Here is a 55,844-nt window from a genome sequence, read left to right as displayed (position 1 = left end):
CCTTGTTCACCTCGGCCCTGTTCGCCGGGTCGGTCATCTTCTGGTCGTCGGGGGCCTTGAAGACGACCCGGGCGCTCGCACCGTCGGCACTGCCCCCGGGGAAGCGCTGTTCCAGCAGGTCGAAGGCGCGCTGCGCCTCCGTGCCCGGGATCGAGAAGGAGCTTGAGGTGGCGGTGGACGCGGAGGCCGCACCGAATCCGGCGAGCGCCAGCAGTGCCACCCAGATCAGGGCGACATAGCGGCGGCGCCGGAAGGCGAGCCGTCCGAGTTTGTAGAGGAATGTGGCCACGGAGGGGTACTCCCGGGTCGGGTCGTGAGTGGAAATGGGCGTGCGGAACCAGCCCGACGACGAGAGCGGCGTGTCAGGTGGGGCTTGGGGAGGGGGCCGTGCGGTGGGGACGGACCGCGCGGGGCGGTCCGGGGGGTCAGACTCCGAGAGCGGGGAGAATCACGGAGTCGACGTAATCGGTAAGGAACGCCTGGTCGACGGCGCGGTCATCGACCAGCTGCCGAGCAGTGAAGGCACCGATCAGCATGTGCGATACATATTTCAGCGCCGGGTTGTCCGGACGCAGTTCACCCCGGTCCACGGCTCGGCGCAGCAGCAGGTCGAGGCCGGTCATCTCCGGCTCGATCAGCAGCTCGCGCAGGGCCTGGAGCAGATCGGGATTGTCGTGGACGGCATGGGCCAGACCCCGCATCAGCGCGGAGTTCTTCTCCATCTGGCAGTCGTCGCTGCGGTTCAGTGCGGTGTGGAAGTCACCGCGCAGCGACCCGGTGTCGATCTCACCGAGGGTCACCGGCTTGTTGTGCCGCAGGGCCTTGACGACCAGCTCGGGCTTGCTCCCCCACTGGCGGTAGAGGGTGGCCTTGCTGGAACGGGTGCGAGCGGCGACGGCGTCCATGGTCAGGGCGTCGTAACCGACTTCGCGGAGCAGGTCGAGCACGGCGGCGTACAGCTCGCTCTCGCGCTCGGGCGTGAGCCGGGTGCGTGCCATGTCTCGACCTCCTGTTCGGGTGCTCGAACTTCAGTTACTCGTACGCCAGTCAATCGAACGAAACTGTTTCGTACACATCGACGGTACCCCGCCCGTCCAGCGAAACGAAATCGTTTCGCTTGTGTTCCGCGCCACAACTGGTCCGGCACCACGAGTTGCCGGGGCCCTCCCGCGCGGAAAGCATTGGAGGGTGAGTGACGACGTCGCGTATCTCCGTTTCCCGCACCTCCACGACGACCTGCTCTGCTTCGCGGCCGAGGACGACCTCTGGGTCGCCCCCCTCGCGCCCGAGGGGCAGCGGCCCGGCCGCGCGTGGCGGCTGACCGTCGACCGCACCAGGGTCAGCCACCCGCGCTTCTCCCCCGACGGCAGCCGTATCGCGTACACGACCTGGCGCAGCCTCGATCCCGAGATCCATCTCGCGCCGGTCGACGGCGGCCCGGCACGCCGGCTGACCTACTGGGGCTCGACGGACACCCGGGTCTGCGGCTGGACCCCCGACCCCGGGGACTCCTCCCACATCCTCGCCGTGTCCTCGCACAACCAGCCGTTCTCGCACATCTCCTGGGCCTACAGCGTCCCCACCGACGGCAGCCCCGGCGGCAAACTGCCCTGGGGCCCGGTCTCCGACATCGCGGTCACCGACATCGACGGCGAGCGGCGCACCCTGCTGCTCACCGGCACGCCGCCGCACGAACCGGCCGCCTGGAAGCGGTACCGGGGCGGCGCGACCGGCCGGCTCTGGCTGCACGGCAAGCGGCTGCTGCCGGACATCGGCGGCCATCTCGCCTCACCGATGTTCGTCGGTGGCCGGATCGCGTTCCTCTCCGACCACGAGGGCGTCGGCAATCTGTACTCCTGCCGGCCCGACGGCACCGATCTGCGCCGCCACACCGACCACGACGCCTTCTACGCCCGGCACGCCTCCAGCGACGGGCACCGGGTGGTCTACCAGTGCGCGGGCGATCTGTGGCTGGTGGACGACCTGGCGTCACCGAACGCGGTGCCGCAGAAGCTGGAGGTCCGGCTCGGCGGGCCGCGCACCGGACGGCGCCCGTACCAGGTGCCCGCCGCCAGCCACGTCGACTCGCTCTCCGTGGACGAGACGGGCCGGGCCAGCGCGGTCACCGTACGCGGCAGCCTGTACTGGCTCACCCACCGCGACGGCCCCGCCCGCACCATCGCCGACACCCCCGGGGTCCGGGTCCGGCTGCCCGAGATGCTCGGCAGCGGCGGCCAGGTCGCCTACGTCACGGACGCCGACGGCGAGGACGCGATCGAGATCGCCTACCTGCCGCGCGCCAGCGGCGACCGCGAGCCGCGCCGGCTGGCCTCGGGGCAGCTCGGCAGGGTGCAGGAACTGATCGCCGACCCCGACGGCGAGCGCCTCGCCATCGCGACCGACGACGGGCGGCTGCTGCTCCTGGACACCGACGAGGAGACCTCCACCGGCGAACCCACCGAGCTGATCCGCTCCATCAACGGCCCCGTCCGCGACCTGGCGTTCTCGCCGGACGGCGCCTGGCTGACCTGGTCGCACCCCGGGATCGGCCGCTCGCTGCGCCAGATCAAGCTGGCCCGCATCCTGGGCACCGGCGCGCCCGTGATCGTCGATGTCACCAACGGCCGCTTCGAGGACGAGAATCCCGTCTTCACGGGCGACGGCCGCTATCTCGCCTTCCTCTCCTGGCGCGGCTTCGACCCGGTCTACGACGTCCACACCGGCGACCTCTCCTTCCCCCTGGGCTGCCGCCCGTACCTGGTGCCGCTCTCGTCCGCCACCCCCTCCCCCTTCGCCCTGTCCCCGGAGGGCCGCCCGGCGGCGGGCGGTCTCGACCCGGCCGACGACATCCCCGACGCCGGTACGGGCGAGGGTCCGTCGACGGTCACCGTCGAGTTCGAGGGCCTGGAGAACCGGGTGACACCCTTCCCGGTCTCCGCGTCGAAGTACTCGGCCCTGCACCCGGTGAGCGGCGGCGGCCTGGTCTGGCTGCGCTGGCCGATCTCCGGCGCGCTCGGCGAGACCTTCGCCAACCCGGCGGACATGTCGGGCCGCCCCACCCTCGAACACTTCAACATCACCAAGGCCAGGAAGACCGAACTGGTCGGCCATCTCGACTGGTTCGCGGTCAGCGGTGACGCGACCCGGCTGGTCGTCATGGACGAGGGCGAGCTGCGCGCCGTCCCCGCCACCGAGACCGGCGACAGCGACACGACCGTCTACCTCGACCTGCGCCGCATCCTGCACGAGGTCGACCCGGCGGCCGAGTGGCGGCAGGCGTACGAGGAGGGCGGACGCATCATCCGCTCCTACTTCTGGGACCCGGACATGTGCGGCATCGACTGGACGGCCGTGCTCGACCAGTACCGCCCACTGGTCGAACGGGTCGCCTCCCCCGACGAGTTCGCCGATCTGATGCGCGAGGTCCTGGGCGAACTGGGCACCTCCCACGCCTATGTGACCCCGGCCCGCCGCAACGAGGGCCCGCCGCACTACCAGCGGGCGATCGGCCTGCTCGGCGCGAACCTGGTGTGCCGGGACGGCGACTGGACGATCCAGCGCATCCTGCCGGGCGACTCCTCCGACTCCAAGGCCCGTTCCCCGCTGGCCGGTACGGGCATCCGGAAGGGCGCGGTCCTCACCCATGTCGACGGACGCCCGGTCGACCCGGTCGCCGGCCCGTACCCCCTCCTCACGGCGGCGGGCGGCACCACGGTCGAGCTCACCTTCCGCCCGGCCGAGGGCGAGGGCCGCCCCCGCCGCATCGCCGTCGTACCGCTGGTCGACGAACGGCCGCTGCGCTACCAGGACTGGGTGGCCAAACGCCGTGACGTCGTACGGGAGTTGAGCGGCGGCAAGTGCGGCTACCTGCACATCCCCGACATGGGCGGATCGGGCTGGGCCCAGTTCAACCGGGACCTGCGCCTGGAGGTGTCCCGGCCGGCCCTGATCGTCGACGTACGCGGCAACGCGGGCGGTCACATCAGCGAGCTGGTGGTCGAGAAGCTGACCCGCACGATCCTCGGCTGGGACCTGACCCGCAACGCCCAGCCGGTCAGTTACGCCTCCAACGCCCCGCGCGGCCCGGTGGTCGCCCTGGCCGACGAGGCGACCTCCTCCGACGGCGACATGATCACCGCCGCGTTCCGCCTGCTGAAGCTCGGCCCGGTGGTGGGCCAGCGGACCTGGGGCGGCGTCGTCGGCATGACCGGCCGGACCCGGCTGGGCGACGGCACGGTGATCACGGTGCCGATGAACGCGGCCTGGTTCGACACCTACGGCTGGTCGGTCGAGAACCACGGCGTCGAACCGGACCTGGAGGCACTGCGCACCCCCCTCGACTGGGCGGAGGGCCGGTACGCGGTACTGGACGACGCGGTACGGGTCGCCCTGGACCTGCTGGCCGCACAACCGGCGGCGACCCCACCGACGTACGACGACGTCCCGGACCGGCGACGGCCGCCCTTGCCGCCGCGCTGAGGGCCGCCCCGTAGCCGGAACCGCTCAGCGCAACTCGCACCAGACCGTCTTCCCGTACGGCCCCTGGTCGACGCCCCACCGCAGCGCCAACGCGTCCACGAGCGACAGTCCCCGCCCGGACTCGTCACCGGGACCGGCGGTGCGCGGCGTCGGCCAGGCACCCGGTTCGGGATCGCTCAGCTCGACCCGGACCCGGCCGGAACACGTACCGGCCACCCGGAGCGTGACCGGTGTCCCCTCACCGAGATGCACGATCACATTGGTCAGCAACTCGCTGACGCAGAGCAGCAGATCGGGCGAGTCCGCACCCCCGCACCGCTCCCGCAGGGTGCGCCGCATCTCAGGTACGGCCTTCGGCACGGCGAGCAGATCCACCGTGAGCGGCAGCGGAGTCATCCCCCAGCCGCCGAGCGCAGCACCTCGGCCATGCGGCGCGCGGTCGCCACATTGCAGTTGCCGAGCGCGACCAGTGGCGGCCGGGTCGTCCATCCGGCGAGGGTCAGCGGATCGACACCGAGCGACGGCAGCGTGATGCCGTGCGCGGCGAGCGCGGCGCGGAGTGCGTCGATGTCCGTGCCGATGTCGAGGCCGGTGAGGTCGTACGTGTCATCCATGGGGGGAAGTCCACCTTTCGTTGCTGACTGTGACGAACGCCTCACACGCTGCCGCATGGGCCTCTACCGTGAAAGGACTTCCCGCTCCACAACGCACAGCGCGAAAGGCGGTCAACAGTGGCCACACGCAAGGAGATCGACGGCTCGGCGGGCGTCCCGCAGTTCTACGGCAAGGAACTCCGCTTCAAGCGGGAGGAGGCGGGCCTGACCCTGGAGAAGCTGGTGGACGGCAGCTTCTACGGCATCACGTACCTCAGCGAGATCGAGCACGGTCACCGGCGGATGCCCCTCGACCTGGCCCAGCACGTGGACCGGGTGCTGAGAACGGACGGGTTCTTCCAGCGGCGGTGCGAGGACGTGCGGAAGGCCCGGCGCAAGGGGCACGCGGAGTATTTCGAGCGCGTGTTGGACGCGGAGAAGCGCGCCGAGACCATCGAGCAGTGGTCTCCGACGGTCTTCCCTGGCCTGCTCCAAACAGAGCCCTACGCACGTTCCCTGTTCCGCGCCGAACGGACGCCGGATCTGCCGGAAGAGATCGATGCCAAGATCGATGCGCGGCTGGCACGGGCACAACTCTTCGAGAAGAACCATCGGACCCCGCAGTACTGGAACATCCTGAGCGAGTCCCTGCTGCGTCTGCCGATCGTGCCGTCGCAGCAGATGGCCGAGCAGCTCGACCACATCGCCGAGCTCACCAGGCGCGGCCGAATCTTTACGCAGATCATTCCGTGGAACGCGGGAGCGCACCCCCTCATGCAGGGCAACGCCTTGGTTCTGGACTTCGCGGACGCCCCTCCGTTCGCCTACACGGAGGGCCAGCACCACGGTGTTACCGTCGATGATCCGGGCCTCGTGAAGCAGTATCGGAGGTCGTACGATCTGCTGAGGGCCACCGCCTTGCCGCCGGAGGTGTCCCTCGCCATGATCGAGAAAGCGGCAGAGGACTACCGAAATGGCGTGCACCCCAATCGACTTGAGCACCGCGATCTGGCGTAGGAGCAGCTACAGCAACACCTCCGGCGGCGACTGCCTCGAAGTCGCGGACGGCCACCAAGACCTCGTCCCCGTCCGCGACTCCAAGCGTCCCGAAGGCCCGGCGCTCGTCATCGCCGCGTCCGCCTGGACGCCGTTCGTCGAGGCCGTCAAGGCGCCCTGACCCCGCCGCAGCGCCCCGGGCATACTTTCGAGCATGCCCGAGACCAAGGCCGTACCCCCCTCATGGGCCGCCGCCCTGCGGCCAGGTTCCGCGTCCCGTTCGCCGGCGGATGCACTCCGCTACGCCGCGCCCGCGCTGCTGGGCTACGTCGCCGTACGGCTCACCGGTATCGCGATCCTCCTGATCACCGCCTCCGTCACCGGCAAGGACGGAATGCACCGGCTGACGGGCCGCTGGGACTCGGTCTGGTACCAGCGGATCGCCGAACACGGATACGGCTACGGGGTCCGGCTCCCGGACGGCACCTTCCACTCCGATCTGGCCTTCTTCCCGCTCCTGCCCGCGCTGGAGCGGGGACTGTCCGCCCTGTTCCCGCCCCTCGGCATAGCCGGTGCGGGCCTGTTGATCTCCTGGCTCGCCTCGCTCGTCGCCGCCGGTGGCATCTTCGCCGTGGGCGCGCGGCTGTACGGGCGCCGGGCGGGAATACTGCTGGCCGTGTTCTGGGGGGCGTACCCGACGGCGTTCGTGCAGTCCATGGCGTACACCGAGACGTTGTTCACGGCGCTGGCGGCCTGGGCGCTGTACGCCGTTCTGACCGACAGATGGATCACAGCGGGTGTGCTGTGCGTCGGTGCCGGGCTCACCCGGCCGGTCGCGGCCGCGCTGATCGCGGCGATCGGCGTCACTGCGATGTGGCGGCTGGTCACCGCGCGGGGCGGAGACGAACCGCTCCGGACACACCGGCGGATGGCGGTGGGTGTCTGTCTGGCCCCGCTGGGCTGGCTGTCGTACATCGTCTTCGTGGCCGTGCGGGAGAGGAACCCGTTCGCGTACTTCGATGTCCAGGCAGCCTGGAACAACCGGATCGACGGAGGGGCGGCGCTGGCCGCCTTCGTGGTGGAACAGTTCGGCCGCAACGTCTTCGCGGGACTCGGACTGTGCGCAGCCTTCGCCCTCCTCTTCTGGGTGGTGTGGCTGTGCGTACGGCAACGGCCGCGCCAACCGTTGCCCGTGATCGTCTACTGCGTCGTGGTGGTCGTGATCTCACTGATCGGGTCCGGCTACTTCGGCTCCAGGCCCCGGCTGATGATGCCCGCGTTTCCGTTGCTGCTGCCGGCTGCGGTGGCCCTGGCGGGCGCCCGGCGAAGGATGGTTCCGGCGGTGGTCGTGGGCGTGGCGGCGCTCGCGTCGGGGGTGTACGGAGCCTTTGCGCTGCTCGGTTCCGGGCCCCCGTGACGCCCAGGTCAGAAGCCGCTTCCGCGAAACTAGTACCCGCACCATCCCGGCCTCCCGGCCCGACTCCCGGCAGGAGCAACAACGTGGACCAGCTCACGTACGACGACATCAAAGCCGCCACCGACCGGACCACCGGGCACATCCGCCCGGTCACCGTCACACCCGTCGAGCGGCCCGAGCGGCCCGAGCAGCCCTACGAACTCTGGTACGCGCTGGAGTACATGCAGTACACCGGCTCCTTCAAGGCGCGCGGCGCGCAGAACTTCATCCAGGCCCACCGCGAGGCGGGCACCCTGCCGGACGCGGGGGTGACCATCGCCTCCGGCGGCAACGCCGGGCTGGCCTGTGCGTGGGCCGCCCAGCAGCAGGGCGTACGGGCCACGGTGTTCCTGCCGAGCGTCGCCCCGGCGGTGAAGGTGGCCAAGCTGCGCGGCTTCGGGGCGGATGTGCGACTGGTCGGCGCGGAGTACGCCGAGGCCCTCGAAGCGTGCGAGGAGTTCGCGGCCTCGTCCGGCGCGCTCGCCGCGCACGCCTACGACCACCCGCTGATCGCCGCCGGGGCCGGCACCCTGCTGGAGGAGATCCACGCCCGGATCCCCGGCCTGGACACCGTGGTGGTCTCGGTCGGCGGCGGCGGTCTGTTCGCGGGCGTCGCCACCGCCGCCCGGCAGCACGGAATCCGCACGGTCGCCGTCGAGCCGGAGAACAGCCGGGCACTGAACGCCGCCATGGAGGCCGGCCGCCCGGTCGACGTCCCGGTCGACTCGGTCGCCGTCGACGCCCTCGGCGCCCGGCGTGCCACCGCCCTGGCCCTGCACGCCGTGCGCGAGAACGACGTCCGCTCCGTCCTCGTACCGGACGGGGAGATCGTCCGCGCCCGCCAGGCGCTGTGGGACCACCGCCGCGTCGCCGTCGAGCACGCCGCCGCCACCGCGCTGGCCGCGCTCACCGCACCGGGCGGCGGCTACCGGCCGGGCGAGGGCGAGCGGGTCGCCGTGGTGCTGTGCGGGGCGAACACCGACCCGGGCGACCTGGTGCACCCGGCCGGAAGCTGAGACCGGGGCCGCCGGAAGTCCCGGTCCGCGCCACGCGGAAGGGGCGTGCCCGGATATCCGGGCACGCCCCTCACAGACAACGCGCAGTGTCGCGATGCGACCGTCAGCGGTCGCGGCGCTCGCGGAGCTCGTCCGCGGCGCCCCGGGCCTTGTCACGGCCCTGCTGCGACGTCTTCGAGGCCCGCTCGGACGCGGCCTGCGTCCGCTCCCGGCCCTCGGTGCGCATCCGCTCCTGGCCTTCGGTGCGCGTCCGCTCCTGGCCTTGGCTGCGGCCCTCGCCGGCCTTCTTCTTCGCCTGGTCGGCGAGCTCCTGCGCCTTGTCCTTGAACTGGTCTGCAATACCCATGCTGTTCACTCCTAGTGGGTGCTTGGGGGCGGTCCGTGAGGACCTCGTTCAGCGTCGCAGGCCCCGGCACCCACCGCATGTCGATCACTTACGCTGCGTAGTCGCCGCCCTCGCGTCCTGGTCAGCGGCGCCCCCGGCGCCCACCAGTCCCTTGCTCACGCCGTCCAGCCGGGACCCGAACCTGCGGACCTCCCGCTGTCCGACGACCCCTATCAGCGAGGGCAGGCAGCCCCGCACGGACTGCATCCCGCGCAGCCACCACTGCGCGTACACATGCGGGGACCGGCGCTCGATCCCGGCCACGATCCGGTCGACCGCGGGACCCAGCGGATACGTGCGGTTCGCGGGCCAGGGCAGCCGCTGCCGCAGTTCCCGCATCACGTCGTCCTGGTCGGCGCCCCGCACCATGTCCGTGTCGGTCCAGGACAGATAGCCGACCCCGACCTTCACGCCCCGGTATCCGACCTCGGCCCGCAGGCTGTGCGCGAAGGCCTCCACGCCCGACTTGGACGCGCAGTACGCGGTCATCATCGGCGCCGGTGTCATCGCCGCGAGGGAGGCGATCTGGAGGAAGTAGCCGCGGCTCTCCATGAGCACCGGCAGGAAGGCCCGCCCGGTCACCGCGCCGCCGATCAGATTGACCTCGATGACCCGCCGCCACGCCTCGGGGTCCGAGTCGACGAACGGTCCGCCCAAGGCGACCCCGGCGTTGGCGACGACGACGTCGATCTTCCCGAACCGCGCCTTGACCTCCTGGGCGACCCGCGCCATCGCCTCGTGGTCGGTGACGTCCGCGAACCAGTGGTCGCTCTCCGAGTGCAGCCGCTCGGAGACCTTCTTCAGCTCGTCCGGCTCCAGGCCGACCAGCGCGAGCCTCGCGCCGCGCGCCGAGAGCTTGCGGGCCAGCAGCTCGCCCACACCACGTGCCGCGCCCGTGACGACGACGACCTGTCCTTCGAGACTCCGCCTGTCGCTCATGCGACCTCCTCCTTCTCGGCCGTACCGTCCGTGCCTGCGTCCGTGCCCGCCGGGAGGTGCCCGGCGACGAGTTCCCGGATCTTCGCCGTGACCGCCTCCGGTGCCTCCACCGGCGTCATGTGGCCCATGCCCGTCAGCTCGGTGAGCCCGAGGCAGTCGGGCAGCGCCGCCGCGAGGGCGCGGGCCTGCGCGGGCGGCGTCATCCGGTCCTCCGTACCCGCGATCACGGCCGCGGGCACCCGCAACTCCCGTACACCCGCGTCGAGATCGAGCTCCGCGAGGACGTGACCCCAGGGCGCCCTGGCGCCCCGCGGGCAGGCGTGCACGATCCGGGCGCAGGCGTCCACCCGGTCAGGGGCGGAGCCCGCTCCCATCGTCGCGTACTTGAGTATCCGCCGGGAAACCGGTGTGACCGGTCCGAGCGGGGCCTTCGCACGGAGGATCGCGCGGGTCATCCGGGTCCGCACGGCCCCGGCCCGGACCGGCACCACCAGCGACTCGGCGGCCAGCCGCGAACTGCCGGTGCTGCACAGCAGTACGGCCGCCGCGTGCTCGCGCAGCCCGGCCCGCCGCGAGGCCGCCATGATCGTCATGCCGCCCATGGAATGCCCGGCGAGCACGGCCTTCTCACCCGGTGCGAGGGTGGCGGCCAGTACCGCTTCGAGGTCGTCGGCGAGGGCGTCGGTGCTGTATCCCTCGCGGCCGACGGCGGGCGAACGGCCGTGGCCCCGCTGGTCGTAGACGACGACCCGGTGGTCCGCCGCGAGGTCCCGGATCTGCGCGTCCCAGAATCGGGTGCTGCACGTCCAGCCGTGCGCGAGGACCACCGCGGGGGCGCCGTCCCGCCCGTGCACCTCGACATGGATCCGGGCGCCGTCGGCGGAGAGCGCGGTCAGCTCCCGCGCGGGGACCGGCGGGGCGCCGTCGCGCCGCAGCAGCCGGCTCATCCCACGACCTCCTCGGCGACGGCCTTCGCCGCGGCGGCGGTGGCCCGCTTCGGGACGCGTACGACCTCGTACTCCGAGAGGTCGACCGACCGTGTCGCCTTGCGGAATTCGGCGGTGGTGCCCGGCCAGACGGTGGTGTTGCGCCCGTTGGCGTCCAGGTACCAGCTGTTGCAGCCGCCGGTGTTCCACACGGTGCGCTTCATCCGCTCCTGGACCCGGCGGTTCCAGGCCCCGACCGCCGAGGCCCGCGCGTCGAGTGCGACCCGTCCGCCCAGCACGTTCAGCTGGCGCAGGTAGTCGGCCATGTAGTTCAGCTGGGACTCGATCATCAGGATCATCGAGGAGTTCCCGAGCCCGGTGTTGGGGCCGATGATCGTCATCCAGTTGGGGAAGCCGGCGGCACTGGCGCCGCGCAGCGCCTGCATGCCGTCCTTCCAGGAATCGGCGAGCGTGATGCCGTCCGCGCCCACCACGCGCTCGGCGATCGGCATGTCGGTGACGTGGAAGCCGGTGCCGAAGACGATCGCGTCGACCTCGGTCTCCGTACCGTCGGAGGCGACGAGCGTGGAGCCGCGCACCTCGGCCAGGCCGGAGGCGACCACGTCCACGTTGGGCTTCGCGAGCGCCGGGTAGTAGGCGCTGGAGAGCAGGATGCGCTTGCAGCCGATGCGGTACGAGGGAGTCAGCTTGGCCCGCAGCGCGGGGTCCTTGATGGCCCGCGCCATGTTGGCCTTGGCTATCTTCTCGACCACGCCCAGCTCACCCGGGTGCTTGGTGAAGGCGCTGACCTGCAACTCCCGTATGCCCCACAGCAGTCCGCGGCGCACGGTGCCGGTGATGGGCAGTGCCCGGTGCAGCCGGCGCTCGGCGCCGCTGATCTTCCGGTCCATGCGCGGCATGACCCAGGGAGGGGTGCGCTGGAAGAGCGTCAGGCTGCCGACCTTCGGCTGGATCGCGGGCACGATCTGGATGGCGGAGGCGCCGGTGCCGATCACGGCGACGCGCTTGCCGGTCAGATCGGCGTCGTGGTCCCAGCGGGCCGAGTGGAAGACCTTGCCGGGGAAGTCGGCGAGACCGGGGATGTCCGGCGTCTTCGGGTCGGAGAGCGGACCGCTCGCGGAGACGACGACATCGGCGGTGAAGGAGGCCCCGTTCGCCGTCTCGATGGCCCAGCGCAGCTCTTCGCGGTCCCAGCGCATGACCGTCACTTCATGGCCCAGCCTGAGGTGCGGGCGCAGCCCGAAGGTGTCCGCCACATGCTCCAGGTAGGCGCGGATGTGCTCCTGCCCGGAGAAGGTGCGCGGCCACTCGGGGTTGGGTGCGAACGAGAACGAGTAGAGGTGGGACGGTACGTCGCAGGCGCAGCCCGGGTAGCTGTTGTCGCGCCAGGTGCCGCCGACGGATTCGGCCCGCTCCAGGACGACGAAGTCCGTGATGCCTTCGCGGCGCAGCCGGACCGCGGCCCCGAGGCCCCCGAATCCGGATCCGATCACCGCCACTCGTACGTGCTCGTGCTGGGCCATGCTGCCGCCTCCCGCGGTACGTCACACGACTCTGCCAGCAATCACTGGCATTGTTGGGAGAGTAGAGCAGCTCCGTACCGATGGGTAGGGGTACGGCAAGGGAAAGTTACCGGCGGTACAACATAGGGTGCGGGTGTGGCTGACGGACGCGAGCACCGCGAATACCGCATGGAGGAGCTGGCCAAGGAGGCCGGCATCCCCGTGCGGACCGTGCGTTTCTACCGGGAGCGCGGACTGATCTCGCCGCCCCGCCGCGAGGGGCGCATCGCCTGGTACGACGACCACCATCTGGCCCGGCTGCGCACCATCACGGGCCTGCTGGAACGCGGCCACACCCTCACCGGCATCGCCGATCTCGCCCGCACCTTCGAGAGCGGTCGCGATGTCGCCGAGGTGCTGGGCCTGGGCGAGCCGACCGAGGAGACCCCGGTACGCCTCACACCCGAGCAGCTCGCGGACTACTTCGAGGGCGAGACCACCGCGGAGAACCTGGCCGCCGCCCTCGACCTGGGCTATCTCGCCACCGACGGCGACGAGATCGTCCACATCAGCCGCCGCCTGCTGGAGGTCTCGTCCGAGCTGGTACGGGAAGGGGTGCCGCTCGCCACGGTCCTCGCGGCCGGCCGCCGCGTCCGCGAGCACGCCGACGCGCTCGCCGAACTCTTCGTGGGCGTCCTGGAGAACCACGGCGACGAGGCCGAACCGCCCCAACTCCGGCCACTGGCCCGCGCGGTGGTGGACGCCGAGCTCTCCATGGCCCTGGACCGGCGGCTGCGCCGCGAGAACACCGACGAGCCGCCGCGGAACCCCGAACCCTGACGGACGGTCACACGAAGGCGGCTGCCGGACCGGCGCTCTTGATCGCACGCCGGGATACTGCCCGGATCGAGCCGCCCGGCACTCCCCGCGTTCGCACGCTCTACTGTTCGAAGACCACCGTCACCGGCGCGTGGTCGCTCCACCGCTCGGCGTGCGTCGCGGCCCGCTCGACCCAGCCCTTCACCGCGCGCCCGGCCAGCCCCGGCGTCGCCACCTGGTAGTCGATGCGCCAGCCGGTGTCATTGTCGAAGGCCCGCCCGCGGTAGGACCACCACGAGTACGGCCCCTCCTCGCCGGGGTGCAGCGCCCGTACGACATCGACGTACTCGGCCTCGTCGAAGACCCGGGTCAGCCACTCCCGCTCCTCGGGGAGGAAGCCGGAGTTCTTCTTGTTGCCCTTCCAGTTCTTCAGGTCGGCCTCCTGGTGGGCGATGTTCCAGTCGCCGCAGACCACCACCTCGCGGCCGTCGGCCGCGGCCCGCTTCTTCAGGCCCTTCAGATACGGGAGGAACGCGGCCATGAACCGCTCCTTCTCGTCCTGCTTCTCGGTCCCGACCTCGCCGGAGGGCAGATACAGGCTCGCGACCGTGACACCCGGCAGGTCGATCTCGACGTAGCGCCCGCTCGCGTCGAACTCCTCGCTCCCGGCGTCCCCGAAGCCGCCGAACCCGATCTGCACGCGCTCGGGCGCACGTCGCGAGTAGAGGGAGACCCCGGCCCGCCCCTTGGCGGCCGCCGGCGCGTGCACGGTGTGCCAGCCCTCCGGCTCACGCACCTCCTCGGGCAGCTGCTGCGGCTCGGCCCGCACCTCCTGGAGGCAGATCACATCGGCTTCGGTCCGGGCCAGCCACTCGGCGAAGCCCTTCTTGGCGGCGGCACGGAGCCCGTTCACATTGACGGAGGTCACAGTCAGCATCCCGGCACGATACCGACATTCACGAACCGCATACACGTACCATCATCCGTATGAATATCCACCCTCGGCCCTTCGACCACCCCGACGCCGTCAAACTCAACGACCAGGTGCAGCTCGAATACGCCGAGCGGTACGGGGACGAGGGCGATGTCACACCGCTCGACCCCTCGATGTTCGAGCCGCCGAACGGTCTGTATCTGCTCGCCTACGACGCGCGCGACCGCCCCGTCGCCACCGGCGGCTGGCGCACCCAGGACCGGAACGACGAGGGCTACTCGGACGGCGACGCCGAGCTCAAGCGGATGTTCGTGATACCCGAGGGCCGCGGCAACGGACTGGCCCGCCGCATCCTGGCCGCGCTGGAGGCCGACGCGCGGGCGGCGGGCCGGGTCCGCATGGTGCTGGAGACCGGGGACAAGCAGCCCGAGGCCATCGCGCTGTACGCGTCCAGCGGTTACGCCCCGTGCGAGAAGTTCGGCCACTACCGCATGTACGAGAGCAGCCGCTGCTTCGCCAAGCCGCTGCGGTAGCGGCCTCTCAGGCGTCGGCCGCGTACTTCCAGAACTCTCGCATCAGCGTGGGCGGGGTCGGTCCGGCCATTTCCAGCTGGGTCAGCAGGACGGCGACCGCGCCGGTGGACGGCGTGAGGTGTCCCGCCGTACCCGTGCCGCCCACCCAGCCGTAGCGTCCCGGTACGTTCCAGGGCTCGATGGCCTCGACGTCGACCGAACCGCCGTAGCCCCAGCCCTGCCCCTCCAGGAACAACGTGCTGCGCTCGCGCTGCGCCCGCGTCAGATGGTCGGTGGTCATCAACCGCACCGACTCGGCCGACAACAGCCGGCGCCCGCCGGGGCTCCCTTCCGGGTTCCCCTCCGCGAGCAGCATCCGGGCGAAGGCGTACCAGTCGTCGGCGGTCGAGACCAGCCCGCCGGTGCCGGACGGGAACGCGGGCACGCTGCTCCACTGCCCGTCCGGGGCATCGACCAGCTGGAGGCCGCCGCCCTCCGGGGCGGTGCGGTAGTAGCTGGTGAACCGGTCGGCCTTGTCGGCCGGCACGGCGAATCCGGTGTCGGCCATGCCCAGTGGCTCGAACAGCCGCTCCGCCAGGAACTCGGGCAACGGCCGGTCCGAGACCCGGGCGATCAGCACGCCGAGGATGTCGGAGCAGGTGTTGTACAGCCATGCCTCGCCCGGCTGGTCGAGCAGCGGGATACGGGACAGCGTGGCCATCCACGCGTCCGGCTCCTCGATGGCCTGGGGCTGCAGCGATCCCTGCTTCAGCTCGCTGAACAGCAGCCCGACCGCGGGCAGCGAGAAGTCCGACGGGAAGCCGTACCCGGCCCGGGAGGTGAGCAGATCGGCCACGGTGATGACCTTCTCGGCGGGCACCACGTCGTCGACCGGGGAAGCGGGCGTACGGACCACCTCCGGTGCCGCCAGCTCCGGCAGCCACTGCCGCACCGGTTCGTCCAGTGCGATCCGGCCCTCCTCGACCAGCATCATGGTCGCCGCGGCGGTGACGGGCTTGGTCATCGAGGCGATGCGGAAGATCGAATCCCTGGCCATCGCGGCCGTACCGCCCGCATCGGCGGAGCCGACCGCCGCCACCTCGACCCGGTCGCCACGGGCCACCAGGCCCACGGCTCCCGGCGCCGTTCCGTCGCCGACGTGCTTCTCCAGGAGATCGCGCAGATTGCTCATCGGTCCACCTTCTCGCTCGTACGCCCAGAAGCAGGACTGCCGCACCGCCCCGGACCCATCGGTCCCGGAGGCGTTCCCCCGACGGCTCAGCGCACCCGGCCGACGCCCACGTAGAAGCCGCTGCGCTCCCGCACCGGCGCGGGCTCCTCGCGGTACCACTCCGTGGCGAAGACCAGTCCCGGCTCGACCAGGTCCAGCCCGTCGAAGAAGGGCTCGACCTCGCTCCGGGTACGCATCCGCAGCGGGATCGCCCCCTTCTTGTACGCGGTCTCGGTCTCCTGCTTGAGCTCCGGGTGCTGGTCGGCCGTGCCGTGCGAGAGCACCAGGAAGCTGCCTGCGGGGAGCGCGTCGACGAGGGTGCGGGTGAGGCCGTACGGGTCCTCGTCGTCCGGCAGGAAGTGCAGGAGCGCGATGAGGGAGAGCGCGATGGGCCGGTCGAAGTCGAGCAGCTCACGGGCGTGTTCGAGGATCACCTCGGGCCGGCGCACATCCGCGTGGAGGTAGTCGGTGATGCCGTCCGGCCTGCTGATCAGCAGCGCCTCCGCGTGCCGCAGGACGATCGGGTCGTTGTCCGCGTAGACGACCCGGGCGGACGGCGTGATGCCCTGGACGACCTGGTGCAGATTGGGTTCCGTGGGGATGCCGGTGCCGATGTCGAGGAACTGGTCGACCCCGCTGCGGGCCAGCCAGGCGGAGGCCCGGTGCATGAAGGCCCGGTTCCGCGCCGCGTTGCCCCGCGCCTCCTCGGGCAGCTTCTCCGCCACCTGCTGATCGACCGGGTAGTTGTCCTTGCCGCCCAGCAGCCAGTCGTAGACGCGCGCGGGGTGGGGCTTGCTGGTGTCGATCTGGGGCCTGGGCATGCCGGCTTTCACAGGGACGCTCCTCCGTACGGAAAATCACGAGCAGCTGAGAACTCGGCCTGACGCGGGAACACCCCCGGCAGCACACACGGAACAGGCGAGCACCGCCAGCGTAGTTGGCCCCGCCGACACCGCTCGAAGGCCCCCGCCGTCACTCCTCCCACGGCGGCGGCGCGGCCCTGCCCCCGTCGTCGGGCAGCATCACCAGGCGTACGGCCATCTGACGTGTGTCCGGCGGGTCTTCGCCGGGCGGGTTCGTGTACTTGTGCAGCAGCGCCTGGTACTCCTCGGCGAACGAGGCGACCTGCTCCTTCGTCATCCGCAGCCCGGCTCGGTAGATCTGGTTCCACCCCGCCGAGGCGTCGTAACCGGCGTACGCCTTCACGACCAGGTTCAGGTCATGGGTCATCTTGAGCGCGCCGAGCTTCACGGCGGCCTCGCGCTCGTCCTCGGTCATCTCCAGGCCGGGCGGCGTGAAGATGTTCGTCATGAGCGACTTCCACCAGCGCTCCCGCCCGGTGGAACGCTCCTCGATCTCCGCGATCAGATTCAGCTCGGCGAGCTTGCGCAGGTGGTAGCTGGTGGTACCGGTGGACTCGCCGAGGGCCTTGGCGACGCCGGTGGAGTTCGCTTCGCCGTGTTCGCCGAGATAGCTCAGGATGTCGCGGCGCACCGGGTTGGACAGCGCCTTGTAGAAGGCCTTGAGGTCCGGGCCGGTGAGCACTCTCGTCTCGGGACGCTCGACCACGTCCGCCAGCATAGTGCAGAGGTTCTCTGCAATCGCTGCAGAGACTGTTTGCAGAATCTCTCTGCAATGATTACGTTGACCCGGGAGGCGCCATCGGGCGCCGGGGTTCGGGGGTACCCATGTCTGATTCGCTGGACGCCCGGACGCGGGACGAGATCGACGACCAGGTGGCCGAGGCCTTCGACGCCTACCTGTCCGACCGCCTGACGGAGCGGGGCCCGCTGCGCACGGCCCTCACCGCGGGGCGCGGCGCCCGGGTCGTGCTGGGCACGGTCGCCCTCGGCGCCCTCGCAACGGCACTCGCGCCGGGCGGCATTGCCGCCATCTGCTGGATCTGGGGCGCCATCGCGGTGATCGACGTCGCCTGGCTGTGGGCGGCCCACCGCCACTGACGATCCGTGAGCCGATTCGCCGCACATTCTTCGCTGCACGGCCCTTCGCGGAAAGCGGGCCCCCAAACGACGAGATCCCGTCCGATCTTTCGATCGGACGGGATCTCGTGTGTGCGGTGGACCTGTGGGGATTTGAACCCCAGACCCCCTCGATGCGAACGAGGTGCGCTACCAGACTGCGCCACAGGCCCTTGCAACGAGTGAAACTCTAGCACCCCGAACGGGGTGCTCGGAAATCTGGTCCGTGCTGGTCAGCCGAGGCGGGGACGCAGCGGGGCCCGGGACGGGCTCACTCGTTGGCGGCTCGGGGTCGTTCCCCGTCCTCGTACTGGTCGAAGAGCGGCGTCCGGCCCCGGTCGCGGGTGCGGCGGGACTGGTTGGTGCGCTGACGCGGCGCCGGGTCGACCGGGGGTGCCACGGGGTGCGAGGTGCCCGTCTGGGTCGGCTCGGCAGCGCTGGAGCGGGCCGCGCTCCACGTCTCCGGGTTGCCGACCTCGACGCCACCCGTGGCGCGCGGGGCGACCGGGGCGGTGACGTAGGTCGGCAGCGGGACCGGGACCGGCTCCCAACTCTCGCCCTGGACCCGGCCGCGTTCGCGCTGCTGGTCGACCCACTCCGCGTGGTCCGTCTGCTCGACCAGGGCGCGGCGGCCGGCCTCCTGCGGGGAGACCGCGGGCGCGGGCTCCGGCTCGGGGCGGCGCGCTTCGGGCTCCTCGTCGGGCTCGGCGGGGGCCGCCGCGGCCGGCTGGTGCCTGCGGGGACGGTTCTCGCGCAGATGCTGCGCCGCCACCTCGGCCCGGCGCCGGTCCATGGTGAAGGCGAACCGGCGCCGCTCCTGGGTCCGCAGATGCACGATGTACGTGCTCAGCAGCACGGCCGGAACGGCGGGTGCCCAGAGGAAGTGGAGGCCGCCGACCGCCGCGACGACCGCACCGAGGGTGAAGGCCAGGAAGAGGACGACGGTGGTGCGCCGACGGCGCGCGAGGACCTGGAGGCGCTGGGCCCGCCGGACACGCTCGGCGTCCGTTCCGCCCGGACGCGGGCGTGCGCGCCGCGCGGAGGACGGCGCCTGTGCCCGTGCCGGTCCGGGACGCTCCCCGGCCGTGCGCTCGGACGCGCGCGCCGGGTCGTGCACCCGGGCTTCGGTATGCGCGTCGGGCGCGGCGAAGGCCCGGACGTCCACGGAGTCCATTCGGTCCGTGGCGACGTCCGGGTCGGCGTCGGGCTCCGCCTCCTCGGCAGTGCGCTCCCGCAGGTCCTTGGCGTACCGGCGCTCCATCGCCGCCCGTCCGGAAAGCAGCCGGATGGCGGTGCTGAAGCGTTCCGTCGGACGGGCTTCGTTGAGCTCGTCCTGCCTGCGGAGCCACATCGGCACCAGGTAGGCGGCCCAGGCCCCGACGATGACTGCGTAGATGAGGCCGCTGCTGCTCACGTCTCACACCGTAGAGGGGTTTGCGCGGGGGCATCCGCCAATTGGCCCGGTGTGTCGCACGATCCGGCTGATATCACGGACTTTTTTTGTGATTGTTCAGATCAGCCATGGGTGTTTGTGCGTTCGCCATCGGTCAACTGCCGATCAATATCGAACACTTATTTTATTTCCCGTGGCGTTCCTGGTCGTGCCCGGTGCCAGCGCCGGAGCAGTCCGTCGGGCACTTCCTCCGCGGTGAGCGCGTAGATCAGATGGTCCCGCCAGGCACCGTCGATGTGGAGATAGCGCGGGCGCAGGCCTTCCTCGCGGAATCCCAGTTTCTCCACGACTCTTCTGCTGGGCCCGTTCTCCGGCCGAATGCACACCTCGATGCGGTGCAGCCCGACCGTGCGGAAGCAGTGGTCGACGGCGAGGGCGACCGCGGTCGGCATCACACCGCGACCGGCCACATCCTGGTCGACCCAGTAGCCGACATGGCCCGAGCACATCGAGCCCCAGGTCATCCCGGCGACCGTCAGCTGACCGACCAGCCGGCCCTCGTACTCGATGGCGAAGGGCAGCATCCGGCCCGCGTTGGCCTCGGCGCGCAGATGACGGACCATCTGACGGTACGTGGGGCGCTGGGCCACCGGTCCGCCCGGGGCGGGCGGCGGCACGGTCGCCTCCCAGGGGCGCAGCCAGTCACGGTTGCGCCGGTTGACCTCGCGCCACATGCGCTGGTCGCGCAGCTTGATCGGACGGAGCACGATCTCGCCGTCGCTGAGGACCACCGGCCAGGTCGAGACGTTCAGCTCGGGCTCCCCGGTCGGGGGTGATCGCCGCCGCGCAACTGGTCGACGGCGTGCACCAGCAGACGGGCGAGGACGGCGAGGCCGTCGCGCACCCCGCCGGTGGAGCCCGGCAGGTTCACGATGAGCGTGCGGCCCGCGACGCCCGCGAGGCCCCTGGAGAGCGCGGCGGTGGGGACCTTGTCGCGGCCCTCGGCGCGGATCGCCTCGGGGATGCCGGGGATCTCGTGGTCGAGGACGCGGCGGGTGGCCTCGGGGGTGCGGTCGGTGGGCGAGATGCCCGTACCGCCGGTCGTGACGATGACGTCGTACCCGGCGGCCGCTCCGGCGCGCAGGGCCTGTTCGACCGGGTCGCCGTCCGGCACGACCTGCGGTCCGTCGACGGCGAAGCCGAGGTCCTTGAGCGCCTCGGAGATCAGGGGGCCGCCCTTGTCGGCGTAGACGCCGGCCGAGGCGCGGTTGGAGGCGGTGACCACCAGGGCGCGGTAGGGGGACGGGGCCGGTGACGCCCCGGGCGCCGTCACGCGTCCGCTCCGTCCGCCTCGGTGCGCCGGTAGTCGCCGGACTTGCCGCCCGACTTCGACTCGACCCGTACGTCCGTGATGACCGCCGCCTTGTCGACCGCCTTGATCATGTCGATCACGGTGAGCGCGGCGACGGAGACGGCGGTCAGGGCCTCCATCTCGACGCCGGTGCGGTCCGTGGTCTTCACGGTGGCCGTGATCTCCACCGCGTCGTCGGCGACGCCCAGGCCGACCTCGACGCCGGAGACGGCCAGCGGGTGGCAGAGCGGGATCAGGTCGGGGGTGCGCTTGGCGCCCATGATCCCGGCGATACGGGCGGTGGCGAGGGCGTCGCCCTTGGGGACTCCTTCGCCGCGGAGCAGCTCGACGACGCGCGGCGAGACGAGGACCCGGCCACTGGCACGGGCCACCCGCGCGGTGACGTCCTTCTCCGAGACGTCGACCATGCGGGCCGCGCCCGCCTCGTCGATGTGCGTCAGCCTGTTCTGCGTACTCAACTAACTCCGCCTCGCGGTAGGGCGCCGGTTGCCCGCTCGGCCCGCACCGGGGTGCGGGCCGGGGGCCCGGGGGTGTCCCCGGGAAGGCACAGCGGCAGACACCGTACCGCCACCGCCCGGCGATCAGCGGAGCAGGACCACCTCGGTGTCCGTGCCGGGCTCGGCGGAGGTGACGTCCTCGGGCAGCACGATGAGCGCGTCCGCCTGCGCGAGTGCGGCGATCAGATGCGACCCGGAACCGCCGACGGGGGTGACCGTGCCGGCCTCCGCGTCGTACGTACCGCGCAGGAACTGGCGCCTGCCGGACGGCGAGGAGAGTGCCTTGTCCGTCTTCAGCACGGCCCGGACGGCGGGGCGGTTCACATCCGGCAGACCCATCAGGGCGCGGATCGCGGGCCGTACGAACAGCTCGAAGGAGATGTACGACGAGACGGGGTTGCCCGGCAGAGCCAGCAGCGGTGTGTGGTCGGGGCCGATCGAGCCGAAGCCCTGCGGCTTGCCCGGCTGCATGGCGAGCTTGCGGAAGTCGATGCCGCTGCCCGGTTCGTCCTCGTCGCCCACCGAGGCCAGGGCTTCCTTGACGACGTCGTACGCGCCGACGCTGACGCCGCCGGTGGTGACGACGATGTCGGCGCGGATCAGCTGGTCCTCGATGGTGGCGCGGAGCGTATCGGCGTCGTCGGTGACGGCGCCGACCCGGTAGGCGATTGCTCCGGCGTCCTTGGCCGCGGCCGTGAGCGCGAAGCTGTTCGAGTCGTAGATCTGGCCGCCGGTCAGTTCCTCGCCGGGCTGGACCAGTTCGCTGCCGGTGGAGATGACGACGACGCGCGGCCGGGGCCGCACCTTCACCGTCGACCGGCCGATCGCGGCGAGCAGGCCGATCTGCGGCGGGCCGACGACCGATCCGGCGCCCAGCGCCAGATCGCCCGGCTTGACGTCGCTGCCGCGGGCCCTGACATGGGCGCGGGCCTCGACGGGGCGGTGCACCCGGACCTCGCCGCCCGCGGCCTCCGGGGCGTCCCGGAGGGAGCGCATGGTGTCGGCGGGGCCGCCGCCCGTGCCACCGTCGGTCCACTCGACCGGGACCACGGCCTCGGCACCGGCCGGCAGCGGGGCGCCGGTCATGATGCGGGCGGCCTCACCGGGGCCGACGGCCCGGTCGCCGGGCAGGCCGTCATCGCCCGCCGCGACGTCACCGATGACGGTGAGCACCGCGGGGAACTCCTCGTCGGCGCCCTCGACATCGGCGACGCGGACCGCGTACCCGTCCATCGAGCTGTTGTCGAAGGGCGGCAGCGCGATCTCCACCATGACGTCCTCGACGAGGACGCAGCCCTGGGCATCGTGCAGTTGCAGCTCGATGGGTTCGAGCGGGCGCACCGCTTCGAGAATGTCTGCCAGGTGCTCGTCCACCGACCACATCGTGCTGCTCAAAGTGCTACATCTCCTCGGTGACGTAACTGCGGAGCCAGGTCTTGAAGTCCGGGCCCAGGTCTTCACGTTCGCACGCGAGTCTGACAATGGCACGGAGGTAATCGCTCCGGTCACCGGTGTCATAGCGGCGGCCCTTGAAGACGACACCGTGCACGGGGCCGCCGGCCTTCTCGTCCTCGGCGAGGAGCTGGAGCGCGTCGGTGAGCTGGATCTCGCCGCCGCGGCCCGGCTCGGTCCTGCGCAGTATCTCGAAGACGGCGGGGTCCAGGACATAGCGGCCGATGATGGCGAGGTTGCTGGGCGCCTCGGCGGGGTCGGGCTTCTCGACGAGGCCGGTGATGCGCACCACATCGCCTTCGGCGGTGGGCTCGACGGCCGCGCAGCCGTACTGGTGGATCTGCTCCGGCGCGACCTCCATCAGCGCGATGACGCTGCCGCCCTCGCGCTCCTGGATCTCGACCATGCGGGCCAGCAGCGGGTCGCGCGGGTCGATCAGGTCGTCGCCGAGAAGGACCGCGAACGGCTGGTCCCCGACGTGCGGTGCGGCGCACAGCACGGCGTGGCCGAGGCCGCGCGGGTCGCCCTGCCGCACGTAGTGCATGGTGGCCAGGTCGCTCGACTCCTGGACCTTCTTGAGCCGTTCGGCGTCTCCCTTCCGGGTGAGCGCGGACTCCAGCTCGTAATTGCGGTCGAAGTGGTCCTCCAGCGGACGCTTGTTGCGGCCGGTGATCATCAGTACGTCGGAGAGACCGGCGGTCACCGCCTCCTCGACGACGTACTGGATCGCGGGCTTGTCGACCACAGGCAGCATCTCCTTGGGAGTGGCTTTGGTGGCCGGCAGGAAGCGGGTACCGAGCCCCGCAGCCGGAATGACGGCCTTGCTGATCCTGGGGTGCGACTGAGTCATGCGCAGAACCATAACCGGTGTGTATGTGAGGAAGATGAGGGTCCGGTTAACTTTGTACGCCTATATGCACATGCGAGAGATCCAGGGGTGCCCGTTGAGCACAGAGATGTCCCGAAAGGCGCAGCTCCGACGTGAACTGCTGGCCGCACGGCGCCTTCTGACCAGGGAAGACGTGGAGAACGCCGCGGTGGTTCTGTCCCGGGGCGCACTGGATCTCACGGAGTTGTCCGGGGCCCGTACCGTCGCCGCCTACGTCTCGGTGGGCAGCGAGCCGGGTACCCGCGCACTGCTGGACGCGCTGCGCGCCCGTGAGGTGCGGGTGCTGCTGCCGGTTCTCCTCGCGGACAACGATCTGGACTGGGCGCCGTACGAAGGAGCCGACCGTCTCGTCGGGGCCGGCCGCGGACTGCTGGAGCCGGACGGCGCGCGGCTCGGCCCCGAAGCGGTCCTGGAGGCGGACGCGGTCCTGCTGCCGGGCCTCGCGGTGGACGGGCGCGGGATGCGGCTCGGTCGCGGCGGCGGCAGCTACGACCGGGTGCTGGCCAGGCTCGCCGCGGCCGGGGCGCGTCCGGCGCTGATCGTCCTGCTGTACGAGAACGAGGTGGTCGCGCGGGTCCCGGAGGAACCGCACGACCACCCCGTGGACGTGGTGGTGACACCGGCCACGACCCGCCGGACGGGCCGTCAGGGCCGCTAGGACCTGTCCTGTCCGGCGGATCAGGGTCGGACGGACCCTAGGGCTTGAGGGTCAGGGTGTCGGTCGTCGTCTTGGAGACGGCGTTCGTGCCGTAGGACCAGTCGAGCAGTTCACCGTTGACCCACTTGTCGGTCTGATCGGTGTAGTGCGCGCTGAACGCGTGCCCGGAGGCGCCGGTGAGGTTGATCCAGCGGGACTTGTCCCAGTCCCCCACGTTGACCACCATCCGCATCGACGGGACCCAGACGACCTCGTAGCCGCCCGCCGCGTTCCAGCCGGTGGCGTTCACCGCGGCCTCGCCGCCGCCGAGGTTCCACGGGCCGCGGTTGAGGGCCCGCTGGAGCAGGCCGGGGCCCTCGGTGCCGAGGGTCTGGTTCTTCAGGGTCAGCTGGTGCAGCCGGCCCCAGCTCCAGGTGGTGATGTCCTTGCCGAGCTTGGCGGTCAGCTCCCAGCGGGCGTCCTCCATGGCGCGGGCGAAGAGCTGGTCGCGGTTCTCGGTCGGCTCGTCCCGGCCGCTCCTCGGCGCCTTCCACCAGTCGCTGTTCCGGTCGTCCATCAGGTCGGCGACCACCTGGTACCAGCGGTCACCGCCGTCGGGCTGGGCGGAGTCCGCGTCGCGCCGGCCGCACTCGCGCACCAGCCTGTCCTGCTCGTCGACCGGGCCCGAACCGCCGGCCCGGGGCACGTTGAGGCACTCGCCCTTGACCCGCAGCTCCTTGGGCAGCTTGTTGCCGAAGGCCAGCTTGAGGATGTTGCGCCAGACCGCGTTGAAGTACGCGGCCGCGGCCGAGTCGGACTCCTGGGTGTAGTCCCAGCCCTCCAGGAGCTTCTGTGCCTCGCGGACGCTCTTGTCCGAGACATTGATCTTCATCAGCTCGGGCACCAGCAGCGCGGCGATCTCGCTGGTGTTGTCCATCTGCATCTTCTGCATGTCTTCGGTCGAGATCTTCCCGCCGCCCTTGATCTTCGACTGGATCAGGTCGTCGATCCGCTGGCTGCGGGTGCCGTAGCCCCAGTCCTTGGTCAGCAGGTGGGGGTACTTCTTCTCGTCGATCACGGCCTGGTTGGCGGTGACGATGTAGCCGCGCTTCGGGTCGTACTCGTAGGGCAGCTCGTCGAACGGGACCGGGTCCTTCTTCCAGCCGTAGTCCGAGGACCAGCCGGGGCTGGGCATCGTGCCGTTGCCCTTGAGGCGCACCGGGATCGTGCCGGGTGCCTGGTAGCCGATGTGGTTCTTGGTGTCGGCGTAGATGAGGTTCTGCGAGGGGACCTCGAAGTGCTCGGCCGCCGCCCGGAAGGTGGTGAAGTCCTTGGCCCGGTTGAGCTCGAAGACCGCGTCCATGGACTTGCCGGGTTCCAGCGCGGTCCACTTCAGGGCGACCGCGTAGCCGTCGGCCCGGTCCGGCGCCGCGTTGGTGACGGGGGCCTTCTGGCCGACCTTCTCCAGTTCGCTGCTGCGGTCGGAGACCAGCGGCCCGTTGTTCGTCTCACGGACCGTGATCTTCCGGTCCTTGCCGCCGGCGACCTTGATGGTCTCGTCGCGGGTGGTGAAGGGCTTGACCTTGCCGTCGTACAGGTAGCCGTCGCCGGAGACCTTCTCCAGGAAGAGGTCGGTGACGTCCGCGCCGAGGTTGGTGAAGCCCCAGGCGATGTCCTGGTTGTGACCGATTATCACGCCGGGCATGCCGGAGAAGGTGTAGCCCGCGGTGTCGTACTGGCACTTCGCCGTGATCTCGCGGCAGTGCAGGCCCATCTGGTACCAGAGCGAGGGCAGCTGCGGCGCCAGGTGCGGGTCGTTGGCGAGCAGCGGCTTGCCGGTCGTCGTGTAGTCGCCGGAGACCACCCAGGAGTTGGACCCGATGCCGTTGCCGTTCGGGCCGAGCAGCGCCGGGATCTGGTCGAGGGTGTCGGAGAGCGAGGAGAGCTGGGTGTTCAGGCCCTCGGTGGCGCCCTGCATGGTGTTCGAGCCGATGGAGTCGGACGGGGTCGCGTCCGGGTCGAACTTGCCGGTGACCGGGGAGATCGCCCCCTGGTCCACGATCGGCCGGTGCTTTTCGTACGGGTACGCCGGGTAGAGGTCCTCGATCTGCTTCGCGTCGAGCCGGGCGGTCATCAGCGAGCGGTCGATCTCGTCCTGCATGTTGCCGCGCAGGTCCCAGGCCATGGCCTTGAGCCAGGCGACCGAGTCGACCGGGGTCCACTCGGTCGGCTTGTAGTCGTTGGTGAAGCCGAGGGCCGCGTACTCGACGGAGATGTCCTTGCCGTCGCGCCCCTTGAGGTAGGCGTTGACGCCGTCCGCGTACGCCTGGAGGTTCTTCTTGGTGTCCTCGGACAGGACGTTGTCGTACTCCTCCTGCGCGACCTTGCGCCAGCCCAGCGTGCGCAGGAAGGAGTCCGTCTCGACCTGGCCGGAGCCGAACATCTCGGAGAGCCGGCCGGCCGTCATGTGACGGCGGACGTCCATCTCCCAGAAGCGGTCCTGCGCCTGGACGAAGCCCTGGGCGCGGAAGAGGTCGGCGTCGGAGTCGGCGTACAGCTGCGGGATCCCGTAGCTGTCGCGTTTGACGTCGACGCTGCCGTCGAGGCCGTCGAGCTTCGTCGACCCGGTCGTCTGCGGGTACGAGGCCCGCACGGTGGATACGGACCAGAACGCCCCGTAACCGATACCCGCGACAAGCGCCAGCACCAGAACGATCACGATCAGGCGGGCACGTCGCCCCTTCTTCCTGCCGGTCTTCGCACCGGCGGAACCGGTGGCGGCGGAAGAGGCGGTGGTATTGGCGGGCATCGCTGTCCTTCGAGGGGCAGGTGGTCCTGGGAGTGCAGGAGCAACCATAGGCGCAGCGCCGGGACGGCTCTGACGCGGTATCGGGATGGTTCGAATTGCGCAGCGATCGTACGAACGCTCGAACGCGTCAAGAAAACGTTAAAGATTAGGTAAGGTAACGAAGTACCGGCCGCCAACGGCCGATGCCGAAGGTCGATCGACCCGGCAGGCGTACGCAGGGAAGGAACGGCCACTGTCTGTCCACACGCTCAACGAACTCCTGCTCGTCTGCTCGCTCGTTCTGCTCGTCGCGGTGGCGGCGGTGCGCATCTCGTCCCGCAGCGGGCTCCCCAGCCTGCTCCTGTACCTCGGCATCGGGATCGCCATAGGGCAGGACGGCATCTTCGACGTCAAGTTCGACAATGCGGAGCTGACCCAGGTCATCGGCTACGCCGCACTCGTCGTGATCCTCGCCGAGGGTGGCCTGGGCACGAAGTGGAAAGAGATCAGACCGGCGCTGCCCGCCGCGGTGATGCTCTCGCTGGTCGGCGTCGCGGTGAGCGTGGGCGTCACGGCGGCCGGGGCGCACTACCTGGTCGGCCTGGACTGGCGGCAGTCGCTGATCATCGGCGCGGTCGTCTCGTCGACGGACGCCGCCGCGGTCTTCTCCGTACTGCGCAAGGTGCCGCTGCCCGCCCGGGTCACCGGTGTGCTGGAGGCCGAGTCCGGCTTCAACGACGCCCCCGTGGTGATCCTGGTGGTCGCCTTCTCCACCAGGGGGCCGGTGGACAGCTGGTACGTCCTGATCGGCGAGATAGCTCTGGAGCTCGCCATCGGCGCGGCCGTGGGTATCGCCGTCGGCTGGCTCGGCTCGTTCGGACTGCGTCATGTGGCGCTGCCCGCCTCCGGCCTCTACCCGATCGCCGTGATGGCCATCGCGGTGTCCGCGTACGCGGCGGGCGCACTGGCCCACGGCAGTGGCTTCCTCGCCGTCTATCTGGCCGCGATGATCCTCGGCAACGCCAAGCTGCCGCACTGGCCGGCCACCCGCGGCTTCGCCGACGGGCTCGGCTGGCTGGCCCAGATCGGCATGTTCGTGCTGCTCGGGCTCCTGGTCACGCCGCACGATCTGTACGACGACTTCTGGCCCGCGGTCATCGTGGGACTGGTGCTGACCATGGTGGCGCGTCCGCTGGAGGTCTTCATCTCGCTGGCGCCGTTCCGGCTGCCCTGGCAGGAGAAGGCGCTCATGTCCTGGGCGGGGCTGCGCGGCGCCGTGCCCATCATCCTGGCGACCATCCCGATGGTCGCCGGGGTCGAGGGCTCCACCCGCGTCTTCAACATCGTCTTCGTCCTCGTCATCGTCTACACCCTCATCCAGGGACCGACGCTGCCCTGGCTCGCGAAGGCGCTGAAGATCTCCGACGATCCGGCCGAGGCCGCCGACCTGGGCATCGAGTCGGCACCGCTGGAGCGGCTGCGCGGCCATCTGCTGTCGGTGGCGATCCCCGGCCGGTCGAAGATGCACGGCGTGGAGGTCGGGGAGCTGCGGCTGCCCGCCGGGGCCGCCGTCACCCTCGTCGTGCGGGACGGCAAGAGCTTCGTACCGGCGCCCTCGACCGTGCTGCGGCGCGGCGACGAGCTGCTGGTGGTCGCCACCGACCCGGTGCGCGACGCCGCGGAGGAACGGCTGCACGCGGTCGGCGAGGGCGGCAAGCTCGCTGGCTGGCTGGGGGCCGGCGGCAGAGGTGGCGGCGGCGAGAGCCCCGGGTCCCATGCGGGACACGATGTGGTCCACGACATGACGCACGCGCTGAAATCCGTGAAGCGGCGGGGGAAGTCGGGCGGACCGAAGGCGCACCACTGAGGGTGCACGCATGGCGCGTGCACCCTGGGAGGGCGCTTACGATCCGAGGTGTCGGTGGAGTCCTTGCGCACAATCACAGGTGCACAAGGACCTCTGCCTGTATCATGAAGGGGACCCGATCGACCCCTGTGACGGGGCCGGTCGACCCGAACGACCAACCCGATCGACCAACCCGAACGACCAACTCTGCCTGACGCAGAGCTGGCGCGACCGTATGGCGGTCGTGGCGTCCTCCGCCTCTGCTGAGCGCCCGGCATCTACCGCAGTCCCGCGCGAAGAGGACAGCTCTCGGCAGCACCCGCAGGAACGAGCCCGCACCATCCGTGCCGGGCGCCCCGCGGGAGCCCGGCCACCAGGCGGCAGAAAGGCATGGACCGTGGCGTCCACGGTCACCGACCGCCCCGGATACGGGCAGTTGCTGCGCACCCCGGGTGCGTGGACATTTCTCCTGCCGGGCTTCGCCGCACGGCAGCCCTTCGCGATGCTGACCATCGGCATCGTGCTCCTGGTCCAGCACACCACCGGCTCGTACGGCAGCGCGGGCGCCGTCGCCGCCGTGACCGGTGTCTCCATGGCCCTGTTCGCACCGCAGACCGGCAAGCTCGCCGACCGTTTCGGCCAGCGCGCCGTGCTGCTGCCGGGCGTCCTGGTGCACGCGGCGTCCGTGTCGGTGCTGACGGCGCTCGCGCTGGCGGACGCGCCCCTGTGGGCGCTGTTCGTGGCAGCCGTGCCGACGGGTGCCTCCGTCCCGCAGGTCGGGCCGATGGTGCGGGCCCGCTGGGCGGCCGTGCTCGGCGCGGCACCGGGCCGCGAGGCCTCGCCGCTGTTGTCCACCGCGGCCGCCTTCGAATCGGTGACGGACGAGTTCACCTTCGTCATCGGCCCGGTGCTCGCCACCGCGCTGTGTACGGGGGTGCACCCGGCGGCCGGTCTGATCACGGAGGCCGCGCTGACCCTGGTCGGCGGGCTGCTCTTCGCCGCGCAGCGCCGCACCCAGCCGGTGGTGCGCGACGCCGCTTCCGGCACCTCCCAGCGACACGCCTCCGCCCTGTCCGTACCGGGTGTACGGGTGCTCGCGGTGGCCTTCCTCGGGATCGGCGCGGTCTTCGGCGGCATGCAGGTCTCGCTGACCGCCTTCGCCGAGGAGATCGGCCGCCCGGGAGCCAACGGTCTGCTGTACGGCGTCTTCGCGGCCGGCAACATGCTCGCCGGGATCGCCTGCGGTGCCATCGCCTGGAAGAGCGGGCCGCGGCGGCGGCTGATCGTCGGGTACGTGGCACTGACCCTGACCGCGTCCGGACTGTGGGCGGTGCACTCGGTGCCCCTGCTGGCCGGGCTCGGACTCCTGGTCGGGCTCTCCATCGCTCCGGCCCTGATCAGCGGCTACACGCTGGTCGACGCTCTGGTGCCGGGGGCCGCCCGGACCGAGGCGTTCACCTGGCTGACGGGCTCGGTCGCGCTCGGCCAGGCGGCGGCGGTGACGGTCGCCGGGCGGCTCGCGGACGCCCACGGAGCCAGCACCGGATTCGTGGTGCCGTTGGTGGGGACCGTACTGGCCCTGATCACCCTGGTCGGACTGCGTTCGAGGCTCGCGCCCGCCGCCTCTGGACGGACCGTGGCACGTGGTGTCGGTCACCGGAAGCCGGTCACGGTGGACTGATGCTGCGGAATACGTCAGTATGGAGCGTCGTTAGCACTCATTGAGTCAGAGTGCCAGGAGGAGCAAGTGCCGACCTATCAGTACCAGTGCACCGAATGTGGCGAGGGCCTCGAGGCGGTGCAGAAGTTCACCGATGACGCCCTCACCGTGTGCCCGAGCTGCGAAGGACGCCTGAAGAAGGTGTTCTCGGCGGTCGGCATCGTCTTCAAGGGTTCCGGTTTCTACCGGAACGACAGCCGTGGCTCCTCGTCGAGCAGCACGCCGGCTTCGTCCTCGGCAAAGGCGTCCGGTTCCGCTTCGTCGTCCGACTCCTCGTCGTCCTCGACGTCGACGGGATCCGACTCGAAGCCGTCCGCCTCTTCCTCGGCGGCGTCGTCGTCCTCCTCGTCCTCGACGAGCGGCACGTCGGCCGCCTGAGCCGGACCGCACGTCCACAGCGCACTTCCGCACCGCACTTCCACCGGGAGCCCAGCCGATTCGTTCGGCGGGGCTCCCGGTGTTTTCCGGCGCCGCTACTGTGATCGCATGGCGAACGCAGAGATCGGTGTCATCGGCGGCTCGGGCTTGTACTCCTTCCTGGAGGACGTCACGGAGATGCGTGTGGACACCCCGTACGGTCGGCCGAGCGACTCCCTCTTCCTCGGCGAGGTCGGCGGTCGCCGGGTCGCCTTCCTCCCCCGCCACGGACGCGGCCACCATCTGCCGCCGCACCGCATCAACTACCGGGCCAATCTGTGGGCGCTGCGTTCCGTCGGCGTACGTCACGTACTCGGCCCGTGCGCGGTGGGCGGCCTGCGCCCGGAGTACGGGCCGGGCACCCTGCTCGTGCCCGATCAGCTGGTGGACCGCACCAAGGCCCGGACGCAGACGTACTACGACGGAGAGCCCCGGGCCGACGGCGCGGAGCCGAGCGTCCTGCATCTGGGCTTCGCCGATCCGTACTGCCCCGAGGGGCGCAGGGCGGCGCTGGCGTCGGCGCGGGCGAAGAACTGGGAGCCGGTGGACGGCGGGACGCTGGTCGTCGTCGAGGGACCGCGCTTCTCGACCCGGGCCGAGTCGCGCTGGCATGCGGCGATGGGCTGGTCGGTGGTCGGGATGACCGGTCACCCGGAGGCCGTCCTCGCCCGTGAACTGGGCCTCTGCTACACGACGATGACCCTGGTGACGGACCTGGACGCGGGCGCGGAGGCCGGCGAGGGCGTCTCGCACGGGGAGGTGCTGAAGGTGTTCGCGGCCAACGTGGACCGACTGCGCGCGGTGCTCTTCGACGTGGTGGCCGCGCTGCCCGCCGAGGCGGACCGGGACTGTCCGTGCTCGCACGCGCTGGACGGCCTCAAGACGGGGATCGAGCTGCCTTAGCGGGTGAGCGGGGGCGGCCGTGGGGCAGCGGGGGCGGTCGTGGGGCAGCGGGGGCGGGTGACGGAGTTTTCCACAACGCCGGGGCTGTCCACAGGCCTCGGCAGGAATCTCGCGGACGGTGGATCGTGAGGGGTGTTCGTCCGAAACTCCTCATGGCAGGTGGTGTCGACCATGTCCCCGTCGTCCGTGTCGTTCACGTCGCCCGTGTCTTCCGCGCCGCGCGCGTCGTCCGTATCGCCCTCGGCGTCCTCGGCGTTGCCGTCTCCGTCTCCGGCGCCCCCGCCCTGTGGGGTGCCCGTGTTCGAACCCTTGCGAGTGCGCGGGGGCGGTGGGCGCCGGCTGCGGCGGGCGTTGTGGCGGCAGCGCCGGGCCCTGGCCGCCGGGCTGGCCCTGACGGCTGCCGCGCTCGCCGCCACGGGGCTGGGCGGTGGCGGCGCGGGCACGGGCGGTGAGGCCGCGTACGGGGCGGGGGCCGGGGGTGAGGCCGGCGCGGCGGCGTCGCAGGCCCGGCGACCGGCCCGGTTGGTGTCCGCGCCGGTCCGGATCGCGGATGCGGGGGCCGTTCGTTTATTGCGGCCGGGTGACCACGTCGACGTGATCGCCGCCGGGGAAGCCGGTGCCGGAACCGGTACCGGAACCGGTGCCGGCGCCCGGGTGCTGGCGAAGGGCGCGCGGGTGGCGGAGGTGCCGCAGGCCCCGGTGGAAGGTTCCACGGAGGACGGTGCGCTGATCGTGCTGTCCGTCCCCCGGGACACGGCCACCGCACTGGCCGGCGCGGGCATCTCGTCCCAACTGGCGGTGGCCCTGTGTTGATTCGCACTGATGGTCGGTCAAGTCGCCTGACCGGCGGCCGCCGCCGTCTACTTCCTGATGGCCCTGCCCATGGCCAGGTACCTCGCAAAGCGGGCGGCGACGCAGGCCGCGAAGGAAGGGGTGCAGAAGACGCTGGAGGTGAGCGAGCTGAAGGAGATCCGCGACGCCCTCGTCCCGCAGCGCGGCGGCCCGGCGGGCGAGGCCCGCGGCCAGGACCCCCGCCGGGGGCACGACCAGCAGCTCCACCGACTCCAGGCATGTCAGAAGAACCGGCAGCACCACCGCCGGACCACCACGGAGCGGGGAATCAGATGTGGTGGGGCGGCTTCTCATCGAGGAAGCGCGCCAGATCGGCGGCGCTGCCACCGGCCGGGGCCCGCTCGCCCCACCCTCGGTCCGTATCGTCCGAGGACTGCTGGTCCAGCGGATCGTCGAAGATCAGAGCCGGTTTCGGCTTCGGCCGCTCCGGATCGGAGGGCTTCGAATCGCGCGGGCCGGGGGCGGGGGCGGTGCTCATACATCAAGGGTACGGCGGCACTCAGCGATCCTTCGGGTCGATCAGCCACAGCCCGAGGACGACGAGGAACGACAGACAGAGGAAGCCGGCCCCCCACCAGGCCGTGCCGGTGTTGCCCTCCATCCATGCGTCGATGGTGACGGTCAGACCCCAGAGCTGTCCGACGACCACCGTCATGGCGAGGGCCAGCCGGGCCGTCAGCTTCGAGGACCGCTCGGGCTCCTGGTCGGTGCCCGCCCCCGGACCGGGGCCGGTGTGGCGGACCCGGGGGTCTCCGTAGCCGCTGGTGGCGCGGATCTGCGGATAGCGCTCATGGACGGGCCGGTTGAGTTCGGGGCGAGCACTCCCCGGGTGGTACTCCGGGTACTGCGAGGACCCCGGGGGCTCCTGGTTCCGGGACTGCCGGGCGTCGGTCATGGCCGCCTGCCGGGGGTCTCGGCCTCGGTCCCGGCCGCGGGGGCCTCCGCGCCGCCGCCCTTGACGGCGGGGCAGCCGACACGGGAGGCGAGGTCCGGGCGGTCCTCGGAGAGCTGACGGCACAGGCCGTGCTCGATGCTCTCGCCCGAGCGCGTCGTGCCGACCGCCCAGATGCTGCCGTCGGTCTGTTCGGTGAGCACCACCTTGGGCAGCGCACGGGGCGGTGGCCCGGCAGTGACCTCACCGGTGCGGGCGTCGAAGATGCCCTCATGACAGGGGCAGTACAGCTCGCCCTCGGAACCGTGGTCCTTGCGCCAGAGCACCGCACAGGCGAGATGGGTGCAGATCGCGGAGTAGCCGACGAGGGTGCCGTCGTCCAGGCGGACGGCGACCGCCCGGTCCTCCTCGTCCGGGTAGTGGAAAGCGAGGGACTCACCGGGCAGGAGCTGAGCGGCGATCCTCTTCGGCGAGGGTGTCCTGGCGTCGTCGGGGTCGCCGTGGCGCGGCAGGATTCCGCCTGCCACGCCGAGGCCGCCGACGGCGAGTCCGCCGGAGACGGTCGCCACGATCCGGAGGTAGTCGCGCCGGGTGGTGAGGGAGTCGGCGGCGATCCGGTCGTGCAGGGCTTCGCGCGGGTCTCCGGAGGGCAGCTGGTCGGTGCCGCTCATCGGCGGACGTCCTTCCCGTTGATCTCGACGACCGGAAGGCCTCCGGGCACCGGCCACTGAACCCGGTCGGCGGGCACGACCATGGCCACGCCGGTGCGTACCTCGCTCCGGCCGAAGGTGAAGGTGTCGGCGACCTGGACGCCGGGACGCTCGGCCTGGAGCTCCTCGACGGTCCCGTAGAACAGCGCTCCGGTCGGGCAGACGGTCGCGCACATGGGGGCGAGGCCGTAGGCGGTGCGGTCGTAGCAGAGGTTGCATTTCATCTGCAGCTTCGCCTGGAGGTCGATCTTCGGGACGCCGAAGGGGCAGGCGTTGACGCAGTTGGCACAACCGATGCAGCGGGTGGTGTCGGCCTGCTGCACCACACCGTCGGCGGTCACCAGGATCGCGTCGGCGGGACAGACCTCGGCGCACGGGGCGACCGGGTCCTCGCAGTGCATGCAGACCGTGGGAAGGGAGGCCACCGACTGGCCCTCGTCGGTGTAGTCGAGGTGGATCATCGACTTGCCGCGGTGCGAGTCGCATTCCCGGCAGGCGGAGACGCATGCCTGGCAGCCGATGCAGCGTCCCGGGTCGATGAAGATCGTTCTGCCCATCATGCGGCGGTCAGCTCCTCTCCGAGGTGCCACGTCCCTGGGGGGCCGTGGGCGGCAGCGGGTCGGTACGGGAGACCTGGGTCTCCGGGTAGCTGACCTGGCCGGGCGCGACGGGCGGCGCGGGGACTTCGTCGATCTTCCCGGCGTGCTCGATCCGGCAGGCGCACACCTTGTATTCGGGGATCTTGGAACGGGGGTCGAGGGCATCGATGGTGAGGGCGTTGGCCGCGGTGGGGACGGGCCAGTGGTAGGGGATGAAGACGGTGTCGGGGCGGATCGCCTCGGTGACCAGTGCGGGAAAGACCTCGCTGCCGCGCCGGGTGACGACGCGGACCGGTTCGCCGTTGCGGAAGCCGTGGGAGGGATGGAGCTCGGCCCAGGGCCGCGGGGTCTGTTCCACGAGGGCGCCCAGGCGGCGGGTCTGGTTGCCGGAGAGGAAGTGGGCGACGGTCCGTCCGGTGGTGAGCGACATGGGGTGCTCGTCGTCGTACGGGTCCATCGGCGGGTGCCACTCGACGACCTGGAGATGGATCCTGCCGTCGGGGTGGTAGGTCCTGCCGTCCTCGAAGAGCCGAGGGGTGCCGGGGTGGTCGGTGGAGGGGCAGGGCCAGACGATTCCGCCGGTCTCCTCCAGCCGTTCGTAGGTGATGCCGTAGTAGTCGTTGACGGTGCCGGCGGAGGCGATCCGCAGTTCGTCGAAGACGGCACGGGAGTCGGCGAAGGCGAATTTGTCGCCCGCGCCGAGGCGCCTGGCGAGTTCGCACATCACCCAGGTGTCGGTCCGTACGCCGGGCGGCGGGTCCTGCGCCTTGTTGTGCTTGACCACCCGGGCCTCGGCGTTGGCCATCACCCCTTCGTCCTCGGCCCAGGTGGTGACGGGAAAGACGACATGCGCGTTGGCAGCGGTCTCGGAAAGGAAGAAGTCGAATTGAGCGTGGAACTCCGTGGCGTCGTACCCCTCCTTGACCACCTTGTAGTTGGGGAGGGAGACGAAGGGGTTGTTGCAGATGCCGATCAGGCCGCGGATCTCGCGGCGCTGCATCTGCCAGACCATTTCCATCATCGAGGTGCCGGCGGGCGGGAGTTCGGACTCCTCGATGCCCCAGATCTCGCAGATCTGCCTGCGGTGCTCCTCGTTCATGATCGAGCGGCCGCCGGGCAGGAGGTCGGACTTCTGACCGTGCTCGCGGCCGCCCTGCCCGTTGCCCTGGCCGGTGATGGTGCCGTACCCGGCGCCGGGTCTGCCGATGTGGCCGGTGGCGGTGCAGAGATTGATCACGGAGAGGCAGTTCTCGACGCCCTGCGAGTGGTGCTCGATGCCCCGGGCGTGCCAGGCCATGGCCTTGGGCGCACGGGCGAAGGTGCGGGCGACCTGGACGATCTGTTCGGCGGGGATGCCGCAGATCTCGGCCGCCCTGGACGGCGGGTACTCGGCGACCTTGGCCTTCACCTCCTCCCAGCCGGTGGCGTGGGCGGCGAGATAGGCCTCGTCGGTCAGCCCCTCCTCGATGACCACGTTCAGCACGGAGTTGAAGAAGGCCGAATCGGTGCCGGGCTTGAGCGCGACATGGATGTCGGCGGTCCGGGCGATGGCCGTCTCGCGCGGGTCGATGACGATCAGGCTCGCGCCGCGGTCCCTGGCCCCCCAAACGTACTGGGTCATCACGGGGAAGCACTCGCCGACGTTGGAGCCCGCGATCAGCAGGCAGTCGGTGAGCAGGATGTCCGAGAAGGGGTTGCCGGCCCGGTCGATGCCGAAGGCGAGTTTGTTGGCACCCGCGGCGCTGACCATGCAGAGCCGGCCGTTGTAGTCGACGTGCCGGGACTTGAGGGCGACCCGGGCGAATTTGCCGACCAGATAGGTCTTTTCGGAGAAGAGACTGGCACCGCCGAGAAGCCCGAAGGCGTCGTTCCCGTAGCTCTGCTGGATGCGCTTGATCTCGGCGACGGTGAAGTCGAGCGCTTCGTCCCAGGAGACCTCGCGGAAGTCCTCGTCACGGGAGCGGCGCATCAGCGGGGCGGTGAGCCGGTCGGGGTGGTTGACCTGCTGGTAAGCGTTGATCCCCTTGGGGCACAGCCGCATCCGGTTGATGTCGTGGTTGCGGGGTTCGACGCCGAAGACCTTGCCACCGCGGTCGACGCGCAGATACATCCCGCACTGGACCCCGCAGAAACAGCAGTGGGTGGGGACGAGCGTCTCGCCCTCCTGGTCGGCGCGCCACCGGTCGGCGGGGATACCGCCCGCGTCCCGGAAGGCGCGGGTGCCGGGCGGAGCGAGAGAGGGGTCGAGAGACACGGCCGCACGGGGGTCGGTTGTGTGGGGGCCAGTCGCACGGCTCTTGGCCGCACGCGGATCCGCGGTCACTTGAAGCCCTTCTTCACCTGGGAGAGATAGGCACTGCCGCGCAGCACCCGCTTGCAGCGCGGGCAGTATTCGGCCCACTCGTCGAAGTCGAGGCCGAGGTCGCGCATGGTGCCGCGGAGGTTCTCGACATACGGCCCGGTGTCGATGGGCTCCTCGCAGCGGCGGCAGCCGAGCACCTCCTGGTCCTGCCGGGCGGTGTATTTGAACAGCTGCATGCCGACCGCGGCCGGGCGCTGGACGATGTGGAAGAACTTCCCGAACGGGATGTAGATGAGGGTGAACACCACCGACACCATGTGGAGAACCGCCAGGAACTCGTATCCGCCGCCGTGCAGGAAGATCGACGAGAAGGTGAGCAGCAGACCGGTCACCGAGATGACGACGAGAGCGATCAGCGGCACCAGGTCGTAGGCGAAGCGCTGGCCGGTGATGGCGCCGCGGTCCTTCATCCGGCGCCACAGGAAGTACGAGGCGCCGGGGATGACGAGCACGGCGGCGATGTCCAGGCCGTGGAACATCAGCCAGCCCAGAATGTCCAGGGAGTCGAACCCGATGATCCTGAAGCCCCAGATACGCATCTCGTAGCCGGGACCCGATCCGCTGCCGGAGGTGAAGGTGAACCAGCCCCAGGTCAGCGGAAAGGTGATGAGGGAAGCGAGGATGCAGCCCCAGAAGATCAGCTGATGGGCGGCCCAGCGGGCGTGCGAGCGGGCGCCGAGGAATTTCTGGAAGCCCAGATATGTGGCGATCATCCGGGGCAGCGCGGTAGGGGCCTTGCGGAAGTTGGCCACCGAGAAGAAGCTCCGCCACCCCTGCTTGAACAGCCGCCGGGCGCCGGGCGCGGAGACCCAGATCGTGTAGCGGTAGGCGACGCCGAAGGCGAGAAAGACGGTGGCGACGGCGTACGGGAGGAGGGCGGAGTCGAAGTTCTCCAGCAGCCGGCTGCCGAGCACGATCGCGAGGATCAGCAGGACGGAGACGATGACACCGGCCGCGGTCGCGCGGGCGGTGACGGAGCGGGGCCCGGCGGCCCGGAGTCCGGCGGTACCGGGTCCGGGTCCGGCGGCCTGAGGTCCGGCGGTCCCGGGCCCGGCGGAGGGCGGGGTGCCAGGCGCTCCGGCGGAGCCGATGCGTGCACCGGGGTCGGGCTGCGCGGCTGCGGCGGAGGCTTCTGGCGGCTCTGTCACTCCGTCACCGTAGGGTCGTACATGATAGTTGGTCCTGTTTTACGACTCAGCCGGGTGAGCTCGATCGCCCATCCGGGGCGTGCCCCGTTCGGCGTGGTCGAGCCCGTCTGGTGTGCTGGCTCCCATGCCTGTAATGACGGCTCGCAGCCGCACCGAGGAACATCGCGCGTCGACCCCGCTGGAACTCTTCTTCGACCTCTGCTTCGTGGTCGCCGTGGCCCAGGCGGGCGCGCGGCTGGTCCATGCCGTCGCCGAAGGCCACGCCCTCACCGGAGTCGGCAGCTACGCGGCCGTTTTCTTCGCAATCTGGTGGGCCTGGGTCAACTTCAGCTGGTTCGCCTCGGCCTACGACACCGACGACCCGCTGTACCGCGTCGTCACGCTCGTCCAGATCACCGGTGTGCTCGTCCTCGCCGCCGGAGTGCCGCGCGCCTTCGACGGGGGCGACTGGACGATCGTCGTCATCGGTTACGTGGTGATGCGGCTCGCGCTGACCAGCCAGTGGCTGCGCGCCGCGCACTGCACACAAAGCGGGGAGCGGCGCGTCGCGCTGCGGTACGCCGTCGGGATCATGGTGGTACAGCTGGGCTGGATCGCCATGCTGCTGCTGCCCGCCGAGTCGTGCGGAGCCCGTACCGCCGTCTTCGTCGTGCTTGTGCTCGCGGAGCTGTCCGTTCCCGCGCTCGCCGAGCGCGACCGCTCGACGAGCTGGCATCCGCACCACATCGGCGAGCGGTACGGGCTGTTCACGATCATCGTGCTGGGCGAGACGATCGCGGCGGCCACGGTCGCGGTCCAGGAGGCGGTGTACGAGCACGAGGCGCTCGGCGAACTGCTGCCGATCGCCGCGGGCGGGCTGCTGATCGTCTTCTCCGCCTGGTGGATCTATTTCGCCGTGCCGATCCATGACTACCTGCGCGGCAGCAGGGAAGCGTTCATCTGGGGATACGGACACTTCCTGATCTTCGGTTCCGCGGCCGCCATCGGCGCGGGCATCGAGGTCGCGGTGGAGGAGGCCGTGGGCAAGGCCCACGTCTCGGACACGGTGGCCGCCGCCGCGGTGACCATTCCCTCCGCGCTCTTCCTGCTGACGGTGTGGGCGCTGCACGCCCGCCACTTCAAGCGCGACCTCGCGGAGCAACTGTCCCTCCCCGTGGCCGCGCTGGCCATCCTGGCCTGTACGTTCGCCGGCGGGTGGGCGGTGTTCGCGGCCGGTCTGGTCGCCGCGGCGGCCGTGGCCGTGGGGGCGCTGCTCTCCCGGCGGCCCGCCGTGGCCGGGTGAGCGCAGCGGACGGCCGGCGACGGCTCACGCGGCCGGATGTTCCGGGTCGTGGGTCGCGAGCCGCGTCATCAGTGCCGGTGGGTCGCGAGCCGTGTCATCGATGAGGAGCACGCAATGACGGAAGAACCCCGGAACCCGACGGCCCCCGCCGCCCCACCGAACGCCGCCCCACCGAACTCCCCCGGGCCGAGCGCCACCCCGCCCGACGTCCCCGGGCCGCTCGACGCCCCGCCTGACCTCCTCGACGCGCTGACCGATGTCGCGGGGCTGCGCGTCGGCCATGCGCAGGTGCCCGGCGAGGGCGCGCTGAGCGGCACCACCGTGGTCCTCGCCCCGGAGGGCGGTGCGATTGCGGCCGTGGACGTACGCGGTGGCGGCCCCGGCACCCGGGAGACGGACGCGCTCGATCCGCGCAATCTGGTGCAGCGCATCGACGCCGTCGTCCTGACGGGCGGCAGCGCCTACGGTCTCGACGCGGCGTCCGGCGTGATGGCCTGGCTGGAGGAGCAGGGGCGCGGGGTGCGGGTCGGCCCCGATCCGGCGCAGGTGGTGCCGGTGGTTCCCGCCGCCTGCCTCTTCGACCTGGGGCGGGGCGGCGACTGGCGGGCCCGCCCCGACGCCTCGACGGGCCGCGCCGCGGTGGAGGACGCCGCGACTGCGGGGCCGGGGGCGCCGGTGGCCGAGGGAGGCGTGGGCGCCGGTACGGGCGCGGTCGCCGGGCAGCTCAAGGGCGGCGTGGGCACGGCGAGCATCCGGCTGGCCTCCGGCATCACGGTGGGCGCGCTCGTCGTGGTGAACGCGGCGGGCTCGGTGGTCGATCCGCGTACCGGGGTGCTCTACGGGGAGTACGGCGCCGCCGAACCGCCGGCGCACCCGGCGCCCGAGGTTCTCCATGCGGCGGAGCAGCGCCTCACCGAGCTGCGGGAGGCGAACGCGCGGCCCCCGCTCAACACCACGCTCGCCGTCGTCGCCACGGACGCCGACCTCACCCGGGCCCAGGCGCAGAAGCTCGCGGGTACGGCGCACGACGGGCTGGCGCGCGCCGTCCGCCCCGTACATCTGCTCACCGACGGGGACACCGTTTTCGCGCTGGCGACCGGCGCCCGGCCGCTGGATCCGCAGAATCCGATCGCGCTCAACGGCCTGCTGGCAGCCGGCGCGGACGTGCTCACGCGCGCCATCGTGAAGGCCGTCCGGGCAGCTCGGAGCGTCGATGGCCGCCCCGGCGGCGGCTGCTACCCCTCGTACAGCGATCTCTACGGCCTGCGTCCGCGCTCCTCGCCGCAGCCGGAGGGCGATGGCCCGGCCTCCGACTCGCCTGCCGGGTAAGGAAGTTCGGACGAACCGTCAGGAACCATCTGCGTGTGCCATACGTTTTCCTGAACCCCGGTCACGATGTCGGACCCAGGGACTACGTTATGCACGCAGCAAGTAACACGCGGCAACGGCCTGGAGACAGCACCTTGAGCGATCCGTACGAGACAACCGAGCAGCACCTCGAGCGACTCCTGCGACGGGCACTCAACTCTTTCGACCTGCCCGACAGCACGGTCGAGAGACTCGGTACCGCGCTCGCCCACAGCAGTTCCCTGCACTCCTCGCACCACAGTTCCGTACTCCACCGAGAGACCTACCGGCACACGTACCTGCTGTCCGACGGCACCCCCCTCTCCCTGTGGGAGCTGGTGCACGGCGGCCCGCGGAGCGCGACGGACCCGCGGTTCCGGACGGAGCCCGACCTCATGCACCACGAGCTGTACGACGACGAGGCCGATGCCCATGTCGCCGCCGCCAGGCTGACCGGCAGCTTCGGCGAAGTCCCGGTGTTCGGGGACGACGGGCCGCAGGCCGACCTGGAGATACTCACGGTCCTGATGGCGGCTCCCCCGGCCCCGCTGCCCAGGATGTACGCCCCGGACAACTCCGCCGACCACGCCCGCCGCGTCCTGCGCCGCGCGGAGAACAGCGACGGTCCCGGCGAGGAGACCGCCCGGCTGCTGCGCGCCGCCTTCGCCCACCACATCACCCAGGTCTTCGGCCGGCAGTGTCAGGTGGACGGGCGGGACGCCGGATTCACCCTGTACGAGCACGCCTTCCTGCTCCTCGACGGCAGCGAGACGAGCCTGTGGGAGGTCGAGCACACGGCCACGCCGGACGGCCGCCACATGTGCGAGGTGTACGGCGACGAAGGCACCGCACGCGGCGCCATGGAGAGCCGTACGCGCATCTGCTGACCCGGGGCCTCGGCCCGGACCCCGGGGCCTCGGCACCGGATCCGACACGGACTCGGAGACAGAAGCAGACACGGACTCAGACGCACCGGTGCCCGCACCCCGAAGGGTGCGGGCACCGTCCTCCTTCGACTCCGGCGCAGGACGGTCAGGACGTCAGAGCCGGCTTCTTGGCACCCTCGGAGCCGCCCGCCGCATCCACGACGCCCGCCGAGACCTCGGCGCCCGCCGCGTCGACACCGGCCGCGTCCACGGCCTCGTCGCCGTCCTCCACGTGCTGCCGCTGCCGCGCGGGCAGCGCGAACATCACCAGGAAGATCACCGCGAGCACCCCGGCAACCCACCACAGCGAGTGCCGGAACGCCTCCGCGAACGCCGGGCCCACCTCCTGCGGCGCCAGCCGGTCACCGATCGCGCCGAGAAAGACGACCGAGACCAGTCCGAGCCCGAGCGCATTGCCCATCTGCTGCACGGTGTTGATCAGCCCGGAGGCCGAACCGGAGTGTTCCTTGGGCACCTCGGAGAGCACCGCGTCGGTCAGCGGCGCCACGATCAGGCCCATCCCGATACCCATGACCACCAGCGGCAGCGCCATCTGGAAGGACGTGATGTCCATGCCGTACCGGTCGGACTCCCAGATGTAGAGGAGCAGGCCGGCGATCATCAGCAGCGCGCCCGTCTGGAGGACCTTGCGGCCGAAGCGGGGCACCAGCTTCTGTACGGAGATCCCGGCGGCGAAAGACACGGCGATCGAGAACGGGATACCGGTCGTGCCGGCCTTCAGCGCGCTCCAGCCGAGGCCCATCTGCATGTAGAGCGTCCAGACCAGGAAGAAGATGCCGAGCCCGATACCGAAGGTCAGCTGCACGGCGATACCCGCAGCGAAGCTCTTGACCCGGAACAGCGACAGCTCGACGAGCGGCGAACCGTCCTTGCGCGCCTTGCCCCGCTCGAACAGCACCAGCACCAGGAACACCAGCAGGCTGCCGACCATCGATACGTGGCCCCACAGCGGCCAGCCCAGCTCGTGCCCACGGGTCAGCGGGTAGATCAGCATCAGCATGCCCAGGGTCACCAGGGCGACGCCGGCCAGGTCGAGCCGGAGCGCCTTCGGGGCCTTGGACTCGGTGATGAACTTCCGGCCGAGGATCAGGCCCGCGATGCCGACGGGCAGGTTGATCAGGAAGATCGGCCGCCATTCGAGACCGGCGATGTTCCACTCGGTGAGCAGCGCGCCCAGCAGCGGCCCCAGCACGGCACCGAGACCGACGATCGCGCCGAAGAGGCCGAAGACCTTGCCGCGCTCGTGCGCCGGGAAGGTGGCGTGCACGATCGACAGCACCTGCGGAACCATCAGCGCGGCGGTGCCGCCCTGGAGGATGCGGGAGGCGACCAGCATCTCCGGGTTGGCGGCGAAGCCGCAGAGCGCGGAGGCCACGGTGAAGCCGCCGATGCCGATGAGGAACAGCCGCTTGCGGCCGTAGATGTCCCCCAGCCGCCCGCCGGTGATCAGACCGGCCGCGAAGGCCAGGGAGTAGCCGGCGGTGATCCACTGGATCGAGCTGAACGAGGCGCCGGTGTCCTCGCGGATGCTCGGTATGGCGATATTGACGATCGTGACATCGACCAGGTCCATGAAGGCCGCGGTCATGACGATGGCGAGCGCGAACCAGCGTCGCCGGTCCGACGGGTCCGAGGACACCGTTGGCCCGGATGCCGTGGACGACAGAGATGAGGAAGAAGTCATATGAAGAAGCTAAACATCCATTAGGTCGGTCCATGACCTAATGGGTGAGCACCCTGGTGAGACGACCGACACCCCGGCGGAAGGCTGAGGCCATGACCGACACCCCGGCACGACTGCTGAATCTGTTGTCGCTCCTCCAGACACCCCGCGAGTGGCCGGGCAGCGAGCTCGCCGAACGGCTCGATGTCAGCCCGCGCACCATCCGTCGCGACATCGACCGGCTCCGCGAGCTCGGCTATCCCGTCGAGGCCTCGCGCGGATCCATCGGCGGCTACCGGCTCGTCGCGGGCACCGCGATGCCGCCGCTGCTCCTCGACGACGAGGAGGCGGTGGCCATCGCGGTGGGCCTGCGGGCGGGGGCCGGGCATGCCATCGAGGGAGTGGACGAAGCGTCCGTACGGGCGCTGGCGAAGCTGGAGCAGGTGCTGCCGTCGCGGCTGCGGCACCGGGTCTCGACCCTGCAGAACGCGACGATGCCGTTGACCCGGGGCGACGGCTCGACCATCGACCCGCGGACGCTGACCGTGATGGCCTCGGCGGTCACCGGGCAGGAGCGGCTGCGGTTCGCATACCGGGCGGGCGACGGCGCCGAGACGAAGCGGGAGGCCGAGCCGTACCGGCTGGTGAGCACGGGGTGGCGCTGGTATCTCGTGGCGTACGACCTGGGGCGCGAGGGCTGGCGTACGTTCCGGGTCGACCGGGTGAGCGAGCCGTTCGCGACCGGGGCCCGGTTCGCACCGCGCGAGCTGCCCACGGGGGACGCGGCGAGGTTCCTCGCCGGTTCCATCGCCCGGCGGCAGCCGGAGCTGGCGGTCGATGTGAGCTTCGCGGCCCCGGCGGACTTCGTGTCCGCGCGGCTGCCGGCGTCGATGGGTCCGCTGGAGCGGACCGGCGAGAACAGCTGCCGGCTGCGGGCGGTGCTCGCGGACTCGCTGGAGTGGGTGGCACTCCGGCTGGCGCTGGTGGACTGCGACTTCACCGCGCACGAGCCACCGCAGCTGGTGGACTACCTGGGTGATCTGGGTGCCCGGCTGACCCGCGCGGCAGCACGCCGGTCTCCGGGACGGACCGGGTCATGAGCCGAACGGAAGCGGACCGGCCATGAAAGGACCGGTCATGAAAAGGATGAGCCCCGGCGCCAGGGGGGGGTGGGCGCCGGGACTCAGCTCAGGGGGTCACGCGAAGCGACCCATTTCGGAGGTTACTGGACGAAGGCTCACGCCGCAGCATCAAAACCCGTGTCGTGGGCCATTCGCTTCAGTTCGAGCAGCGCGTGCTTCTCGATCTGCCGGATCCGCTCGCGGGTGAGGCCGTGCTGCTTGCCGACCTCGGTGAGGGTCCGCTCGCGGCCGTCCTCGATGCCGTACCTCATGCGGATGATCGACGCGGTGCGGTTGTCGAGCTTGCCGATCAGGTCTTCGAGCTCCTCGCTGCGCAGCAGCGTCATCACCGACTGCTCGGGCGACACCGCGGAGGTGTCCTCCAGCAGATCGCCGAACTGGGTCTCGCCCTCGTCGTCCACGGACATGTTGAGGCTGACCGGGTCGCGGGCCCAGTCCAGGACGTCGCCCACGCGCTCCGGCGTGGAGTCCAGCTCGGCCGCTATCTCGGCGTGCTCCGGGTCGCGGCCGTGTTCACGGTTGAACTCGCGCTGCACCCGGCGGATCCGGCCGAGCTCCTCCACCAGGTGGACGGGGAGCCGGATCGTACGGGACTGGTCGGCTATGGAACGGGTGATGGCCTGACGGATCCACCACGTCGCATACGTGGAGAACTTGAAGCCCTTGGCGTAGTCGAACTTCTCGACCGCTCGCACCAGGCCCGCGTTGCCCTCCTGGATCAGGTCGAGCAGGGGCAGCCCGGCCCGCGGATAGCGGCGGGCGACGGCAACGACGAGCCGGAGGTTGGAACGGATGAATATGTCCTTGGCGCGCTCGCCCTCGGCGACCAGCGCCTCCAGCTCCTCGCGCGTGGCTCCACCGGCTTCGCTGTCCACCGCTCCGTCGAGTATCTGCCGGGCGTAGACGCCCGCCTCGACGATCTGCGACAGCTCGACTTCCTTGGCGGCGTCGAGCAGAGGCGTACGCGCGATCTCGTCCAGGTACATGCCGACCAGGTCGCGATCGGCGATCTCTCCGCCCGAGGCGCGAACACTGCTTGCCCGGCTGGTCCCATTGGTGGCGGACGAACGACGGGCGACGGCACGGGTTGCCATGCGTGCTCCCTTGCTGAGTAGGTCGCGACACCCTTCCGGGTGCCCTGCATCCGATGGAAACAACGACTGGAATCCGGACAGAATTCCCACGCCTGGCATTCATTTTCGCGATCATGCAGTACCCTGTGCCGCCGCGAGGGGAGAGCGCATGCCGGAGAGTCCCACAGAAGCGCAGGTCAGGCCGGGCGTCGAGGGTGATTTGGTGGCGCTCACGGACATCTACAACCATTACGTACGTGAGACCGCGCTCACATTCGACACGACCCCCTTCACTCCCGAACAGCGGCTGCCGTGGTTGCGTTCCCACCCTGAAGACGGCCCGCACCGTCTTCTGGTTGCTCAGGATGTCCGGCTTGTCGGCCCCGCTTCCATCCTGGGATACGCCACCAGCAGCGCTTTCCGCCCCAAGGCGGCGTACGCGACCTCGGTCGAGGTGAGCGTGTACTGCGCTCCCTGGGCCACCGGCCGCGGCATCGGCACGCTCCTCTACACGTCCCTGTTCGAGGCACTCGCCGACGAGGACCTGCATCGCGCGTACGCGGGCATCGCCCAGCCCAACGACGCCTCCGGCCAGCTGCACGAGCGCTTCGGTTTCCGCCATGTCGGTACGTACGCCGAGGTGGGCCGGAAGTTCGGCACGTACTGGGACGTGGCCTGGTACGAGAAGCGACTGGGGCCACAGCCCTAGTCCCCCGGCCGGTCCCGGTCTGGGTCCGCGGTCCGTTACGCCGCGCGGCCCCCGCGCCTAGCGTGCTCGCGTATGGACGACACGAAGAGCACGGACGACACGACGGACACGGGCGGCGGGGCGGGCGCGAACGACGCGGACGGCACCACGGTCGCGGACGACACCACGGGCACGCTCGACGAGGCGCTGGAACGCCTCCACTCCTCGGGCCCCGAACGCGACGGCTGGCTGAGCAATCACGGTCCGATGGCCGTGGAGTCGCTGGTCCGGCACGGTCAGGCACCGGCCGTCCACCGCTGGCTCGACCACTACAGCCACAAGCTGGAGGACATGCCGGACACCGCGACCCGGGTGACGGCGGAGAACTGGCGCGAGGCCCTCGGCGACCCGCGCCGGATCGCGGACTGGACGGCGTACTTCGAACGGGAGACCGCCGAGCGCCCTTGGCGGGACGTCCTCACCGAGTGGTGGCCACGGCTGCTCCCCGGCATCGCGGCGGGCGCCACCCACCCCGCCATCCGGGTCGGCCACTCCGTGCGCACCCTGCTCGCCGGCGAGGCGACCGCGCCCCGGATCACCGAACTCGCCCACGGCCTCGGCTACTGGGCCGCCCGCCACCAGCCGCTGCCCGCGCTGGCCCCTCTCGCGCCCGCGCCCACCGCCGCGGCCGCACTGGACGCCGTACCGCCGGTGCCCGAGCAGAGCGGCGGTATCCGGGACCGGCTGGCGCAGCTCACCGCACTCCCGGTGTGGCCACAGCGGTTCACCGACGACCCGGACGAGGCGCGGGCCCGGCTGGTGGAGCTGGTGCGGGCCGCGACCCACCGGTTCGCCACGCACGGGCACGGCGAACCGATCATGCTGGTGCACGCCGCGACCGCGCCCAATGCCGTGCTGCGCACCCTGCCCGCGCTCCCGCGCGCGCTGTGGGTGCCGAGCCTGGAGGCCGCGTGGGCGGCGAGCGCCGCGGTCACCGCCGCGTACAGTCCGGCCGAGGCAGCCCCGTACGCGCCGGCGACCGCGTCCGCCGACGAGCTGTTCGCGCGGGCGGCGGCGCACGGCAACGATCACACCATCAAGTTCACCGACACCGCGCTGGACATCGGCGACGGGACGGCCCTCGCCGCCGCACTCCGCTCGATCGAACTGAACCCGCCGGCCCTGTGATGTGACGACGCCGGACATGACCCCGGCCCCGGCCCTGTGAACGGGGCCAGGGCCGTGTCCGGGGCCTCGGCCCCGGTCACAGGGGCTCAGCCGAACTGCACCGACCGCTTCGCGAGTCCCATCCAGAACCCGTCGATGACGCTGCGCCCCCGGTCCAGCTCGCTCTCACCGGCGCCGAGCGTCACGAAGAGCGGTGCGAAGTGCTCGGTGCGCGGGTGGGCCAGCCGGCCGGCCGGGGACTTGTGCTCGAAGTCCAGCAGCGCGTCGATGTCCTGCGCCTGGAGCGCCCGGTTCCCCCAGTCGTCGAACTCCGCCGACCAGCCGGGGGTGCCGCCGCCCGCATGCCGCAGGGCGGCCAGGTTGTGGGTGAAGAAGCCGCTGCCGACGATCAGGACGCCCTCGTCGCGCAGCGGCGCGAGCTTGCGCCCGATGTCCATGAGCTTCTGCGGGTCCAGCGTCGGCATGGAGATCTGGAGTACGGGAACGTCTGCGCCCGGGAACATCTCCACGAGCGGGACGTACGCCCCGTGGTCGAGCCCGCGGTCCGGGATGTCCTGCACCGGCGTACCGGCGCCGCGCAGCAGCTTGCGTACGCTCTCCGCCAGCTCCGGGGCGCCCGGGGCGGCGTACTGCACCTGGTAGTAGTGCTCGGGGAAGCCCCAGAAGTCGTAGACCAGCGGGACCGTCTCCGTGGCCCCGAGGGCCAGCGGGGCCTCCTCCCAGTGCGCGGAGACCATCAGGATCGCGCGGGGGCGGGGCAGCCCGGCGGACCAGGCGGCCAGTTCGCCGGGCCAGACCGGGTCGTCGGCCAGCGGCGGGGCGCCGTGGGAAAGATAGAGGGCGGGCATGCGCTCCGCGGTGACTGTCATGGCACTCCCCATCCACTGCTGATCCGGGTAAGTCTTCTACTGGGGTCTTTTTGAGAAGGAAGGATTCTTTAATGTTCAAGCTTCCTTCTCCCGGAGACCTTAGCTCTATCTAGTTCAACTTTCAAGAAAAGGTCGTACAGTGGAGTACATGACCACGGCATCCACCGGTGAGCCCCACTGGCTCTCCGACGAAGAGCAGAGCGTGTGGCGCGCGTATCTCCACGCCACCACGCTCATGGAGGACCACCTCGACCGCCAGTTGCAGCGCGATGCCGGCATGCCACACATCTATTACGGTCTGCTCGTCCAGCTCTCCCAGGCCCCACGCCGCCAGAAGCGGATGACGGAACTGGCCAAGGACGCCAAGATCACCCGCTCGCGGCTCTCGCACGCCGTCGCGCGGCTGGAGAAGAGCGGCTGGGTGCGCCGCGAGGACTGCCCGTCCGACAAGCGGGGCCAGAACGCGGTCCTCACCGACGACGGCTTCGAGATGCTGCGCCGGTCCGCACCGGGCCATGTCGACGCCGTACGCCAGGCGATGTTCGACCGGCTCACGCCCGAGCAGGTGCGCTCGCTGGGCGAGATCATGCAGGTCGTCGCCGCCGGACTGCAGCCGGAGGGCACGAACGCGGACCTGCCCTGGCTGCGCTGAACCGCGCGCATACCGATACGGCTGTGCCCCGGTTCCGTTCGAGCTCGTGAGCTTCGAGCTTCGAGCTTCGAACGGAAACCGGGGCACAGCCGCGTTCACATCGTCTCCGCGCCACCTCGCGCGTCGGTGCTCAGTGGGCGACGACCGGGATCTTGAACTCGTCCTCGACACCGTCGGCGTCACCCGAACCGGAGCCTCCGGTCGCCGGGCCCGCCGAAGGTCGCCCGGCGTTGATGAAGGTCACCGCGATGGCGGAGGCCACCACCAGGATGCCGACGGCCCACCAGATGGCACCGGTGAAGCCGTGCACCATCGACTGGAGCTTCAGCAGCTCCGGGTTCCTGGCGCCGAGTGCGGCGTGCGAGGAGGCGTACGCCGTCGCGGCCGAGGCGGCGATGGTGTTCAGCAGCGCCGTACCGATCGCGCCGCCCACCTGCTGCGAGGTGTTGACCATCGCAGACGCGACACCCGAGTCCCGGGGCTCGACACCGTGCGTGGCCAGCGACATGGCCGGCATGAACGCCGTACCCATGCCCAGACCCAGCAGCAGCTGCGCGGGCAGGATCAGCCCGACGTAGGAGGAGCCGATCTCCAGCTGCGTCAGCAGCAGCATGCCGACGGCGGCGGTCAGGAAGCCGGGACCCATGAGCTTGCGCGCCGGGACCCGGGTCATCAGCCGGGCACCGATCTGCGTGGATCCGGTGATCATGCCCGCGATCATCGGGAGGAAGGCGAAGCCGGTCCTGATCGGCGAGTAGCCCTTCACGACCTGCAGGTAGTACGTCAGGAAGAGGAACAGCCCGAACATCGCGATGACGGCCAGACCCAGCGAGAGGTAGACACCACCGCGATTGCGGTCCATCAGGACGCGCAGCGGCAGCAGCGGCGACTGGACCCTGGACTCGGTCAGGACGAAGGACAGCAGCAGCACACCGGACGCGACGAACATGCCGATGGTCAGCCCGTCCGACCAGCCGGCGGACTCGGCGCGGGTGAATCCGTACACCAGCGAGACCAGACCCAGCGCGGACAGGACGACGCCCGGGACGTCGAGCGACGAGCGGTTGCGGCTGCCGGCCGGCTCACGGATCACGAAGTACGCGCCCGCGGCCGCGATGACGGCGAACGGGATGTTGACGAAGAACGTCCAGCGCCAGTTCAGCGCCTGGGTCAGGAAGCCGCCGAGTATCAGACCGACGGCGCCGCCGCCACCGGCGATCGCACCGTAGATGCCGAACGCCTTGGCGCGCTCCTTGGCATCGGTGAACATCACGGCGAGCAGCGACAGGGCCGCCGGCGCGAGCAGCGCGCCGAAGACGCCCTGGAGCGCGCGGGAGCCGAAGAGCATGCCCTGGTTCTGCGCCGCGCCACCGAGCGCGGAGGCCAGCGCGAAGCCGATCAGGCCGACGACGAAGGTCCGCTTGCGTCCCCAGAGGTCGGCGATCCGGCCTCCGAAGAGCAGCAGCCCGCCGAAGGCCAGGGCGTACGCCGTGATGACCCACTGCTTGTTGGCATCGGAAATACCCAGGGCCGTCTGGGCGTGCGGCAGCGCGATGTTCACGATCGTGGCATCGAGAACGACCATCAGCTGCGCAAGGGCGATGAAGGCCAGCGCTTTCCAGCGACTGGGGTCCGGGAGTCGGATATCGGCTGTTTTTGACATGGGTGTATCCACCTAAGGACGCGCAAGTACGCGAAGAGTCGTGAAACCGGGATGCCGGTGAAGATGAACCGGGATGCCGGCGAAAAGGGAAGACGGTGAACGGGCGGGCGGGTGATGAAAGGGATGGTCAAGGCGTGGCGGACGTGCCGCCGGACTCCTCGTTCAGGAGCCCGGCGCGGATGTCATGGCCGGCGCCGCAGATCCTCCAAGGTCGCTGCCGTTCCCGGCAGTTCGGACCGGGCCGGGGCCTCCAGTCCGTCCAGGAACAGCTGTAGATGACGGTGGGTGAACCGGTCGATGTCCAGGCAGCCGGTGCCGGGCAGTGGCCGGGTGAGCTGCGAGAGGGCGACGAGTACGTCACCGACGGCGATGTCGGTGCGCAGCCGCCCCGCGGACATGGCGCGCGACACGAGCCCCTCGACGGCCCCTTCGAGGCGTTGGCGCTCGGCGAGCAGTTCGGGATGGTCCTTGTCGAAGCCGCCGGAAAGCATCGGGCACAGCGCCCCGATCCGCTCGTCGGCCGCCGCGTGCACGAAGCGGCTGAGCGCGGCGAAGGGGTCGGCCTCCCCGGCCACCGCCTCCTCCACACGGTCGGTGGTCCGGGAGATGACCGCGAGCACGACCTCGTGCACCAGCGCGGCCCGGTCGGGGAAGTTCCGGTAGAGCGTGGCGTTGCCGACGCCGGCGCGCCTGGCGACCTCGTCGAGCGGGACGTCGGGCCCGAACTCGACGAACATCTCGCGCGCGGCCGTCACGATCCGCTCCCGGTTGCGCAGCGCATCGGCCCGCGGACGGGGCGTCCGGGGCTGCGTCGCTCCGGTGGCGGTACGACTGACGGTGTCCACGACGACTGTCCCTCCTACTGCTTCCACGGCTTCCACGGCTTCCACGGCTTCTGCTCTGCTGCTTCCACTGTGGCGCTCTTCGTTCTCCACGGCGCCCTCTTGGCGCCCCCCCGTAACCGGGGACCGTCTCCCCGTTTCGCGGGGACACGGATTCAAACGGGGAAACCGTCCCCGCTTATTTCCCCATTCTCATGTGACCTGAGTCACGTGACCGAAGTGGGAAACCAGCCGAACGGCGCACCCAACGAGCGGCGCCGCACCACCCGCAAGAGGCTGATCCGCAGAGCGCAGTCAGGGCCGGCCGACTGCCGCGGACCCCGAGGCGCCTATATGCAGAAGCCCCGCCACCGGATACGCAACCACCGCCACCCGATCGCGCTCGCCTCCGCAACAGCCCTGGTCATAGCCGCAATGGCCACAGCCAGCAACACTCTTCCGATAGCCAGCCGGGCCTCGGCCGGCCCGGTGGCCACCGCCCGTTCGGCAGGCATAGCCCCGTGCCGAATACCGGCGACCGTGGGCGTACAGATGTCGGAAGGCATGCCGACACCGGAGGGCTACGCCCGCTCCACGGGCAAGGTCCGTGCCCTCAACCTGATGATCGACTTCCCGGACGCACCGGGCGCCGGTTCCGCGATGGACCGGTACGCCGAATTCTTCCCGCAGACCACCAGCTGGTTCCGGACCGCATCGTACGGACGGCTCACGTACGTCCCCGACGCCCCGTTGAAATCCTGGCTGCGGATGCCACTGCCGCTCTCGGAGTACGGGGTGGAGCGCGGCTCACCGTACGAGCCGGGCTACCGCCACCTCGTCAAGGACATCATCGCCGCCGCCGATCCGAAGGTGGACTTCACCGCGTACGACCTGGTCAACATCCTGGTCACCCCGAACGCCGGCCCCTCCGCCCTGGACACCGTCCTGTCCGTGACCTTCTCCGGCAACGACGACGCCCCGCGGGCGGACGGCGCCCCGCTCGCCAACACGTCCTTCATCTACAGCCGCCAGGACGACGGCTCGGGCTCGTTCAAACAGACCGGATACCGCGTCCTGCCGCACGAGAACGGCCATGTCTTCGGCCTCCCCGACCTCTACACGATGGAGGGCGGCGGCTCGGTCGGGCACTGGGACATCATGTCCGAGGACTGGGGCGCCAACAACGACCTGCTGGGCTGGCACAAGTGGAAGCTGGGCTGGCTGGACAACAACCAGATCAGCTGCGCCGCACGGCCCGGCACCAGCGACCACGTACTCGAACCACTGGCCACCCGGGGCGGCATCAAGCTGGCATTCGTACCGCTGAGCAGCGAGTCCGGCTATGCGGTGGAGGTGCGGACCAAGGCCGGCAACGACCAGGCGGTCTGCAAGCCGGGCGTACTGATCTACAAGGTGAGCTCGGACATCGACACCGGACAGGGTCCGGTGTCCGTCGCGGACAGCACCAAGGGAGGCGCCGGCTGCACCCGGCTGCCCAATGTGCACTCCGAACTGTCCGACGCCCCCTTCCGGCCCGGCGAGACCTTCACCGACCGGACCAGCGGGATACGCATATCCGTGGTCGACAAGGACAAGAAGGGAAACTACCGAGTCCGCATAACGCGCCCCTGACCACGCCGCCCGCTCGCTCCCCTATCGCTCCCGCGTCGCCCTTCCTGTCGCCCCACCTATCGCCCCCGGACCTCCGCTTCGACGGGCCCGCGCAGCTCCCGCTTGAGGATCTTCCCGGTCGGATTCCGGGGCAGCGGCTCGTCCCGTACGAGCACATGGGCCGGAACCTTGAAAGCGGCCAGGCTGCGCCCGACGTGCGCCCTCAGCTCCTCGGCCGTGACGGTGGCACCGGCCCGCAGCCGGACGACGGCGGCCACCTCCTCGCCCAGGACCGGGTGCGCCACCCCCAGCACCGCCGCGTCCTCGACGTCCGGGTGGTCGTGCAGCACCGCCTCGACCTCCACGCAGTAGACGTTCTCCCCGCCGCGGATCACCATGTCCTTGATCCGGTCGACGATGCCGACCCGCCCCTCGTGCACCACCGCGAGATCCCCGGTCCGGAACCATCCGTCGGTGAACGCCCGAGCGGTCGCCGCCTCGTCACGCCAGTAGCCGCGGACCAGTGACTGACCGCGCAGCCACAGCTCCCCGACCTCCCCCTCGGGCAGCGCCTCGCCCGCGGGCCCGGCGATCCGCACCTCGGTGGTGGGTGTCGGACGGCCGACGCTGCCCGGGTGGAGCCGGTACTCGGCACCGAAGTTCGCCAGGACACCACCGCTGGTCTCGGTCAGGCCGTAGCCGTTGCGGGGTTCGATCCGGTCGCCGTGCCGGGCGGTCAGCCGGGCGACCAGATCGGGCGGAGCAGCGGCCCCGCCGGTGCTCAGCATCTGCAGACCCTCCAGGCCGTCGCCCGCCCGCTCGGCCGCGGCGAGCAGCTGGAGCGCGGTCGCCGGGACACCGGCGTAGTGGGTGACGCCGTGCTCGCGGATCAGGCGGAGCGCTTCCTCGGCGTCCCACTTCCGCATCAGGACGAGGGTGCCGCCCGCCGCCATCGCCGCGTAGAAGCCGGTGAACGCGGCGACGTGGAAGAACGGGAAGGTCAGCAGCGACACCGGGGCGGGCCCCTGCCCCGGGATCAGCCCGCGGCCGAGCGCGGAGGCGGCCGCGTGGAACCGCGGGTTGACCACCGCCCCCATCTGGGCGAGATGGGTGGCGACCGCGCCCTTGGGCCGGCCGGTGGTGCCGGAGGTGTAGATGATCGTCGCGTCGTCCTCGGGCCGGATCTCGACCTCGGGGGGTGCGGCGAGCGGATCGGGCGCGGGCAGGTCCTCGTACCGTTCGACACCGTCCGGGACGGTCTCCTCCGCGTGGAAGACCACCACGCGCGCCCCGTTCTCCGCCGCCCACCCGGCGACCCTGGGCAGCCGCTCGCCGTCCACCAGGAGCACCCGCGGCCCGGAGTCGTCCAGCGCGTACGTGAACTCCTCCTCCGTCCACCAGGCGTTGAGCGGTACGGCGACCAGCCCGGCCAGCTGCGCCGCCCAGAAGGCGATCTGCCACTCGGGGTGGTTGCGCATCGCGACGACGGCCCGGTCACCCCGGCGCAGCCCGTACGTCCCGGTCATCCGGCACGCCAGCGCGGACGCGGCGGCGAAGAACTCGGCGTACGAGTAGCTGCGCTCCCCCGAGATCAGGAAGGGCCGGTCCCCGAAGGCCCAGGTGGTCTCCACGAACTCACGGAGCGTCCTGGGCCCGTCCGCGTACACGAGCGAGCCGGCGTGCACCCCGTCCTCCACCCGCACCACGGCGAACGGGGCTCCCGGGCCGGTCAGCGCGGCTTCGATACGGACGGCGGCCTGCGCGGCGGCCGCGACCGCCTCCGGATCGGGGCCGACGGGGGTCGGGCCGGGGGCGGCGAAGCCCGGTCCGGGGGTGGCGGGAGTCGGGTCGATGTGCGGCACGAGCGACCTTTCTAAGCGTCTAAGCGCTTGCTCATTATATTCGCGACGCTATGCCCGCCCCCGCCCCCCGTCAAGACGCCCCGGCCCCCTCGCCCGCCGGCTCAGCGCCCGGCCGGGGACCCGGCCCGCGCGGCGGCGACGAGCTCCTCCAGACGGCCTTCACCGAGGGCCCCGGACGCCGTCGAGGCGACCCGTCCTCGCGCGTCCACGACGAGGGTGACGGGCAGCCCCTGGGTGGTCAGCAGCCCCTTGGGCAGCGCGAAGAGCTGCTTTCCACCGGGGTCGAGAATGCTGGGGTAGGGCATGTGGAACTCACGGGCGAAGGCACGCGCCGCATTGGCGGAGGCGTCCCGGTTCAGCCCCAGGACAACGACCCCCTGGTCCTTCATCTTCCGGTGGTAGCCCACCAGGACCGGGGTCTCCTTACGACAGGGCCCGCACCAGGAGGCCCACGCGTTGACCACGACGGTCTTCCCCGCGTAGTCGGAGAGCCGCACCGGGCTCCCGTCGGCACCGCTCCCGGTGAAGTCCGGCGCGGCAGGACGGTGCGCACTGTCTATCGTCAGCGTGCCGTCCTTGCCGCGGTGATAGCCCTCGGGAGTACCCGGACTACCTCCGGTCATGATCGCACCGACGAGGGCGACGGCGCAGGCAAGGGCGGCCAGGAAGGGAACATAGGGGCGTTTCATGGGGGGTCCTTCGGGGCGACGGCGGTCAGGCGCCACCCGGCGTCCGGGCCGGGGGATCCCGAACCCACACCGCGCCACCACC

At 70.8% G+C, this 55,844-nt stretch carries 54 protein-coding genes, 1 tRNA gene and 1 pseudogene (1 of these 56 only partly in view); 23 read left to right on the top strand and 33 right to left on the bottom strand.

Translation table 11 applies throughout. The features are described 5' to 3' along the window. Positions 1-289: the start of an MMPL family transporter gene (locus ACFV8T_RS19825; protein ID WP_385329018.1), read on the bottom strand. 1,928 nt of this gene lie to the left of the window's left edge; 289 of the gene's 2,217 nt are visible here — the first part of the coding sequence; its start codon is at positions 287-289; its stop codon lies off the left edge, out of view. Positions 290-425: 136 nt separating this feature from the next. Then, positions 426-998, bottom strand: a complete 573-nt coding sequence (locus tag ACFV8T_RS19820; RefSeq protein WP_385329016.1) for a TetR/AcrR family transcriptional regulator — start codon at positions 996-998, stop codon at positions 426-428. A 190-nt stretch (positions 999-1,188) separates the two neighbouring features. Between ACFV8T_RS19820 and ACFV8T_RS19815 the strand changes: the two genes are divergently transcribed. Beyond that, the gene (locus tag ACFV8T_RS19815; protein ID WP_385329015.1) at positions 1,189-4,479 is read left to right on the top strand and encodes a S41 family peptidase; all 3,291 of its coding nucleotides are present in this window, start codon (positions 1,189-1,191) and stop codon (positions 4,477-4,479) included. A gap of 24 nt (positions 4,480-4,503) precedes the next feature. Here ACFV8T_RS19815 and ACFV8T_RS19810 read toward each other — a convergent pair whose 3' ends face one another. Both ACFV8T_RS19810 and ACFV8T_RS19805 read right to left on the bottom strand, forming a co-directional pair. Next, complete coding sequence (locus tag ACFV8T_RS19810) at positions 4,504-4,875, bottom strand: ATP-binding protein (RefSeq protein ID WP_385329013.1); 372 nt, start codon at positions 4,873-4,875, stop codon at positions 4,504-4,506. Beyond that, positions 4,872-5,093: a hypothetical protein gene (locus tag ACFV8T_RS19805; protein WP_385329012.1), complete on the bottom strand. Its 222-nt coding sequence runs from the start codon at positions 5,091-5,093 to the stop codon at positions 4,872-4,874. The genes ACFV8T_RS19810 and ACFV8T_RS19805 overlap by 4 nt, the downstream gene beginning before the upstream one ends. A gap of 117 nt (positions 5,094-5,210) precedes the next feature. On the opposite strand from ACFV8T_RS19805, the gene ACFV8T_RS19800 reads away from it, so the two are divergent. The 4 genes from ACFV8T_RS19800 to ACFV8T_RS19785 all read left to right on the top strand — a co-directional run bounded on the left by ACFV8T_RS19800 (position 5,211) and on the right by ACFV8T_RS19785 (position 8,540). After that, positions 5,211-6,089: a helix-turn-helix domain-containing protein gene (locus ACFV8T_RS19800; RefSeq protein WP_385329010.1), complete on the top strand. Its 879-nt coding sequence runs from the start codon at positions 5,211-5,213 to the stop codon at positions 6,087-6,089. Then, positions 6,046-6,249: a DUF397 domain-containing protein gene (locus ACFV8T_RS19795; protein WP_385329009.1), complete on the top strand. Its 204-nt coding sequence runs from the start codon at positions 6,046-6,048 to the stop codon at positions 6,247-6,249. Before ACFV8T_RS19800 ends, ACFV8T_RS19795 begins: the two co-directional genes overlap by 44 nt. Before the next feature lie 33 nt (positions 6,250-6,282). Next, positions 6,283-7,485, top strand: coding sequence for a hypothetical protein (locus tag ACFV8T_RS19790; RefSeq protein ID WP_385329007.1), 1,203 nt, complete (start codon positions 6,283-6,285; stop codon positions 7,483-7,485). A gap of 83 nt (positions 7,486-7,568) precedes the next feature. Further along, positions 7,569-8,540 carry a threonine/serine dehydratase gene (locus ACFV8T_RS19785; RefSeq protein ID WP_385329005.1) on the top strand — a complete coding sequence of 324 codons (972 nt, stop codon included), beginning with the start codon at positions 7,569-7,571 and terminating at the stop codon, positions 8,538-8,540. A 103-nt stretch (positions 8,541-8,643) separates the two neighbouring features. Here ACFV8T_RS19785 and ACFV8T_RS19780 read toward each other — a convergent pair whose 3' ends face one another. The 4 genes from ACFV8T_RS19780 to ACFV8T_RS19765 all read right to left on the bottom strand — a co-directional run bounded on the left by ACFV8T_RS19780 (position 8,644) and on the right by ACFV8T_RS19765 (position 12,334). Next, positions 8,644-8,886: a hypothetical protein gene (locus ACFV8T_RS19780; RefSeq protein ID WP_266418221.1), complete on the bottom strand. Its 243-nt coding sequence runs from the start codon at positions 8,884-8,886 to the stop codon at positions 8,644-8,646. 84 nt (positions 8,887-8,970) lie between these two features. Further along, entirely contained in the window at positions 8,971-9,864 is an 894-nt protein-coding gene (locus ACFV8T_RS19775; RefSeq protein ID WP_385329003.1) for an SDR family oxidoreductase, read from the bottom strand. Further along, positions 9,861-10,811: an alpha/beta fold hydrolase gene (locus tag ACFV8T_RS19770; RefSeq protein WP_385329002.1), complete on the bottom strand. Its 951-nt coding sequence runs from the start codon at positions 10,809-10,811 to the stop codon at positions 9,861-9,863. Before ACFV8T_RS19770 ends, ACFV8T_RS19775 begins: the two co-directional genes overlap by 4 nt. After that, the gene (locus ACFV8T_RS19765; protein ID WP_385329001.1) at positions 10,808-12,334 is read right to left on the bottom strand and encodes a flavin-containing monooxygenase; all 1,527 of its coding nucleotides are present in this window, start codon (positions 12,332-12,334) and stop codon (positions 10,808-10,810) included. Before ACFV8T_RS19765 ends, ACFV8T_RS19770 begins: the two co-directional genes overlap by 4 nt. A 168-nt stretch (positions 12,335-12,502) precedes the next feature. Between ACFV8T_RS19765 and ACFV8T_RS19760 the strand changes: the two genes are divergently transcribed. Further along, positions 12,503-13,153, top strand: a complete 651-nt coding sequence (locus ACFV8T_RS19760; RefSeq protein ID WP_385329244.1) for a MerR family transcriptional regulator — start codon at positions 12,503-12,505, stop codon at positions 13,151-13,153. A 100-nt stretch (positions 13,154-13,253) separates the two neighbouring features. Here the strand turns inward: ACFV8T_RS19760 and ACFV8T_RS19755 are convergent, their stop codons facing one another. Continuing rightward, the gene (locus tag ACFV8T_RS19755; protein WP_385329000.1) at positions 13,254-14,069 is read right to left on the bottom strand and encodes an exodeoxyribonuclease III; all 816 of its coding nucleotides are present in this window, start codon (positions 14,067-14,069) and stop codon (positions 13,254-13,256) included. Positions 14,070-14,119: 50 nt separating this feature from the next. On the opposite strand from ACFV8T_RS19755, the gene ACFV8T_RS19750 reads away from it, so the two are divergent. After that, the gene (locus ACFV8T_RS19750) at positions 14,120-14,599 is read left to right on the top strand and encodes a GNAT family N-acetyltransferase (protein WP_385328999.1); all 480 of its coding nucleotides are present in this window, start codon (positions 14,120-14,122) and stop codon (positions 14,597-14,599) included. A 7-nt stretch (positions 14,600-14,606) separates the two neighbouring features. On the opposite strand, the gene ACFV8T_RS19745 is transcribed toward ACFV8T_RS19750, so the two are convergent. The 3 genes from ACFV8T_RS19745 to ACFV8T_RS19735 form a co-directional block, all read right to left on the bottom strand. After that, positions 14,607-15,770: a serine hydrolase domain-containing protein gene (locus ACFV8T_RS19745; protein WP_385328998.1), complete on the bottom strand. Its 1,164-nt coding sequence runs from the start codon at positions 15,768-15,770 to the stop codon at positions 14,607-14,609. 86 nt (positions 15,771-15,856) lie between these two features. Then, positions 15,857-16,642, bottom strand: a complete 786-nt coding sequence (locus tag ACFV8T_RS19740; RefSeq protein WP_385328996.1) for an SAM-dependent methyltransferase — start codon at positions 16,640-16,642, stop codon at positions 15,857-15,859. A gap of 139 nt (positions 16,643-16,781) precedes the next feature. Beyond that, positions 16,782-17,378, bottom strand: a complete 597-nt coding sequence (locus tag ACFV8T_RS19735) for an ArsR/SmtB family transcription factor (protein ID WP_385328995.1) — start codon at positions 17,376-17,378, stop codon at positions 16,782-16,784. A 119-nt stretch (positions 17,379-17,497) separates the two neighbouring features. On the opposite strand from ACFV8T_RS19735, the gene ACFV8T_RS19730 reads away from it, so the two are divergent. After that, positions 17,498-17,770 (top strand): hypothetical protein, encoded by a 273-nt coding sequence (locus tag ACFV8T_RS19730; protein WP_385328993.1) that lies wholly within the window; start codon positions 17,498-17,500, stop codon positions 17,768-17,770. Positions 17,771-17,887: 117 nt separating this feature from the next. Here ACFV8T_RS19730 and ACFV8T_RS19725 read toward each other — a convergent pair. From ACFV8T_RS19725 to galU, 7 genes are all read right to left on the bottom strand, one after another. After that, positions 17,888-17,961 (bottom strand) — tRNA-Ala (locus ACFV8T_RS19725). 98 nt (positions 17,962-18,059) lie between these two features. Continuing rightward, positions 18,060-19,202 (bottom strand): gephyrin-like molybdotransferase receptor GlpR, encoded by a 1,143-nt coding sequence (gene glpR / locus ACFV8T_RS19720; RefSeq protein WP_385328991.1) that lies wholly within the window; start codon positions 19,200-19,202, stop codon positions 18,060-18,062. Positions 19,203-19,360: 158 nt separating this feature from the next. Then, positions 19,361-19,972, bottom strand: coding sequence for a GNAT family N-acetyltransferase (locus tag ACFV8T_RS19715; protein WP_385328989.1), 612 nt, complete (start codon positions 19,970-19,972; stop codon positions 19,361-19,363). Between the two features lie 17 nt (positions 19,973-19,989). Then, positions 19,990-20,514, bottom strand: a complete 525-nt coding sequence (locus ACFV8T_RS19710) for a molybdenum cofactor biosynthesis protein B (protein WP_385328988.1) — start codon at positions 20,512-20,514, stop codon at positions 19,990-19,992. Further along, positions 20,511-21,011, bottom strand: a complete 501-nt coding sequence (moaC, locus tag ACFV8T_RS19705; protein WP_385328986.1) for a cyclic pyranopterin monophosphate synthase MoaC — start codon at positions 21,009-21,011, stop codon at positions 20,511-20,513. The genes ACFV8T_RS19710 and moaC overlap by 4 nt, the downstream gene beginning before the upstream one ends. Before the next feature lie 123 nt (positions 21,012-21,134). Further along, positions 21,135-22,445 (bottom strand): gephyrin-like molybdotransferase Glp, encoded by a 1,311-nt coding sequence (gene glp / locus ACFV8T_RS19700; protein ID WP_385328985.1) that lies wholly within the window; start codon positions 22,443-22,445, stop codon positions 21,135-21,137. 4 nt (positions 22,446-22,449) lie between these two features. Next, complete coding sequence (gene galU, locus ACFV8T_RS19695; RefSeq protein ID WP_266418191.1) at positions 22,450-23,352, bottom strand: UTP--glucose-1-phosphate uridylyltransferase GalU; 903 nt, start codon at positions 23,350-23,352, stop codon at positions 22,450-22,452. A gap of 106 nt (positions 23,353-23,458) precedes the next feature. On the opposite strand from galU, the gene ACFV8T_RS19690 reads away from it, so the two are divergent. Continuing rightward, positions 23,459-24,049 (top strand): 5-formyltetrahydrofolate cyclo-ligase, encoded by a 591-nt coding sequence (locus ACFV8T_RS19690; protein ID WP_385329242.1) that lies wholly within the window; start codon positions 23,459-23,461, stop codon positions 24,047-24,049. A gap of 37 nt (positions 24,050-24,086) precedes the next feature. Here ACFV8T_RS19690 and ACFV8T_RS19685 read toward each other — a convergent pair whose 3' ends face one another. Continuing rightward, positions 24,087-26,837 carry a penicillin acylase family protein gene (locus ACFV8T_RS19685; RefSeq protein WP_385328983.1) on the bottom strand — a complete coding sequence of 917 codons (2,751 nt, stop codon included), beginning with the start codon at positions 26,835-26,837 and terminating at the stop codon, positions 24,087-24,089. A 292-nt stretch (positions 26,838-27,129) separates the two neighbouring features. Between ACFV8T_RS19685 and ACFV8T_RS19680 the strand changes: the two genes are divergently transcribed. The 6 genes and pseudogenes from ACFV8T_RS19680 to ACFV8T_RS19655 all read left to right on the top strand — a co-directional run. Then, complete coding sequence (locus ACFV8T_RS19680) at positions 27,130-28,683, top strand: potassium/proton antiporter (RefSeq protein WP_385328982.1); 1,554 nt, start codon at positions 27,130-27,132, stop codon at positions 28,681-28,683. Positions 28,684-29,059: 376 nt separating this feature from the next. Beyond that, positions 29,060-30,343, top strand: a complete 1,284-nt coding sequence (locus ACFV8T_RS19675) for an MFS transporter (protein ID WP_385328980.1) — start codon at positions 29,060-29,062, stop codon at positions 30,341-30,343. A gap of 66 nt (positions 30,344-30,409) precedes the next feature. Continuing rightward, positions 30,410-30,760 (top strand): FmdB family zinc ribbon protein, encoded by a 351-nt coding sequence (locus ACFV8T_RS19670; RefSeq protein ID WP_385328978.1) that lies wholly within the window; start codon positions 30,410-30,412, stop codon positions 30,758-30,760. 108 nt (positions 30,761-30,868) lie between these two features. Then, positions 30,869-31,702 carry an S-methyl-5'-thioadenosine phosphorylase gene (locus ACFV8T_RS19665; RefSeq protein WP_385328977.1) on the top strand — a complete coding sequence of 278 codons (834 nt, stop codon included), beginning with the start codon at positions 30,869-30,871 and terminating at the stop codon, positions 31,700-31,702. A 171-nt stretch (positions 31,703-31,873) separates the two neighbouring features. Beyond that, positions 31,874-32,515, top strand: a complete 642-nt coding sequence (locus ACFV8T_RS19660; protein WP_385328974.1) for an RcpC/CpaB family pilus assembly protein — start codon at positions 31,874-31,876, stop codon at positions 32,513-32,515. Positions 32,516-32,551: 36 nt separating this feature from the next. Next, a pseudogene (locus ACFV8T_RS19655) lies at positions 32,552-32,725 on the top strand (large conductance mechanosensitive channel protein MscL); the annotation flags it as partial. Between the two features lie 97 nt (positions 32,726-32,822). Here ACFV8T_RS19655 and ACFV8T_RS19650 read toward each other — a convergent pair. Genes ACFV8T_RS19650 through ACFV8T_RS19625 form a run of 6 tightly spaced genes read right to left on the bottom strand, consistent with a single transcriptional unit; the run spans position 32,823 to position 38,265 of the window. After that, entirely contained in the window at positions 32,823-33,032 is a 210-nt protein-coding gene (locus ACFV8T_RS19650; protein WP_385328972.1) for a hypothetical protein, read from the bottom strand. Positions 33,033-33,053: 21 nt separating this feature from the next. Further along, positions 33,054-33,449: a hypothetical protein gene (locus ACFV8T_RS19645; protein ID WP_385328971.1), complete on the bottom strand. Its 396-nt coding sequence runs from the start codon at positions 33,447-33,449 to the stop codon at positions 33,054-33,056. Continuing rightward, positions 33,446-34,117, bottom strand: a complete 672-nt coding sequence (locus tag ACFV8T_RS19640; RefSeq protein WP_385328969.1) for a Rieske (2Fe-2S) protein — start codon at positions 34,115-34,117, stop codon at positions 33,446-33,448. The genes ACFV8T_RS19645 and ACFV8T_RS19640 overlap by 4 nt, the downstream gene beginning before the upstream one ends. Beyond that, positions 34,114-34,716 carry a 4Fe-4S dicluster domain-containing protein gene (locus ACFV8T_RS19635; protein WP_326766090.1) on the bottom strand — a complete coding sequence of 201 codons (603 nt, stop codon included), beginning with the start codon at positions 34,714-34,716 and terminating at the stop codon, positions 34,114-34,116. The genes ACFV8T_RS19640 and ACFV8T_RS19635 overlap by 4 nt, the downstream gene beginning before the upstream one ends. Before the next feature lie 7 nt (positions 34,717-34,723). Beyond that, a complete protein-coding gene (locus ACFV8T_RS19630) occupies positions 34,724-37,078 on the bottom strand; it encodes a molybdopterin oxidoreductase family protein (RefSeq protein ID WP_385328967.1) in 2,355 nt (784 codons plus the stop codon). Then, positions 37,075-38,265 (bottom strand): MFS transporter, encoded by a 1,191-nt coding sequence (locus tag ACFV8T_RS19625; protein ID WP_385328966.1) that lies wholly within the window; start codon positions 38,263-38,265, stop codon positions 37,075-37,077. Before ACFV8T_RS19625 ends, ACFV8T_RS19630 begins: the two co-directional genes overlap by 4 nt. Positions 38,266-38,389: 124 nt before the next feature. Here ACFV8T_RS19625 and ACFV8T_RS19620 point away from each other — a divergent pair, with 124 nt between their 5' ends. The 3 genes from ACFV8T_RS19620 to ACFV8T_RS19610 all read left to right on the top strand — a co-directional run bounded on the left by ACFV8T_RS19620 (position 38,390) and on the right by ACFV8T_RS19610 (position 41,781). Further along, positions 38,390-39,547, top strand: a complete 1,158-nt coding sequence (locus tag ACFV8T_RS19620; protein WP_385328965.1) for a low temperature requirement protein A — start codon at positions 38,390-38,392, stop codon at positions 39,545-39,547. A 114-nt stretch (positions 39,548-39,661) separates the two neighbouring features. Further along, on the top strand, positions 39,662-40,876 hold the full coding sequence (locus ACFV8T_RS19615; RefSeq protein ID WP_385328963.1) for a P1 family peptidase: 1,215 nt from the start codon (positions 39,662-39,664) through the stop codon (positions 40,874-40,876). Positions 40,877-41,010: 134 nt separating this feature from the next. Then, complete coding sequence (locus ACFV8T_RS19610; RefSeq protein WP_385328961.1) at positions 41,011-41,781, top strand: DUF6227 family protein; 771 nt, start codon at positions 41,011-41,013, stop codon at positions 41,779-41,781. A 145-nt stretch (positions 41,782-41,926) separates the two neighbouring features. Here the strand turns inward: ACFV8T_RS19610 and ACFV8T_RS19605 are convergent, their stop codons facing one another. After that, positions 41,927-43,525 (bottom strand): MFS transporter, encoded by a 1,599-nt coding sequence (locus tag ACFV8T_RS19605; protein WP_385328959.1) that lies wholly within the window; start codon positions 43,523-43,525, stop codon positions 41,927-41,929. 92 nt (positions 43,526-43,617) lie between these two features. Here ACFV8T_RS19605 and ACFV8T_RS19600 point away from each other — a divergent pair, with 92 nt between their 5' ends. Beyond that, the gene (locus tag ACFV8T_RS19600) at positions 43,618-44,604 is read left to right on the top strand and encodes a helix-turn-helix transcriptional regulator (protein WP_385328958.1); all 987 of its coding nucleotides are present in this window, start codon (positions 43,618-43,620) and stop codon (positions 44,602-44,604) included. A 137-nt stretch (positions 44,605-44,741) separates the two neighbouring features. Here the strand turns inward: ACFV8T_RS19600 and ACFV8T_RS19595 are convergent, their stop codons facing one another. Then, positions 44,742-45,740 (bottom strand): RNA polymerase sigma factor RpoD/SigA, encoded by a 999-nt coding sequence (locus ACFV8T_RS19595; RefSeq protein ID WP_385328957.1) that lies wholly within the window; start codon positions 45,738-45,740, stop codon positions 44,742-44,744. Positions 45,741-45,888: 148 nt separating this feature from the next. Here ACFV8T_RS19595 and ACFV8T_RS19590 point away from each other — a divergent pair, with 148 nt between their 5' ends. Together ACFV8T_RS19590 and ACFV8T_RS19585 are read left to right on the top strand one after the other, a co-directional pair. Continuing rightward, positions 45,889-46,428, top strand: coding sequence for a GNAT family N-acetyltransferase (locus tag ACFV8T_RS19590; RefSeq protein ID WP_385328955.1), 540 nt, complete (start codon positions 45,889-45,891; stop codon positions 46,426-46,428). A gap of 72 nt (positions 46,429-46,500) precedes the next feature. Continuing rightward, positions 46,501-47,595: a questin oxidase family protein gene (locus ACFV8T_RS19585; protein ID WP_385328954.1), complete on the top strand. Its 1,095-nt coding sequence runs from the start codon at positions 46,501-46,503 to the stop codon at positions 47,593-47,595. 86 nt (positions 47,596-47,681) lie between these two features. Here ACFV8T_RS19585 and ACFV8T_RS19580 read toward each other — a convergent pair whose 3' ends face one another. Continuing rightward, the gene (locus ACFV8T_RS19580) at positions 47,682-48,464 is read right to left on the bottom strand and encodes a dioxygenase (RefSeq protein ID WP_385328952.1); all 783 of its coding nucleotides are present in this window, start codon (positions 48,462-48,464) and stop codon (positions 47,682-47,684) included. A 139-nt stretch (positions 48,465-48,603) separates the two neighbouring features. Here ACFV8T_RS19580 and ACFV8T_RS19575 point away from each other — a divergent pair, with 139 nt between their 5' ends. Further along, entirely contained in the window at positions 48,604-49,116 is a 513-nt protein-coding gene (locus ACFV8T_RS19575; protein WP_385328950.1) for a MarR family winged helix-turn-helix transcriptional regulator, read from the top strand. A gap of 130 nt (positions 49,117-49,246) precedes the next feature. Here the strand turns inward: ACFV8T_RS19575 and ACFV8T_RS19570 are convergent, their stop codons facing one another. Then, positions 49,247-50,779 carry an MFS transporter gene (locus tag ACFV8T_RS19570; RefSeq protein WP_385328948.1) on the bottom strand — a complete coding sequence of 511 codons (1,533 nt, stop codon included), beginning with the start codon at positions 50,777-50,779 and terminating at the stop codon, positions 49,247-49,249. Between the two features lie 182 nt (positions 50,780-50,961). Then, entirely contained in the window at positions 50,962-51,624 is a 663-nt protein-coding gene (locus ACFV8T_RS19565) for a TetR/AcrR family transcriptional regulator (protein WP_385328947.1), read from the bottom strand. 330 nt (positions 51,625-51,954) lie between these two features. Between ACFV8T_RS19565 and ACFV8T_RS19560 the strand changes: the two genes are divergently transcribed. Then, entirely contained in the window at positions 51,955-53,232 is a 1,278-nt protein-coding gene (locus tag ACFV8T_RS19560; protein ID WP_385329239.1) for a M6 family metalloprotease domain-containing protein, read from the top strand. Between the two features lie 56 nt (positions 53,233-53,288). Here the strand turns inward: ACFV8T_RS19560 and ACFV8T_RS19555 are convergent, their stop codons facing one another. Further along, on the bottom strand, positions 53,289-55,073 hold the full coding sequence (locus ACFV8T_RS19555) for a class I adenylate-forming enzyme family protein (protein WP_385328945.1): 1,785 nt from the start codon (positions 55,071-55,073) through the stop codon (positions 53,289-53,291). A gap of 101 nt (positions 55,074-55,174) precedes the next feature. After that, complete coding sequence (locus ACFV8T_RS19550; protein WP_385328943.1) at positions 55,175-55,762, bottom strand: TlpA family protein disulfide reductase; 588 nt, start codon at positions 55,760-55,762, stop codon at positions 55,175-55,177. Between the last annotated feature and the right edge of the window lie 82 nt (positions 55,763-55,844).

Origin of the sequence: Streptomyces sp. NPDC059832, assembly GCF_042731715.1 — a bacterium.
In the GTDB taxonomy this organism is placed as follows: domain Bacteria; phylum Actinomycetota; class Actinomycetes; order Streptomycetales; family Streptomycetaceae; genus Streptomyces.
The sequence above is the reverse complement of the archived record's forward strand: the minus strand, read 5'-3'. Positions and strand labels throughout refer to the sequence as shown.

Bases quoted from the DNA above. Each gene is read 5' to 3' on its own strand.
- ACFV8T_RS19820 (WP_385329016.1), bottom strand. From the start codon at position 998: ATGGCACGCACCCGGCTCACGCCCGAGCGCGAGAGCGAGCTGTACGCC.
- ACFV8T_RS19810 (WP_385329013.1), bottom strand. From the start codon at position 4,875: ATGACTCCGCTGCCGCTCACGGTGGATCTGCTCGCCGTGCCGAAGGCC.
- ACFV8T_RS19805 (WP_385329012.1), bottom strand. From the start codon at position 5,093: ATGGATGACACGTACGACCTCACCGGCCTCGACATCGGCACGGACATC.
- ACFV8T_RS19795 (WP_385329009.1), top strand. From the start codon at position 6,046: ATGGCGTGCACCCCAATCGACTTGAGCACCGCGATCTGGCGTAGGAGC.
- ACFV8T_RS19790 (WP_385329007.1), top strand. From the start codon at position 6,283: ATGCCCGAGACCAAGGCCGTACCCCCCTCATGGGCCGCCGCCCTGCGG.
- ACFV8T_RS19780 (WP_266418221.1), bottom strand. From the start codon at position 8,886: ATGGGTATTGCAGACCAGTTCAAGGACAAGGCGCAGGAGCTCGCCGAC.
- ACFV8T_RS19775 (WP_385329003.1), bottom strand. From the start codon at position 9,864: ATGAGCGACAGGCGGAGTCTCGAAGGACAGGTCGTCGTCGTCACGGGC.
- ACFV8T_RS19770 (WP_385329002.1), bottom strand. From the start codon at position 10,811: ATGAGCCGGCTGCTGCGGCGCGACGGCGCCCCGCCGGTCCCCGCGCGG.
- ACFV8T_RS19765 (WP_385329001.1), bottom strand. From the start codon at position 12,334: ATGGCCCAGCACGAGCACGTACGAGTGGCGGTGATCGGATCCGGATTC.
- ACFV8T_RS19760 (WP_385329244.1), top strand. From the start codon at position 12,503: ATGGAGGAGCTGGCCAAGGAGGCCGGCATCCCCGTGCGGACCGTGCGT.
- ACFV8T_RS19755 (WP_385329000.1), bottom strand. From the start codon at position 14,069: ATGCTGACTGTGACCTCCGTCAATGTGAACGGGCTCCGTGCCGCCGCC.
- ACFV8T_RS19750 (WP_385328999.1), top strand. From the start codon at position 14,120: ATGAATATCCACCCTCGGCCCTTCGACCACCCCGACGCCGTCAAACTC.
- ACFV8T_RS19745 (WP_385328998.1), bottom strand. From the start codon at position 15,770: ATGAGCAATCTGCGCGATCTCCTGGAGAAGCACGTCGGCGACGGAACG.
- ACFV8T_RS19730 (WP_385328993.1), top strand. From the start codon at position 17,498: ATGTCTGATTCGCTGGACGCCCGGACGCGGGACGAGATCGACGACCAG.
- galU (WP_266418191.1), bottom strand. From the start codon at position 23,352: ATGACTCAGTCGCACCCCAGGATCAGCAAGGCCGTCATTCCGGCTGCG.
- ACFV8T_RS19690 (WP_385329242.1), top strand. From the start codon at position 23,459: ATGTCCCGAAAGGCGCAGCTCCGACGTGAACTGCTGGCCGCACGGCGC.
- ACFV8T_RS19685 (WP_385328983.1), bottom strand. From the start codon at position 26,837: ATGCCCGCCAATACCACCGCCTCTTCCGCCGCCACCGGTTCCGCCGGT.
- ACFV8T_RS19665 (WP_385328977.1), top strand. From the start codon at position 30,869: ATGGCGAACGCAGAGATCGGTGTCATCGGCGGCTCGGGCTTGTACTCC.
- ACFV8T_RS19660 (WP_385328974.1), top strand. From the start codon at position 31,874: ATGTCCCCGTCGTCCGTGTCGTTCACGTCGCCCGTGTCTTCCGCGCCG.
- ACFV8T_RS19650 (WP_385328972.1), bottom strand. From the start codon at position 33,032: ATGAGCACCGCCCCCGCCCCCGGCCCGCGCGATTCGAAGCCCTCCGAT.
- ACFV8T_RS19645 (WP_385328971.1), bottom strand. From the start codon at position 33,449: ATGACCGACGCCCGGCAGTCCCGGAACCAGGAGCCCCCGGGGTCCTCG.
- ACFV8T_RS19640 (WP_385328969.1), bottom strand. From the start codon at position 34,117: ATGAGCGGCACCGACCAGCTGCCCTCCGGAGACCCGCGCGAAGCCCTG.
- ACFV8T_RS19635 (WP_326766090.1), bottom strand. From the start codon at position 34,716: ATGATGGGCAGAACGATCTTCATCGACCCGGGACGCTGCATCGGCTGC.
- ACFV8T_RS19620 (WP_385328965.1), top strand. From the start codon at position 38,390: ATGCCTGTAATGACGGCTCGCAGCCGCACCGAGGAACATCGCGCGTCG.
- ACFV8T_RS19615 (WP_385328963.1), top strand. From the start codon at position 39,662: ATGACGGAAGAACCCCGGAACCCGACGGCCCCCGCCGCCCCACCGAAC.
- ACFV8T_RS19605 (WP_385328959.1), bottom strand. From the start codon at position 43,525: ATGACTTCTTCCTCATCTCTGTCGTCCACGGCATCCGGGCCAACGGTG.
- ACFV8T_RS19600 (WP_385328958.1), top strand. From the start codon at position 43,618: ATGACCGACACCCCGGCACGACTGCTGAATCTGTTGTCGCTCCTCCAG.
- ACFV8T_RS19595 (WP_385328957.1), bottom strand. From the start codon at position 45,740: ATGGCAACCCGTGCCGTCGCCCGTCGTTCGTCCGCCACCAATGGGACC.
- ACFV8T_RS19590 (WP_385328955.1), top strand. From the start codon at position 45,889: ATGCCGGAGAGTCCCACAGAAGCGCAGGTCAGGCCGGGCGTCGAGGGT.
- ACFV8T_RS19585 (WP_385328954.1), top strand. From the start codon at position 46,501: ATGGACGACACGAAGAGCACGGACGACACGACGGACACGGGCGGCGGG.
- ACFV8T_RS19580 (WP_385328952.1), bottom strand. From the start codon at position 48,464: ATGACAGTCACCGCGGAGCGCATGCCCGCCCTCTATCTTTCCCACGGC.
- ACFV8T_RS19570 (WP_385328948.1), bottom strand. From the start codon at position 50,779: ATGTCAAAAACAGCCGATATCCGACTCCCGGACCCCAGTCGCTGGAAA.
- ACFV8T_RS19560 (WP_385329239.1), top strand. From the start codon at position 51,955: ATGCAGAAGCCCCGCCACCGGATACGCAACCACCGCCACCCGATCGCG.
- ACFV8T_RS19550 (WP_385328943.1), bottom strand. From the start codon at position 55,762: ATGAAACGCCCCTATGTTCCCTTCCTGGCCGCCCTTGCCTGCGCCGTC.